The organism is Lactobacillus sp., assembly GCF_014803895.1.
In genome coordinates, this window is record NZ_JAAVAU010000009.1 from 1 (window position 1) to 57,671 (window position 57,671).

Genomic DNA, 57,671 nt, shown 5'->3' on the forward strand with positions numbered 1-57,671 from the left:
AAAGAGTCTGGGAAAAAACTAGCTTCCTAGACTAAAAAATAAGAGCAAGAATTCTATTTTTAGAAATCTTGCTCTATTTTTGTGTCTTCTTTTTGTTAAAATAGTCCCTTTTAGGACTCTTCTGTTCCAATATTTGCTTAAGTTCATCATCATGAACATCAATCCAACGTCTGTTTCTACTTTCTTTTTGCCTCTTAGGTGTGTTCTGCGCATGCCAAATATGCTCTTCATATGACCAAAAATTGGCTCGACATCTGTTTTTCTCATGCCATAGATGTGTTTGCCTTCCTCGCTTCGAAGAGTTTCTTTTGCTTTTTCTTTAAAATATTGCCAGCTTGGATTGTATTGAACTTGTCGTTGACGACCGCTCTTGGTTTTAGCCAATCGAGTTTGTTCTTCGGTCAGCTGGAATTCGTCTGCTTCGTAAATCTTAAGATCGGATACCAGACCGGTAATTCTGTTTTTACGCTTGCGATATCCTTTGAAATTAAAGCGAACGCCTTGCCAATCAATGTAGTAATCGTCCTTTTCGTTGTAGTACCAGTTGCTTAATTTCTTAGGATCGTTCTTGTACTTGCGTGTCTGTTCTTTCTCATACAAGGTATACGGAATAAAATACTTTTTATCTTCGTACTTGTCTTCCAGCATTGAATAGTTGTACTCGCTACCATATCCAGCATCGGCAATGATATTATCAAATTTATTCAGTAGTTTTCTAGACTTCATTTGTCTCAAGAAGGGTTCAAGAGTTCTAAAATCTGTTGGATTATGGTATAAAGCAAAGTCGATAACATACTGATTGCTAGTAGCTGCTTGAATGTTATAGCCTGGCTTGAGCTGCCCATTTCTCATATGATCTTCTTTCATATGCATAAAGGTTGCGTCATGATCGGTTTTAGAAAAACTATTGCGTTCACCTAAGATCTGTTTGGCCTGCTCATATTTTCTTGCTCGTGGTACGTAATCTTTATTCAGCTTATGTAGATGCTTCTTTAATTTACGTCTTCTCTGTTTTTTAGTTGAGCCACCGGGAATAACTGTGGGTTCAGCTTTTATTTCTTGATCGAGTTGCTCGATTTCTTTATTGACTTCTTTAGCTATCATCGTCATACCTTTACTGGTCATGGCCTCTTCTTCAGTGATAGCTTTAGTCACTTTTTCTTGAACCAAGTCTTCATAAAGCTTGAGAGCATCTAATTGCAGTTTGGCATGATACTTTTCTATAGCTTTCTTCCAAACGAAAGTATACTTGTTGGCATCAGCTTCTATCTTAGTGCCATCGATGAACAAAGAGCCTTCTCTAAGTAGTCCTTCTTCTTGTAAAAGATGAGTAAAGTAGATGAAACTCTTTCTGATCAAGCGATTGGCATGCTCACTAGATCTAAAATTATTGATCGTGTGATAGGAGATGTGTTGACCTTGAGCAATCACCATCATTGGTAGATTTTCTTCTAACATCCTCTCAATCTTTCTACCAGAGAAAACATGTCTGGAGTAAGCAAAGAGCAGAATCTTTAACATCATAGCTGGATGATAGCCTGGTCTACCAGTCTTTGCTTTGTCATCGTCTAATATGACTCCATCAGGTATGGTATCAACGAAATCGCTGATTACTCTGGCTAAATGATTATTAGGAATAGAGAAATCTAAGTTGAGTGTCAAAGTAGTTTGACCTGTGATATAATTTTGATACATGAAATTCCACCTTCTTGTTTTTATTTTGTGGTGATTTAATAATATCAAGGCTGGAAGATAATGTATAGAAAAAATCCGTTAGAACAAACAAGTTCTAACGGATTTTCTATTTTAAGTATCTAGTTTTTTCCCAGACACTTTTGTTTTAATTACTACTACTTGAAGAAGATGAGTCACCGTAAGCACTATTGGTATAAGGAATAGTATCCGAATTTTTATCATAGACAATATAATTCTTAAAGGCATCTGGATCAGACCACTTAATATTTTTTTGTAAACTATTTTGACGAGTTTCTTCGTTATTAAGTTTTTCTTTTTTCAAACCTAAATTAGTTCTGACTAAGTTAGAGATTTTTTGTAATTCTTTAGTGGAAGCAACTTGCATAGAAGCATCCCCAATCCAGGCATCATGACCTTGAATATATCCACTCTTAATATTATTTGCACTACTACGGTAGTGTAAAGCAATACTCATCATGTCATTAAATGTTAAATTAGTTCTTACATATTTTGAGAAAATTTTCAAAATTTTACGATAATTATCGATTGACTTAATATTCATACCCTTTTTAACAATTGCCTGAATAATCTGTCTTTGACGCATTTGACGGCCATAATCACCCTTTGGATCATCTTTACGCATACGTGAATATGCTAGAGCGTGGCGCCCATTCAAATGTTGCATTCCCTTATGGAAATCACACCAGTCATAACTAAAACTAAATGGCACCTTTACATCAACACCACCAAGAGCATCAACTAATTTAGATAAAGCATCCATTTGAACTTCCATAGTATAATCTATCGGTACATTTAACAAACTCTTGACCGTTGCAGCTGATGCCTTACTACCACCTACTTGGTAGGCTGAATTTACCCTAAACATAAAGTATTTCCCACCATTGGAACCATCTCCTTTAACATCAACCAATAAATCTCGCGGAATTGATGTCATAGTGGCAGACTGCTTTTGGGGATTAAGAGTTAGCAAAATCATTGTGTCAGAGTTTCCTTTGTCATGCCGACCTTCTATCCCCTGGTCAACACCTAATAATAGAATAGATACTGGTTTTCTTTGAGAAATCGCAGTTGATGTATTTTGACTCCCCTGATAAGCTTGCTGAGCAGATGACATTGCTGCAAAATACATTCTGGCAAAATAGGCTACTCCAAAACCTACTAATAGAATCACAACCAGACCACATATTCTGGAAAAACCATTATATTTTTTTAGTTTGGCTTCTTCTGCTGCAAAAAAGCCATTACGTTTTAGCTTTTTATTTTTCTTTTTTGATTTTCGTGGATCCATTGTCACTTTTGCCCCTTTTGTTCAATATACTAATTATTAAGAAAAATTTATATTTTCGCAAGGGTCTTCGGGTGCATTATAATTAGTCTTAACACAATTTTAAGGAGGAAATATCATGATTCCAAATAGAAATGAAGTTAATGAAGATCTTACGTGGGATTTAACCCGCATATTCCCTACTGATGAAGCTTGGGAACACGAATATGATAATGTCGCAAATGATATTCAAGATCTTACCCGATTAAAAGGCACCCTCGTTAAATCAGGGAAAAACTTATATGAAGGTGTAAGTGAAATACTTGAAGTAGAACGTCGCCTAGAGAAAACTTATGTTTATGCAACAATGTCCAGTGATGTTGATACAAGTAACAGTCACTATTTAGGTTATGTAGCCAAAGTGCAAAATCTTGCTACTCAAATGAGTGCTGCAGCTGCCTTTGTTGACCCAGAGATTCTAAGTATTTCACCAGAAAAATTAGAACAATTTAAAAAAGATGAACCGCGTCTTGCTGAATATAGCCATCGAATAGATATGATAACTAGTAAACGTCCTCATACTTTAAATGCTGACCAAGAAAAGCTTGTCGCTGATGCCAGTGATGCTATGGGCGTATCGGCTAATACTTTTAATGTTTTAACTAATTCAGATATGGAATACGGTTTTACTCAAGATGAAAATGGCGAAATGGTTCAACTCTCTGATGGACTTTTCTCTCTTTTAATTCAATCACAAGATCGTAATGTCAGAGAAAATGCTTTTCATACCTTATACGACTCTTATGCACAATTTGAAAACACTTTAGCATCAACTCTTGCCGGAGAAGTTAAAGCTCATAATTACAATGCCCGCGTTCATAAATATGACTCAGCACGAGCAGCCGCATTAAGTGCTAATGGCGTCCCCACTATTGTATACGATACTTTAATTAAACAAGTTAATAAACATCTTGATCTCCTTCATCGTTATGTTGATTTACGTAAAAAAATTCTTGGTCTTCAAGATCTGCAAATGTTTGATATGTATGTACCATTGACTGGTAAGCCTTCACTTTCTTGCAATTTTGAACAAGCTAAAGCAGAAGCCAAAAAAGCTCTAGCTCCACTTGGACAAGATTACTTGAAACATGTTGACTATATCTTCAATAATCGAGTAATCGATGTTGTTGAATCAAAAGGTAAAGTGACAGGCGCTTACTCTGGCGGAAGCTATGACACTGATCCATATGAACTTCTCAACTGGCAAGACGATGTTGATAATCTTTACACTCTTGTTCACGAAACTGGCCATTCAGTTCATTCCTGGTATACTCGAAATACTCAACCATATGTTTATGGTAATTACCCAATCTTTGTAGCAGAAATTGCCTCCACTACTAATGAAAATATTTTAACTGAATATTTCCTAGACCATATTACTGATCCTAAGACCCGGGCATTTATTTTAAATCACTACCTTGATTCGTTTAAAGGAACTTTATTCCGTCAAACGCAATTTGCTGAATTTGAACAGTTTATCCATGAAGCCGATGCTCAAGGGCAGCCACTTACTGCAGAGATTTTAGATACCTTCTATGGTAAGTTAAATCAACGTTACTACGGTGATAGCGTTGAACCTGGTGGTGATATTGATATGGAATGGTCTCGCATCCCTCACTTTTACTACAATTTCTATGTATATCAATATGCAACCGGCTTTGCCGCAGCAACTGCTCTTTCTAATAATATTGTCCATGGCACAGATGCCCAAAAAGAGGCTTACATTGAATTTTTAAAGGCAGGCTCATCAGACTACCCAGTTGAAATTATGAAGCGGGCTGGCGTTGATATGACAAAACCAGATTATTTAGAAAACGCATTTACTACCTTTGAAAAACGTTTAAATGAATTTGAAAGCTTAATTGGCAAGTTTTAAGTATAAAAAAACGTATTCTTAAGTGAATACGTTTTTTCTTTTTACAACATTTTAGTAAGAAACCCTACTGCATATAAAAATACACAAGCAACTACTAAGTATAAGCTTCCCCATTTAACAGTTTCCTTTAAAATTGCGCCTTCATATCCTTCTTTATTAATTGCGCCTGTTGCAACGGCAATATTTTGTGGAGAAAGCATCCCAGCAGTAGCACCAGTCATATTAGAGGCGACAATCCAATACTGATTTACTCCTAAAGTTTGAGCTGCTGACAATTGTAAATTACCAAACAATACATTAGCTGATGTAGCAGAACCTGTTAAGAAAGTCCCTAAAGCACCAATTAATGGAGCAATTAATGGATATACCGGCCCCATCAAAGCTACTAAAGCTACGGCTAGTGCCTCAGTCATTCCTGCATAAACCATAACCTTAGCCAGACCAACAATTGCACACACAGTTACTGTTGTCTTTCCCACTCCTCGGATAGTTTGTCCAAGGATATGAACCATTTCTTTTAAAGTGAGTCCTTGAATTCCTCCACCAATAAAACCAGCAAGTAAAATCAACGTACCTGGTGAGGAAAGCCAATTAATTGGTACATTATTAGGATTCTTACCAGTATAGATAGTTAAATTAGTAGTCACACTCGATAAAAAATTACTAATTGGTGGACATAGAGACGAGGCAAGCAAGACAAATACAAACACTAAAATAAATGGAGAGCATGCTTTAATCATTTCGCTCACACTTGGCATTGACTTAGTTTCTTCATGTCCCTTTTGCTTAATTTTTGTTAACCAAACAGTTACTGCAATTGAAACAATTGAACCAACTAAGGCAGGTAACTCAGCTCCGGTAAACTTAGCCACAATTACTTGAATAATTGCCATCGATAATCCAGACATCAAAGTAATGAGACCAATTCCCTTTACTGCTTTGATACTCTTCCCAGTCAAAATAACCAAAATAAATGGTACTAAGACTACTAAAACTACCAATTGTAAAGTAACCATATAAGCCAATGGAGTTGAATTTAAGTTAGTCACCTCACCTAATGTTAAAGTTGGCAATCCTATTGCACCAAATGCTGTAGCAGTACTATTTGAAACTAAACAAATAACAGATGCCTGAATTGGATCAAGACCAAGCGCGATTAAAATTCCCGCACAAATCGCTACTGCTGTCCCAAAACCAGCAATTGATTCCAAGAAACCTCCAAAGCCCCAAGCAATAATTAACACTAAGATTCTTTTATCAGTTGTAATCGACGATAGCATATGCTCAATCGTATTCATACTCCCAGATGCAGTTGTAATTTCATACGCAAATAAAGCTGCTACAATTACGAACATGATAGGCCAAATACCCATCACAATACCCTCTAAAGCACCAGTCAGGGCATTGACAACCGACATCTTAAAACTAACTATTGCTAAAATAACAGTCAATAATAAACCAATTGTACATGCACGCGCTGCTGGCATTCTCACAATTCCCAGGGAAATAATCAACCAAAGAATTGGAATCAGCGCAATGCCAAATTTAAGCCACATTTTTCTCTGCTCCCTCAAAATAAAGTCATATATTTATTTTATCGTTTTTTTAATAAATAATAAAATTATTACCTAGGAAATAGACATAAAAATACCGCTAGTTTCCTAGCGGTAAAATCTATTTTCTAATACGATGAACAAAGTAAGCTGTTAAATAAATCACTACTTCAATCATTGAAATAAAAAATGTGACTGGCAAATTAGTATAATAGCCGATGACTAAACCGGCCCACACACCAACAAGAGCAATCCCAACTGACCAGCCAAGCATTGCAGGCACTGTACGCCCTAAGTACCGCGCAGTAGAAGCTGGTAAAGTAAGTAAAATAAATACTAATAAAGATCCTACAACTTGCGAACCAATTGCTACAGCCATTGCCAAAGTAAGTAAGAAGATTACCGAAATCAATCCAGTATTCATATGGTGACTCACCGCACCAATATGATCAAAGGAGTCATAATTTAATCCTTTTAAAACAGAAAAAATTAAAACTAAAACAATAAGTGATAAAATCACCATTTGAATAACGCCTTGGCGATCTACTCCAATGATACTACCAAACAAGATACTGGTAGCATAACGACTATTCTCACCAGAAATTGCCAAAAATAAAACACCTAATCCAATAAATAAGGCAGAAATTGATGAAATGGCAGATTCTTTTTGATCAGTACGCAAGGAAAGTCCACCTACTCCGAGTGAACCCAGTAGTGTAAAAAGAAGCATTCCCCATAATGGCTGCCACCCTAAAAATGCTGCAAATGCACCACCGGCAAAACCGATTTCTGATAAAGTATGAGCCAAAAAACTGTAGCTACGTGCTACAACGTACACTCCAACCACACCACAGGTAATCGCAATAAATGTACTAGCTAAAAAAGCATATCGCATAAAATCATAAGCGAACATTAACTCTCCACCTCTCCAGATAAATCATCAATCTTACCGCCAATTAAAGTCTTATCTTCAAATAGCAAGTAGTCTTTCATATATTTACGTGCTAAAGGAATATCATGAGTTGTAAATAAAACAGTCATATGGTGCTTTTCATTCAAGTGATCAATTAATTCCATTAATTCTACTTTAGCCATGGGGTCTAAACTAGCAGTTGCTTCATCCAAAATAATAAAATCAGGTTGATCAATTAATGCTTGAGCCAAGTAAGCCCTTTGTTTTTGACCTCCAGAAGCTTCCCCCATTCTTGTATTTTGAATTTCAGTTAAATTAGTTTCTTTTAAAATATGATTAACTCTTTCTTTTACCTTAGAAGTTTTAAATAAAGGTGTGTTTAATTCAACAAAGGCTCGAATTGAAAGAGGGTAATCATCATCGATATTTCTAAATTGAGGAACATATCCAATTTTAGTTCCAGAGGCAAAGTTAATCTTTCCACTAGTAGGTTGCAACATTCCCATGAGAATTCTAATAATTGTAGTTTTACCAGTCCCATTAGCTCCTAATAGAGCTGTAGTTGATCCCTTTTCTAAAGAGAAATTTACATCAGAGAAAATAGTTTTATCTTCAAAACGCATAGATAAATCTTTAACAGTTAATATATCAGACATTTTGCACATCCTTTCTTACTTTTTGTTAACGGGCAAGTATATCACTTAATTGCTCAGTAGGTCAATAATTTTCTTTTGTACACTTGAATCTTCACTAGAACCAATAATCTCATGAGCTGCTCTTTTTGCTTCAGGAAGAGCCGTCGACATTGCAAAACTTTGCCCCGCATATTTAAGCATCCCAACATCATTACCGCTATCGCCAAAAGTAACCATTTCACCAGGTTTAATTCCAAGTTTTTGACCTAAATGCTGTAGGCCTAGAGCTTTATTTATTCTAGGAGCTGCCATATCAATTGTATCTTCAGAACCAGAAACAAAACCAATATAGGGATATTTTTCACGTAATTGTGTAAGCACCTGTTGCATATCTTCTTTACCAGTTACCATGCTCACCTTAAAAATACGATCATTTATCTCATCAAAACTGTCAACTACTTTTAACTTCTTGAAGTATTTTTTATTTTCTTCAAACCATTCTGGTCCATCTTTTTTTAATAAATATGCACTATTTAAACCACAAACTGCAGTTGGATAATCATATTCTTTAACAATTTTAAGCATTGTATGGTAAAGCTCATCATCTAAATCGTCAATTCTTAAAATTTGACGTCCACGAGCTACTAAGGCACCATTTTCAGCCACAAAATACATTTGATCATGTGTATCGGGAAAACGCGAAAAAATATTTTCATATTGATTACCACTGGCAATCACAAATTTAATATTATTTTTTTGCATTAATTCAAAAGCCTTGGCAAATAATTTTTTATTATATGTTTTATCATCTTTAAGCCAAGTCCCATCCATGTCAGTAGCAATTAATTTAATCATAATGTCCCTCCAGCACTACTTATCTTACCATACTAAAAAAGTACTACTTTTAACAGTAGTACTTTTAGACATAATTTTAATTTTACATTATTCGTTAGGGTCTTCGCTAACAGGTTTCTTCCAGAAACTCATAATTAAACCAGCAACGATAGAACCAACAATAGTTGCTACAAAGTAAAGCAAGATATGGTTGGAAAGTGGGGATACCCAAAGACCACCGTGAGGTGCAGGAACTTGAATATGCCATAAACCAACTAACAGACCACCTACAGCTGAACCAATGATACATGATGGAATTACACGACCTGGATCTGCTGTGGCAAATGGAATAGCACCTTCAGTAATGAATGAGAAACCTAAAACCCAGTTAGCAACACCAGCACGTCTTTCTTCCATTGTGTATTTGTTCTTGAAGAAAGTAGTACCAATAGCAGTTGCAAATGGAGGAATCATACCACCAACCATAACAGCAGCCATCATAACTTGAGCAGTAGCTGAATGAGGATCATTAGCAAATGCACCTGATGCAAAGACATAAGCTGCCTTGTTGAAAGGTCCACCCATATCAATTGACATCATACCAGCTAAAATCATAGTTAAGACTACAAGGTTACCAGTACCCATACTGTTCAAGAAGTGAGTAACAGCAAGATTGATAGTACTAAAGATTGGGTTGATAATGAAGTACATAATCAAAGCAATCAAAAGTAGTCCTAAAATTGGGTATAGAAGCATTGGCTTCATACCTTCAATAGATCTAGGAAGCTTTGCAAATAACTTCTTAAGACCAACCATCAAGTAACCAGCAATGAAACCAGCAGCAATACCACCTAAGAAACCAGCTGGAGAAGTTGCATGGCTCTGAACGTTAACTTGCAAACCATTAGTTCCGTTAACAATTGCGGCCATATAACCACCAACAAAACCAGGCATCAAAGCAGGTAAATCACCAATTGATTCAGCAATATAAGCTGATAAAACTGGAACCATGAAGGCAAAAGCTAAATTACCAGCAGAGTTTAAGAAAATAAATGCAGGATTCTTACTACCACCAGCCATGTAGTTTTCTACGATGAAGGAGATGGCCATTAAGATACCACCACCAATAACGAATGGAAGCATGTGGCTGATACCGCTCATTAAATTCTTGTAGATAGATGCCCAAACACCTTGTTTTTCTTTATCGGCATCATCAGAAGATGAAGCTGCAGCATCTGCGTGGTAAATAGGTGCTTTATCTTCTAAAATATCTTCAATTAATTCTTTTGGCTTGTTGATACCATCAACAACTGGCTTCATAACTAATTCTTTACCATCAAAACGTGGCATATCAACTTTTTTGTCAGAAGCGATGATAACACCCTTAGCACGCTTAATTTCTTCTGGAGTTAACTTATCCTTAACACCTTCAGAACCATTAGTTTCTATACGTACATCAACACCAAGCTGCTTACCAGCTTTAATTAAAGCTTCTTGTGCCATGTAAGTGTGGGCAATACCATTGATACATGCAGTAACCCCAACAATTAATGGTTTTTGTTCACTTGCAGGTTGACTAGCAGCCTTAGCAGCTTCAGCCTTTCTCTTTTCTGCATCAGCCTTATCTTGAGCATCCTTTTCTGCTTCGGCCTTCTTGAAGATATCAATAACTTCTTCTGGCTTAGTAGCTGCCTTTAATGCTGCTACAACATCTGGATTAATGAGTAAACTTGATAACTTAGCTAAAGCTTGTAAGTGAGTGTTATCAGCACCATCTGGAGCAGTAATCATAAAGAATAAGTGAACTGGTTGACCATCTAATGAATTGTAATCAATTCCCTTAGGACTTTTGGCAAATAAAACTGCAGCACGATTAATGTATTTATTTCTTGCGTGTGGCATAGCAATTCCATCACCAATACCAGTAGTAGATTCATTTTCACGTGCCCAGATAGATNTAATGAATTCTTCTTCATTATTGACTACGCCTTGAGCAACTTCAAGATTAGCCATTTCTTTGATGGCATCTTCTTTATTAGTTGCCTTAAGGTCCATAATCATTAAATCAGGACTTAAGAGATCTTCAATCTTCATAAGTTTTCCTTTCTATATTTAAAAATTTAATTATTTAACTTCTTCAACCTTAATGTCAGGTAAAACTGCTTCAATTTGGCTCTTAACCGCAATATCTTCAGTAAAAGCAGTCGCACCACCACATGCAGAACCAACCTTTAATGCTTCAACAACATCCTTAGTCTTGTAGTAAGTACCTACGAAACCAGCAATCATTGAGTCACCGGCACCTACAGAGTTAACTGCGATACCCTTAGCAGCACTTGCGTGGTAAACGTGGTCCTTAGTTACTAAGTAAGCACCATCCCCAGCCATAGAAATCATGACATTTTGTGCACCCATATCTAATAACTTCTTAGCTGCTTCAAGCATTTCATTAGTATTAGTAAAACTAGTATGGAACAAGTCAGCTAATTCATGATGGTTAGGCTTAATCACTAAAGGTTTATATTCCAAAGTATCAAGTAAAGCTTTACCAGTAGTATCTACTACAAATTCTGCCCCAGCTTCTTTTATTGTTGGCAATAATTGTTTATAAAAATCAGTTGGCAAACTTGGAGCTAAACTACCACTTAAAACAACAATATCTCCTTCTTTAAGGTCATCCAAACGAGCCTTAAATGCGGCAATTTCTTGCTTATCAATGTTAGGACCAGCTGCGTTAATTTCAGTTTCCTTTTGTGCGTGAATCTTAACATTTACACGAGTATCATCACTGATAGTAACAAAGTCACTAACAATATTCTTCACGTTTAATTGGCGAATAAGTTCCTTACCAGTAAATCCACCAACAAATCCCCATGCAGTATTATTAACTGCTAATTGGTTCAAAATTTGTGAAACATTGATTCCTTTACCACCAGCTAAAAATTGAGTATCTTCTGAACGATTAACTTCACCATCATTAACTCGTGGTAGTTGCATTACATAATCCAAAGCCGGATTAACCGTAACTGTATAAATCATTATTTAGCCTCCTCAAGCTTGATATTTTTTGGTAAAAATTCTTTTTTACTTTTGTCTAATTGATTGGTGATGAGCGTTACTTCATCAACATTTGCAAAGCTAGCAAAATTAGCAACGCCGATTTTGGAGTCATCCATCAAAACAAATGCTTGTTTAGCTTGTTTAACACCAGCTTGCTTTATTGCAGCTTCACCAGGATCTGGGGTTGTAAATTTTCCATCCTGTGATAAGCCATTAGCACCAATAAACGCAGTTGAAAAATTCATCCCGTCCATCTCCTGTAAAGTTGTACTTCCCACAATTGCGTGAGTTTCAAACTTGGCTTCTCCGCCGACTAATCTTGTCGGGATGTGAGCCTCAATACATGCTAAAGCAATATCAATGCCATTAGTCACAACATAAATATTTTTAATTTTTTTCAAAAAAGGAACCATTTCATAAATTGTAGTTCCTGCATCTAGAAAAATATGTTCTCCAGGATGAACATGTTGTTTAACTGTATACTCAACAATCTCACGTTTTTTATCAACATTAAGATTAAAACGCACACCTTGTTCAACATCACGTGAATAGTCCTGCAATGACCTAGCACCGCCATGTACACGAACAATAACTCCACGCTTCTCTAGATCAATCAAATCTCTACGAATTGTTGATTCTGACGAATTAGTCAATTTACATAATTCTATTACACGACAAAAATCATTGTCATTAATATAGGCTGTTATTACCCGTTGACGTTCTTCAGTCAGCATAGCTTTTCACCACCTCAATAACTATGATAAACGCTTACATCATCAAAATCAATACTTTTTAGTCATTTTTCTTCAAAAATAATCATTTTTAGTCATTATTTTTAATAACCAGCCCTAATACAAAAAAAGTCCCTAAGTACTTACACTTAGAGACCTTGTTATTATTTATACATATACTTAGCAGTTGCTTCTTTAGGATCCATTCCATTTCTAATTTTCAAAGCCAACTCAATTGAAACATCCGCAATAATCGATTGTGGATCAATGACATTATATGGATGATCTGGAGCCTTTTCTTGCGCTAAAGATAATTCTGTACACCCAAGCAAGATAACATTACAACCATATTCATCATGCATCGTTTTTAAAATCTTATGATAAAGATCATGATCAACGATACCTTTTTCCTTGATATTATCGTAAATTAATTTGTTAACCATTGGTTGGATTTCAGGGCCACCAAGTTCAGCCTTTTTACCAACACGCTCTAATTCATCGGCATATAAATGATCATAAATTGATCCTTCAGTTGCAATCAAACCAATTTTTTCTTCTTTAGGATAATTTTCAATAAAATTATGTACTGCAATTCGCATCATATGTAAGAAAGGAATGTCAGTTAAAGCTGCTAAATCATCATAAAAGTAATGTGCTGTATTGCATGGCATCAACATAAAATCCGGCTCTAACTTAGCCTGACCTAAAACATCATCTTTTAAATCATAGAAAAAGTTAGGCTTAGAATGATCTTTAATAAATGCTGTTCGATCTGGAACTTGGGCATCATTAACCAAAATATAATTCAAATAATCTTGATCTTTAGTAATTTTCACACGATGATTAATTAAACGCACATAACTTTCAGTGGCAATAGTTCCCATACCACCAATAATTGAGAAAAAGTGCTTCATATTTTTACCTAACTAATCTTTCTTATCTTTATTATTTTTTTCGAGCTCGTGAATGACACTTTCTGCAACACGGATATCAGTAGGATATGGAGTATCAATACCACGAATTTTTTGGTATGGATCTGCTCCCTTACCACAAATCAAAACAATATCATTTTTACCAGCCATTGCAATTGCATCATGAATTGCCTTTTCACGGTCTAATTCAATTGTGACATCAACTTTTTCATGATCAATTCCAGCATCTATTTCTTGCGCAATATCCATTGGATCCTCAAATCCGGGATCATCAGTAGTTAAAAATGCTTTATCTGCGTAAGCCGATAAACTTTCACTAAAACCAGGACGACGAGATACACCCTTATCGCCAGGAGCACCGACAACTACAATAATTTTAGGATCATTAAATTCTTTACGCATGAAGCCCATTAAAGCCATCATAGATGCCTTATTATGTGCATAGTCAACAACAACCGTACCATGTTCCTTTGAAGGTAACGTCTCCATACGACCAGGAATAGTAACGTGGCGTACACCTTTGGCAATATCTTTGTAACTTTCACCAGCAAGACCCGCACCAATAATAGCTGCAGTTCCGTTGATTTCATTAAAGTCACCAATCATTTGTAAAGTATATTCACCAGCAATTGGTAACTTTTTAGCTTTTTCAGTAGCACAATACAACTTAAATTTAGTTTCTGCCATATCGGTTTCTACAGATTCAAAGCGGAAATCAATCGGTGCCTTTAAATTAGGATTTTCAAAGTCATTTCTGGCAAACAAGTAGATACTATCAGGTTGAGTTGTCGTAGTTGCTGCGGCATATACTTCATCAAAGTGATCAGTCATTGCGTTGATAATACATTTACGTGAATTTACCATTAATTGCAATTTACAATGTAGGTAATCCGCAAAGTTAGGGTGTTCATTTGGCCCAATATGATCTGGAGAAATATTTAAGAAAAATCCCAAATCATAAGTCAAACCAAATACACGATTCTTCTTATAAGCTTGGCTGGATACCTCCATGACCAAATGTGTCATTCCGTTATCAACAGCTGTGCGCATATCACGGAATAAGTCTAAGGATTCTGGTGTAGTTAAACTAGATTTAAAACTATCTTCTGGTCGCGGACCTACTACATCATTAACCGAAGAAATCAAGGCAGTACGACCACCATTAACTTGATCAAGCATTCCCTTTAAAAAGTATGCTGAAGTAGTCTTACCCTTAGTACCAGTGAAGGCCACAACATACAAGTCATCTTGCGGAAAACCAAAGAAGGCAGCAGATAACAAGGCCATTGCTTTAGAAACATCGCGCACAATTAAAGCGTGCATTCCCTTTCCTTCTGGTGTTGGCTGCTCTGCTACATAACAAATGGCTCCATTATCCTTAGCCATTGAGAGATACGTTGGTCTAAAACCAGCTCCCTTACAAAAGAATAATGTATTAGTTTTTATATCACGTGAATCATATGAAATATAATCCATCTTAGTAGGAACAGTATCTTGTACAGCACTTGATTTTAACAAGTGGTGTTCCTTCAAAATTAATATACAAGTATTTAAAGAAATGCTAGATTCGCTCATTGTTTCTCCCCAAATTTAAATCAATTCAGCCTAATTATAGCACATCATTTCACTACTTTGTTTGAGGTATTGCTCAAGGGTAAGCGAATGATAAAACTAGTCAACTCTGGCGTTGATTCACATCTAATTGTTCCGTTATGTAATTCCACAATACTTTGAGTAATAGCTAATCCCAACCCAGTTCCACCTGTTTTAACATTACGAGATGATTCCACACGATAGAATCTTTCAAAAATCTTCTTAAGCGATTCTTTTGGAATAGGTTCACCATCATTTTCAACTCTCAATTCGACCGTATTATTATTTACTTTATTAGCAATTAAAGCAATTTTCTTAGCTCCATGACCATACTTTAAGGCATTTGAAATCAAATTATTAAACATCCGCACGATCATTTTTGCATCCGCATCAATCACCAAATCTTTTGGTCGGCAAGCTGTTTCTAGCTTAATATCTTTCTTTTCAGCTTCCAATTCAAAACCAGCCGCAATTTGTTCTAACATTGAATTTACATGTAACGGCGCAATACTCAACTTATTATTAGTTGATTTTAATTTAGTATATTCAAATAAATCATCTGCCAACGACTTCATCTGAAGTGCTTTAAAGTAGGCAATATCAACATATTTTTTACTGTCTTCAGTGTTAGGTTTACCATTTTTTAAGAGCCCTAGATAACCAATTATGGATGTCAGCGGGGTTCTAATATCATGAGAAACATTCGTAATTAAATCATCTTTTGATTTTTCAATCTGACGTTCTTCTTCCATCGCACTTACTGTAGAATCAACTAACGCATTAATAGATTCTACTACCTTTTGCAAATCAGGTCTTACCGCAAAAGTAATTCGATGTTCAAAATGGCCATTGGCAATATAATGCAATTCATGAATGACATGATTCAACTGCATTTGATGATATCGTCTCATCAAGCGCCAATAAATAATAATGGCATCCCCAATTAACATAAAAATAACAAATAGTCTTTGCCAAGACCAGAGATGATAACCACCTCCAAAAGTAATATTCTTTTTTAAAAAGAAGATACCATTTTCTAGACGTGGATTATTCAACACTGCTAAATTAATCAAAATTACAACTGATAAATTTAACAATAAAAGTAAAATGACTGTTACAACGCCTTCACCAAAAAGTTCACTTTTTTCTCGCGTAGTTAGCTTTACTTTTTCTTTTCTCATCATAAAAAATTATGCTTCTACTTTATAGCCAACGCCCCAAACAGTTTGAATAACTTCCTCACCATTAGTTGCCTTTTGGATCTTATCACGCAAGTGAGAAACATGTACCATAACTGTTTTAGCAGAAACAACAGATTCTTGTTGCCATACTCGCTCAAAAATTTCTTCCGCACTAAAAACACGGTTAGGATGACTAGATAACATATATAAAATTCCAAATTCTAAAGCAGTTAATTGAATTGGTGTACCATCAATTGTCTTAACTTCATGCGAATCTTTGTTAATAACTAATGGGCCAACTTCTAAAATATCTGGCTTGTCATCTTTAACTTCTTTTTGACTACGACGCAATAAAGAACGAACGCGAGCCATTACCTCAAGTGGGTTAAATGGCTTAACGACGTAATCATCAGCACCAGTGATCAAACCTTGAATCTTATCCATATCGCTAGTCTTAGCCGATACTACCAAAATAGGAATTTCAGAATCCTTTCTAACTTCTTTGATTACTTCAATCCCTGTCATTTGTGGCATCATAATATCTAAAATCATGCAGGCAATATCTGGGGTAGTAGAAAGTTTAGTTAAAGCTTCTTTACCACTATAAGCGGCAACAGGTTCATAACCTTCATTTTTTAGATAGATACTTAATAATTCAACAATTTCTTTATCGTCATCGACAACTAAGATTTTCATAAAAAATATATTCCTCTCTAATTTGGGTTAACTCATTATTACTATTGTACTCAATATGGCTGAAATAGCTTGCAATAACACTGTTTTTAACAAAAAAATTAATAAATTTTTTTATATTTTAAATCATTCAGACAAAAAAAGCGCCTTAAGGCGCTTTTTAATTTATTATTGTAATTCTTTCTTACCAGTATAAAGTTGGTAATAGTAACCCTTTTGCTTAAGCAATTCTTCATGGTTACCACGTTCAATAATATGACCATGATCAAGAACTAAAATTAAATCAGAGTTAACAATAGTTGAAAGTCGGTGGGCAATAACAAAACTAGTTCGGCCCGCAAGTAAATTATCCATCCCAGCTTGAACCATTTTTTCAGTACGAGTATCAATACTTGAAGTAGCCTCATCCAAAATCATTACTGGTTCATCAGCAATCATTGCCCGGGCAATACTTAGCAATTGCTTTTGACCTTGTGACAAATCACCACCATCACCATCAATTACAGTATTGTAACCGTCGTCTAATTCATGAATAAATTCATCTGCATGGGCTAAACGAGCAGCTTGATAAACATCATCATCACTAGCATTTGGCTTACCAAAACGAATATTATCCATAATCGTTCCAGAGAAGAGGTGCGTTTCCTGAAGGACGATAGAAAGTGAGTGACGTAAGTCGTCCTTATGGATATTTTCAATCGGTACACCGTCATAAGTAATTTTACCTGATTCAATTTCATAGAACCGATTCAACATATTTGAAATGGTAGTCTTACCAGCACCAGTTTCACCAACCAAAGCAACTTTCATACCAGGCTTAGCATCAATATTAATATCATGCAAAATTTGATGTCCGGGAACATAAGAAAAGTTTACGTGGTCAAAAACAATATGACCCTTAATTGGAACTTTTTTAATGCTTCCATCTTTTTCAGGGACATCCCAGAACCAAGAATTTTCAACATTCTTATTTTCAGACATGATAACATCACCGTTATCAATTTCTGAAGGTTCGTCAGTTAATTCAAAGATTCGGTTAGCACCAGCTAAAGCCAACACAATTGAGTTCAATTGTTGAGAAATTTGAGAAATTGGTTGTGTAAAAGACTTAGATAATTGCAAGAATGAAGCAATTGCACCTAAAGTTAGTGGAGCCCAACCATTAATTGCAGCTGCACCACCAAGGAAGGCAATTAATACGTAAAGTAAGTTACCCATATTACCCATAATTGGGAACAAGACAGTTGCATAAGTATTAGCTTTACCAGATGCAATACGCAACTCTTCATTAAAGTCATCAAAACCATCTTTGGCTGCTTGCTCATGTGAGAAAACCTTAATAACCTTTAAACCATTAAGCATTTCTTCATCATAACCATTAATTTGGCCAAGCTTTTTCTGCTGAACTTTAAAGTAAAAGCTAGACTTAACAGTTAAAAAACGTACTATTCCAATTGAAAGAGCGAATACTATCAATGAAAAAACAGTAAGCTGCCAACTTAACGTAAACATTGCCACAATAACAAAAGACAAACTCAAGAAAGAGTTTAAGAATTGTGGAATGGATTGAGAAATCATTTGCATTAAGGTATCAATATCATTAGTATAACGACTCATGATATCTCCATAGTTATTTTGGTCAAAATAAGCAACAGGAAGTGATTCCATATGTGCAAACATATGATTTCTAACATTAAATTGAACTTTTTGGGCTAAAACAGCCATTAAGACAGTAAACAAATAGCTAGCTAAAGCACCAATAGCAAAGATGCCACCCATTACTAAGATTGCATCCAACAATGGTGTAAAGTCAGGATTACTTTGCTTAGTCAAAGGAGTGATATATTGGTCAATCAATCGTTCAATGAACAATGAACCATAAACAGTTGCTCCTGCGCTAAGAATAATGCTGACCATTGAAACGATAAACATCACTGGACTAGTTTTGTAAACAAGTTTTAACAAACGGCCCAAAGTTCTTTTATGGTTAATTTTTGGTTTAGAATTTGTTGTAGCTTGATCCAAGTTTATCACTTCCCTTCTTCTTGGAAAGTAGCAATTGAACGGTACAATTCGTTACTCTTCATTAATTCATCATGGGTACCAATATCTTCGATCTTACCATGATTCATTACAATAATTCGATCTGCATCCTTAATAGAAACAATTCTTTGAGAAATAATAATCTTAGTAGTTTTAGGCATGTCTTTACGTAAAGCTTCACGAATTTCACGCTCAGTAGTGGTATCAACAGCCGAAGTTGAGTCATCTAAAATTAAAATCTTAGGATTTTTCAAAAGTGCACGAGCAATGGTCAAACGTTGTTTTTGACCACCAGATACGTTATTACCACCTTGTTCAACCATTGTGTCATAACCATCTGGCAATTCTCTAATAAAGCCATCGGCATGTGCGACCTTAGCTGCTTGAACAACTTCTTCATCAGATGCATCCTCATTACCCCATAAAAGGTTTTCTTTAATGGTACCTGAGAACAAAACATTATTTTGTAAAACAACTGCAACTTTATCACGTAACGCCTTTAAGTCATAAGATTTAACATTATGGCCAGCTACTCGTACAGCTCCACTAGTCGCATCATAAAGTCGTGGAATCATTGATACAAGAGTGGACTTAGATGAACCAGTCTCACCGATAATACCAATTGTTTCACCAGGCGCAATGTGTAAATTAATATCATCCAAAGCTGGGTGCTTTTCATCAGAATCGTATTTAAAAGTAACATGATCAAAGACAATATCACCATTAGTTACATCATATAATGGCTTTCTTGGGTCTTCGATAGTTGGCTTTTCATTAAGTACATCCGCAATTCTGTTACCACTAGCTTGAGAAATAACTAATTGAGTAACAATCATTGCTAAAATATTCAAACTGAATAAAACAGAATTTGAATATGAGAACATTGAAACCAATTGACCAGTTTGTAAACTACCACCAACAATTTCTTTAGCACCAAACCAAGAAATTAGAAGCATAGATAAATCTAAAACCCCGATCATAATTGGAGAATTCAATGACATAATTTTTTGAGCGGTTGAGAAAAGCTTATAAATAACGCCCGATGCATTTTCAGCTTTTTCAATTTGCGATTCTTCACGAACATAAGTTTTAACTTCGCGAATACCACGCACATTTTCACGAACAACTTGGTTTAACTTATCATATCCCTTAAAAATTTTAGGGAAATATGGGTAAGCATTTCTAACAATTAAGAAAAGTGCAATAACTAAGATTGGTCCTAAAATAACGAAAATCAAAGCTAATTTCGGACTAACGATAAACGACATTACTATTGAAACAATCAACATTAATGGCGCACGAACTGCAACTCTAATTAACATTTGGTAAGCATTTTGAATATTAGTTACATCAGTAGTTAACCGTGTTACCAAACTGGCACTTGAAAATTTATCAATATTTTCAAATGAGAAATCTTGGATATGGTAAAACATATCCTTACGAAGGTTAGCTGCAAAACCAGCAGCTGCATGTGCAGAAACATAACTAGCACCTGCACCTAATATTAAAGAAACAATCGTAAGAACAAGTAAAATAAGACCCCACTTTGTAATATAGGCCATATTTCCTTTCATAATACCATTGTCAATCAATAGACCTACTAGATACGGAATAAACATTTCAATAAATACTTCTCCCGCAACCAGTAGTGGTGAAATCAATGACAATGTTTTATATTGTCGAATTGATTTTTTCAAGGTCTTGATCAAATTATTTTCCCTCCCTTTCTTATCATAAAAATGAATAAAAATAAAAAGACGCAAAGCGTCTAATTATTATACTACATTTATTTTAATCCTTATAAGTGAAATAAGCTAATTAATCACGACTTCGATTTTGAGCGCGTTGTTTTAATGGATCAACTACATGATACTTTTGTTTAAAGAAACGGCGACCAACGAAAGCAATAACAGCCAATACAATTTCTACCCACGGATTAATTACAGGGTTAAATGGTTTAAAGGCTGGTAAGCTAGTTAGAGTAATCCATAAGAAAATGACAATTAAGACAATTGCAGCAATTCCAATCATTTTCCACATTGGAGGACGTTCACTTTTATCACGGGCAAGTAAGTTATTGTAGTAAGCCATCAATACACCAAATAAAATAGCTACAGAAAGCAAAGTTACAATACCCATCTCTCCACTTTGAGTGGCCTTATTTTTAGGCATAAATAATTGAACTACTCCGAACATACCTAAGAAGAAAGTTAAATATAAGAGCAAGTTATCTACTACTTGCATCCAAAACTTAGTTTTAATTGGTTTAGCTTTAGGATGGGCTAATTCTTTAGCTTTCTCTGTAGGTGATTTTTTATACAGAGTACTTGCTGGTATTCCCTTATATTGAGCAATAACTATTTCAGGCAAAATTGAGTCAATAGCTGGTTCTACTTGATCCATTGCTACATTTTCACTATTTAACATTGCTTTTTCTAAACGAAAAACATAATCAGAATTTTTGTTGCTTAACTTTTTACGAAGTTCCTTAGGATTAGTATTTTTGATGGTTTCTTCTGTTTGTGCAAACTTATTTTTCTTTTGTAAGCTTGCTTGTTGTTCATCAACTTTAGCTGCATTTTTATCTTCAGCAGTTAAATTTTCCTTTGTTTCATTTTTATTTTGATCTTTTGGATCCATTCGAAGCTCCTAAACATTAAATCTAAATTCAATAATATCACCATCTTGAACGACATAATCCTTACCTTCAAGACGGAGTTTTCCAGCTTCTTTAACTTTTTGCAATGTTTCTAATTCGTTTAAATCATTAAATGAAACAACTTCAGCACGAATAAATCCTCGTTCAAAGTCAGAGTGAATAACACCAGCAACTTGAGGAGCCTTCATTCCTTCGTGGAAAGTCCAGGCACGAGTTTCAGGACCACCTGCAGTAAAGAAAGTTCTTAAGCCAAGAATATGGTAAGCAGCTTTAATCAAACGGTCAAGTCCAGATTCTTCTACGCCTTCCATTTCTAAAAATTCTTTTCTTTCATCTTCATCCATTGATGCAATTTCTTCTTCAGTTGCTGCAGAAATTCCTAATGCTTCTGCATTTTCACTTTCAGCATGCTTTTTAACGATTTGATAGTACTTATCACTTTCCGGATCAGCCATGGAACTTTCAGCAATATTAGCTACATAAATAACTGGCTTAGAAGTAAGTAAAAATAAACCTTTAACAATTTTCTTTTCATCATCATTAAAGTCGATTGAACGCGCTGCCTTACCTTCTTCAAGAACTGGCTTCAATTTATTCAATACCGCCATTTCAGCCTTTGCTTCCTTATCGCCTTGTTGGGCAATCTTTTGTACCTTGCCAATTCGACGGTTAACTGCATCTAAATCTGCAATCGCTAATTCCAAATTAATTGTATTAATATCTTCTTCTGGATCAACTTTACCAGTTACAGAAGTTATATTGTCATCATCAAATGCACGTACTACATGAACAATTGCGTCAGTTTGACGAATATTTTCCAAGAACTTGTTACCAAGACCTTCACCTTTTGAAGCACCTTTTACCAATCCAGCAATATCAGTAAATTCAAAAGTAGTATGAACAATCTTTTTAGCAGGAATTAATTCTTGAATTCTAGCTAAACGTTCATCAGGAACTTCAACCATACCAACGTTTGGTTCAATGGTAGCAAATGGATAATTAGCCATTTCAGCTCCAGCTTTAGTGATTGCGTTAAACAAAGTAGATTTACCAACATTTGGTAACCCAACAATACCAGCAGTTAATGCCATTATAATTTTCTCCTTTTTTATCTTTTAACTTAATTTATCAAAATGGGGTATAGCAATATCTTCTTTAGGTACATAATATTCAAATTTAGTATTCACCGGATCATTTGCTGTGTGCAAGACCTTCTTGAGTCTTTTATTAAAATCTGCACGAGTCATCATAATCATCCGACCACATCCCATGCATTTGATTCGAATATCTGCACCCATTCGCAAGATTTCCCATTTATTTTCACCACATGCATGAGGTTTCTTCATTTGGACTATATCCGCTAAATGAAACATGAAAAATCCCTCCAATCAAATATTACTTATCTAAATCTACACCTAATAAATCTAAAATACGATTTAATTCATCAGTCGAGCCAAAATTAATTGCTAGATGACCCTTACCCTTTTTATTTTCAGTAATGTTAACGGCGGTGCCAAATTTATTAGCTAATTCTGACTCACTTGCTCTAATAAAAGCAGACTTCTTAACTGTTTTCGGCTTACTATCTTGGGATTTTTCATTCATCCGATTGACCAAAGATTCAAGCTTACGAACAGTTATCCCATCCTTAACTACCTTTTTCGCTAATTTATCAATACCATCTTTATTTTTTAAACTTAACAGTGTTCGAGCTTGTCCCATAGATAGTTCTCCATGCTGAAGCAATCTCTTAGTCTTTTGTGGTAAAGTCAACAAGCGTAAATAGTTAGCAATATAGGGACGAGATTTCCCTAAACGCTTTGAAACTTCCTCTTGAGTTAAACCTAAATTTTTCTGAAGAGTTTCATAAGCCTGCGCTTCTTCAAGAGGTGTCAAATCTTCTCTTTGTAAGTTTTCTAATATCGCCACTTCCATCATTTGCGCTTCATCAAATTGACGGATAATTGCAGGGATAGTAGTCTTACCAGCTAACTTAGATGCTCGAAAACGGCGTTCACCCGCTATAATTTCATAGCCATTGATTGATTTTCTAATGATAATTGGTTGAAAGACCCCATTTTCTACAATAGATTCAGAAAGTTCTTTCAAACTTTTATCATCAAAAGTTTTACGCGGTTGATAAGGATTAGGACGAATATCTTCTAAAGAAATTTCTTTAACTTCTTCAGCTTCTTGAACTTGCGGACTTTCTTCAAATAAAGCTTCAAGTCCACGTCCTAAACCTTTTTTCTTTGGTTCATTAGAATTTTTTGTCATGAGCTGTCAGTACCTCTTTTGCTAGTTCGTCATAAACTTTAGCTCCCCGTGATTTAGGAGCATATTCAGTAATTGGCTTACCATAACTTGGAGCTTCAGCCAGTTTAGTAATTCTTGGAATAATTGTCTTATAAACTTTTTTACTAAAATAAGACTGCACTTCTCTTACCACTTCTGCTCCAAGATTAGTACGAGCATCAAGCATCGTCAAAAGTACACCTTCAACATCTAAATCTTTATTAAAGTGCTTTTGAACTAATCTAATCGTATTAAGTAATTGACTCAATCCTTCCATAGCATAGTATTCACTTTGCACAGGAATCAAAATAGAATCTGATGCAGTAAAAGCATTAATCGACAGTTGTCCTAAAGAAGGTGGACAATCAATTAAAATAAAATCATAGTCTTGTCCTACTTCATCAATTCCTTGTTTTAAGCGCGTTTCACGCGCCATTAATGAAGTTAATTCCATCTCCGCACCAGCCAATTGAATGGTTGCTGGAACAACATCTAATCCTTCAGTTGAAGTATGGTGAATTGTTTCAGAAATTGGTACTTCATCAATTAAAACATTATAAATATCTTGATCTACCGAAGATTTCTCCACTCCTAAACCAGAAGTAGCATTTCCTTGCGGATCAATATCTACAAGTAATACTTTATAACCATGTTGCGCAATACTTGCACCAAGATTGATAGTTGTGGTTGTTTTACCCACCCCACCTTTTTGGTTGGCAACAGAAATAATTTGAACCATTATTGCCCTACTTTCTAAGCATTTCAATGGTAATCTTATACGAATCTTGCTCTTTATCTTCAGTATATTTTACGTCCATACCTGAATCCTTAGCCATCTTAATTGCTTTTTTAATGGTGTTAATCTGAACTTTAAAGTCTTTAGTTGGCTTAGTATTAACTATAACTTTTTCTTTCTTAACAACTTTTTTTACTGGCTCCTTAGCGTCATCTTTTGATGCCAGATAACCATCAATATCCTTGACCATTTCTTCAGTCTTTTTAACATTAAGACCGTCATCAATTATAATTTTAGCCGCACGTTCTTGTTCGTCAGCTGGCAAGGTTAACAAAGCACGACCATGACGCTGGGTAAGGCTACCATCAATTAAAAATTGTTGTACTTTATCATTCAACTTCAAAAGTCGAATCTTATTAGCAATATAAGATTGGCTTTTACCTACTTGTTTAGCTAATTCAGTTTGAGTTAAATTATTAGTTTCCATTAATTTAACATATGCCTCAGCTTCATCAATTGGGTTAAGATCTTCTCTTTGTAAGTTTTCAATAACTGCTAAAGAAGCAACTTTTTCATCGTCCATTTCTTCAACAATAGCCGAAATTTTATCCCATCCCAGTGATTTAGCTGCACGATAACGACGTTCACCTGCTATAATTTCATATTCGGCATCATCACCATGATGTTCTCGCAAAATAATTGGTTGAAGTAAGCCTTGTTCTTGCAAGGTTTGCGCTAATTCATCAATAGATTCTTCACTAAAAGTATGCCGAGGTTGATACGGATTAGGAACAATTTTATCTAACTCGATTTCTTGAATTTGTTTATATTTAGGAACAGTATTTTTTCTACCAAAGAATAATCCCATGATTTTCCTCCAATATTAAAGTGGTTTACGATTAGGAGTGCCAGCTTGACGTGGATACTTTTTAGGAGTTGATGCAATCTTTTTGATAACAATCAAAGTTCGTTCATCATCACTATCAGGCAAAGTTAATTCTTCAACTCGCTCTACTTTGCCACCTAATGTTTTAAGTGCCTGAGTAGCATCTTTAAGTTCATCTTGAGCTTTAGGCCCCTTAAGAGCAACCATATATCCACCCGTCTTAACAAAAGGTAAACAATATTCGCTCAATACACTCATTCTGGCAACAGCTCGAGCAGTGGTTAAGTCAAACTTTTCCCGTAACTTCTTATCTTGTCCAGCATCTTCAGCACGAGCATGTACCAAAGTTACATTATTCAAATCTAACTTAGTAATCAAGTTTTCCAAGAACTTAAGTCTCTTTCCCAAAGAGTCAATAATCGTAATCTTTAACTCTGGTTGTAAAATCTTCATTGGTAATGAAGGGAAACCAGCTCCGGCACCTACATCACAAAGCGTTTTATCTCCTTTAAATAAGTCACCAAAGACTAATAACGGAGTTACACTATCATAAAAATGCTTAGCATAAACTTCATCTTTATCAGTAATTCGAGTCAAGTTGACTTTCTCATTAACTGCTACCAATTCTTGATAATATATTTCAAATTGTTGTTTTTGTTTTTCGCTCAATTCATAACCATAATGAGCTAAATTTTCTGCAAAAATTTCTGGATTCATAATTCACCTGTGAAACCTGTTTCACACTACATAATTTACCGCAAATATTAGCTTACGACAATATATTTTATCGATAACTTAACGTACTTAATTATGTAGTATTTTTTAAGAATCGTCAAAATTCTCTAGTGACTTTTATCTTTTTTAGCTAAAATTATTTTCTAAGATTATAATTAATGCCAAAGGAAGGTTAAAACAGATGATAATTACTATCTTAGTTATACTTTATTTAGGCTATGAAACTTATTCTGGCTACAAAGCAGGATTTGCCCAAAGAATTATCAATATGATTTTTTCAGCTCTAGTTTTTGCAGCAGCTATTTTAGGTCAAAATCCTTTTGGTAATTTGTTATATGAACAATTTTCTGGTCAAGTAATTCCAACTTCCGGTAATGTACCACTTGAATTAATGGGCTATCGCTTTTTTGCATTTTTTATTATTTGGTTTATTGGAAAAAATATAGTTAAAATTTTCAAAAATTGGTTACCTAAACGTGATCCAAACAAAAATAGCTTTGGCACCTTACTTGACAGTGTACTTGGTGCATTAGTTTCTTTTATTGCGTCATATTTTGTGGTATATGTAGTACTTTCTATGTGTTCTATTTTTCAAAATCAATGGTTTATTCAACAAACCGTGGATGCACCATTTTTAAGATGGATTATCTATAGCACTCCAGGTCTTTCTAATGGGGTCTTTAAGACAATTTTTGGGATCAGTCGAACTGTCGGATAAATTACATAAAACCATAAAAAAGGCTTGCTTTTAGGAGCAAGTCTTTTTTATACACCAACGCGTTCAATTTTTTCATCATCATAAACAAAGATTGCACCATAACGCCCTCTTTGTTTGTCTCGCCATCCTTCAATTGGATGACCTGCAAAAAATAATCGTTTACATTCAAGCTCAGCTTGAACTGAATCTCTAGTAAACAAAGTTACCCCTGCAACATGAGTTCGTACGGGATAGCCAGTTTTGGGATCGATAATGTGATGATATTTTTTACCATCAATTTCTAAAAAGCGTTCATAGGTACCCGAAGTTACTGCCGAACATTCGTCAACTGTGGCAGTCGTTAAGTTTACGCCACGTTTTTGACGTGGATCTTGAATGCCTAAAATCCACTTACCATTGGCTCTTTTAGGAGAAGAATTTACAAATAAAACATTTCCTCCTAAATTAATAATACCTGCACGAACATCATAAGCACGCCATAAATCACGAATTCTATCCGCAATATACCCTTTAGCAATTCCGCCAAGGTCTAATTCCATCCCTTTTTTGGTAAGAAAAACGCTTTGATCCGCGTCATTTAACACTACATCAGCAGGATCAATTAACTTCATCTTAGACTTAATTTCTTTATCAGTAGGAATATGTGCTCCATTAAATCCAATCTGCCAAGCTTTTACAACAGGGCCAATCAAAGCGTTAAAGCCATAATTTTTTTTGCTTTCTTCAACAGCTAACTTAATTAACTTATAAGTACTACTAGAAACAGTTATTGGATATTGACCCGCTGCATGATTTATTGACATTACTTCTGAGTGGTCTCGATTAACTGTTAAACGATCCTCATAACCAGCAATTAAGGCAAAACTTTCATTTAAAATCTTTTCGTTTTCATCACCGAAAATTTGTAAAGTGATAACTGTTCCTAATCCTTTACCAACTTTACTAATTGATCTTTGAGAAAAATTTTCTTTCATTTTTATTTTTCCAAATATAAGTCACGTAAACGTCTCTTTAACGCGTCATCTACACCTAATGCTTCCTTGAGATAATTATCAATTGAACCATAATTTTCTTCCATTAAAATCAAGGCCGTATCCAAATATTCATTAGCCACGCTCCCCAATGAACGGACAGCCGCACGTAAGATATAGTTACCGCCCTCTTTAACAATTTTTTTATCCATATGAGCGCGGTAGTCATCAAGCATATAATTAGAATAAAGATAATCTTGACGAATCGTCTCCATATCAACACCTAAAATATATAAAATAAAAACTGTAGCTAAACCAGTGCGATCTTTTCCTTCAGAACAGTGGAAAATCGTTGCTCCTGATTCATTATTTGCTAAAGCTTCTAAAACTTGATGATAAGCATGTTGTGCATGTTCAGACATTGTTGACTTAGTATACTGGTGACACATTGTTTTAAATCCAGCATATTCATCTTTATCATAGGTTGCACGCAAGTGAGCTAAACGCTTATCAACACCTGACTTATTATCATCATGTATAGCAATATTAAAGTGTTTAGAACCAGGAATCCGAGTATCTGGCCATTTTTTAATTTCACTTTCAGTACGTAAATCAATTACTTGATTAACACCATAATTTTCCAGATATTTAACATCACTTTCTGGCAAATTATACATCTTACCTGTTCTAATTAAGTGATGCATTTTAACTTTACGACCATCTAAACCAACATATCCTCCCAAATCACGTGGGTTTGGGACTCCCTGTAATGGTAAAACATATGGTTTCCCCATTATAACCTCCTAAAATACCAAATATTCTTTATCGGTATTTTAGACTATTTTTATTATTTTTTAAATATACAACACTTTTCTCCCAAAAATAAAAAGGCCTAATTAGGAGGCCCCTTCATTAAATACGTTTAATAAATTTTATGAAGTTTTCGAATGCAGTATCTAATGCTTCAATATCAGCTGAATCAGTTAATTCTCCAGTTTCTTTATTAAATTTATCAGCTACATGACTGATCAAAACTTCATTCCCCGGAAGAAGATTAGAACATACATCTGGTGAAAGTAAAATCTCACGCATATCTTCTTGAGCACGAGCTGCTCCCTGAATACCATAAGATGCACCAATCACCATTGAAGGCTTCATTCTAAAAACATCCCCATTACCTGGAGCATGCTTTCCCGTCCACTCCATTGCATTCTTGAGAGAGGAAGGTATGCCATGATCATATTCAGGAGTTGAGAAAATTACACCATCAGCTTCACGAATTTTTTCTCTAAAATCAACTACAGTTCTATCAACCTTAGCTTCTTTTTTAAATCTTGGTAACTGCGCAATTTCATAAACTTCAATTTCAGCTTGATCAGCATAACGTTTAGCCATAAATTGTTGTACTAAACGATTAAATGAAAAGTCGGCATTAGTACCAACAATTGCAAGTAATTTCATTATTTTTCTTCCTCCTTTACTTTTTTATAGCCAGTAACTACATGATAAAAATCATCAAATTCAGTAAAGAAGTAGTCTAAAAACTTCACAGTCCCTTCAGGTAAGTTACCATCTTGATCAAATTGCTGATGAGCATTACCCATCATAAATTCATCATTATTAAAGACAATTGCTCCCACTCCCGGGGAAGCTAAGACATTTTTTAAACGTACCTGTGCTCTAGAAGATCCTTGAGGTTGGTCAGAAGCACCAATTACCATTAATGGCTTTCCCTTAAATGGGTGTTCAGCGGAAGATAGCCATTCAATCGCACTTTTTAGTGAAGATGGAACAGAGTGTTGCGTTTCTGGAGTGGCCATGATTATCGCATCCGCATCTGTAATTTGCTTTGCCATCTTTTTCACACTATCCGGTTCTTGCATCCCTTCTTTAAAAAGAGGCAAATCAGCTACTTCAGCAGTTTCGAATTCATACTTATCACTAAAATGTTTTTCGATAAATTCAACTAATTGTCGTTGCTTTGAATTATCTGAATTACTACCAACTATAGCAAGAAATTTCATATTCTCTAATCTCGCTTTCTATAAAAATAAAAGGTATTTTCATACCTTTTATTACTTATTTCTCTGACTTAATCTTTAAACGATCATTAGAAATCGCATCATGAAGTTGAGATTTCAAAACAGTAATCATTTGATCTTGAGATAAATTAGACATTTGGTTTATTTGTAAGGCCGCGATTCCTGTTGCAGAAATCCAATTAGAAACAATGATATGGCGTAAGTGTTCATCGTCCAATCCTTCATTACCAAATTGTTCTTTAAATTTCATTAGACCTAGTTCCATTAAAGTATTGGAAATCATATCTGTACCAAATTTACTATCCACAAACATTGCTCTAAAAAGACCAATGTGATCTTTAGCAAAGTAAATATATGAAAGATCTAAGTCAATCAAAGGCTCCCCAGTAAAACTTTGTTGAAGTGTCTTAGATTTTAACTCATTAGAAATTTTTTCTAGAACTTGATTATGTAAATCATTCATATTTTCAAATTCTAGATATATTGGTTGAGTTGAACAATGAACTGCCTTAGCAATATTTCTAGCAGTTAAACTTTCCATACCACTGCGAATAGCAAGCTTATAAGCTGCATCTAATATCTTTTTCTTATCAATTTCCTTTTTTCTAGCCACTCTACTATCCCTCGCAAATCAATAAAATTTTATTATAAAATTGATCTTTTAACTCACCGGCTATGATAGCAATTTGTTAGCTATATAACCTGTGTTCTTTTTGTATTATACACCAATTAAATAACATATTTTTATTTTAACGCGATTTTCCGAAAAAAATATTATTTCAATTAATTTTCTTCAAAAAATTTACCATACTGTTCGTCTACCATCTCAAGCATTTGTTCCTTAGTAATGCCCTGACTAGCAGCAAATGAGAAAAAAGCTGCTGATAAAATATAACCTTTTTCTCTCTCATCAGTTAAATTATCTGAAAAATTTAAATTTAAACTTCCATCGTTATAATTTAAATCAATAGTTATTCTTTTATTTTCATTAGACTCTGCCATCTTTTTGCACCTCTTCTATTTTTTAATTATAATTTAAAGTAGCAATTTTATTATATAAGATTTTTTCTAAATGTTAACGGAAAAGAGGAACTTTATGCTTAATAAACCGGGACGTTCATCTTGTACTTCAATTTTAATTGGTAAAAAAGCTAGCATAGATGGTAGTGTCATCATTGGTCGTAATGAAGATGCGAAAACAGCATGGCCTAAGCATTTGGCTTTCAACCAACACCAAATTAAAGAAAACAATATTTTTAAATCTAAAGATAATAAGTTTTCTATCAAATTACCTGCAGAAAGTTTAGCCTATTCATCTACTCCTGAATGGACCGATAAATATGGTGTCTTTGAAGAAGATGGCATCAATGAATATCACGTTGCAATGTCTGCAACTGAAAGTGCCTATGCTAACGACCGTGTTCAAGCTATTGATCCTTTCAATGAAGAAACAGGTATCTTAGAAGAAGCGATGGTTACTGTCGTTTTGCCATATATTAAAACAGCACGTGAAGGTGTTGAACGCTTAGGTAAAATCGTTGAAGAACATGGAGCTGCTGAAGCGAATGGAATTCTATTCGCTGATAAGGACGAAGCTTGGTATATGGAAATTGGATCAGGTCATCACTATGTTGCTCAACGTATCCCAGACGATAGCTATGCTGTTGTTGCTAACCAATTAGCAATTCAAGAAGTTGATTTTAATGATGACAAGAATTTTATCACATCCCTTGACTTACAACTATTTGTCTATAATAATCATCTTTGGCCCCAAGACAAAATTTTTAACTTCCGCATGATTTTTGGAACTCATGACGACAGCGATTTAGCTTATAACACCCCACGCGTTTGGTCTGGTCAAAAATTACTTACACCATCTCTTGAACAAGATCCCGAAAGTTTTGAGATTTCTTTCCTACAAAAACCGGACCATCCAATTTCTATCCAAGATGCACAACGCGTACTTAGTGATCACCATAACGGTACTCAATATGACTTAACAAATGCCAAAAATAAGGGACAAGCAACGTTCCGTCCTATTGCTGTTGCCACTACTCAAGAATCTCACTTACTTCAACTACGTGACGAAGATATGGTGCACTGGCTAGCAATGGGAATTGCCGCTCAAAGTGTTTATATTCCATTCTACCCCCAAGGTACTAAAGTTCCAGCCATGTTTAAATACGGTAAAGAAACTTATACTAGCAACTCTGCGTATTGGGTATTTAAACAAGCAAGTGTCTTAGTTGATCGAAATTGGAGCAAATATGCAAAACCATTGAGTAATACTCAAAAAGAGACAAATTTTGCTTTAAACAGAATCCGTTATGAATACGATTGTAAATTAGCCAGAGAAACTGACCAAAGCAAGAAAATTGAATTAGTAAATGAAGCTAATAAAAAATTGGCTGATGTTGCAGTTAAGAATTACCAAAAGTTAATTGCAAAATTGATTACTGACCAAACTGCTGATTCACCATTAAGCTTTACAATGGATCCCAATCTTTAATTACACAAAAAAGGTAGCTCAATAGGCTACCTTTTTTAGTCTGTTTATTTTTTCTTTATTAGCTTGCCATCCAGCATCTCATAAATATGATCAGCATATTTTTCCAATCGCATGTCATGTGTTACCAAAAGAATAGCTTTTTCTTGTTGCCGCGCTAAACCCTGGAACATTTGTCCTACTTCCTCAACCCTTGCACTATCTAAAGATGCTGTGGGTTCATCAGCTAGAAGTATTTGGGGCTGAGCATATAGAGCACGAGCAATTGCAACACGTTGTTTCTGACCACCAGATAATTCCTTAGGATACTTTTTAACTAAATTATCAATTCCTAGCTTTTTTAACAAATCAGATAATTCTTTTTTACTCAAATTATCTTTTTTAACTTTATCAACTAACTTAAATTGTTGGGTAACAGTTAAATATGGAACTAAATTATAAGCTTGCAAAACAAAACCTATTTTATTTAACCGTAACTTATTAGCATCTTTTGCCTTTAAATTGCTAATATCTTGATTATCAATTTCAACCTTACCACTTGTTGGACGTTGGATTGCTCCAGCAATGGTTAAAAAAGTACTTTTTCCAGCTCCTGATGGTCCAACAATCAAAACAACTTCACCCTTTTGAGCGGTAAAATTAATATTCTTTAAGGCGTGCACTTCCGCATCACCTTTACCGTAAGTTTTACTTACATCTTTTAAAGTAATTATAGCCATATCCTACCTCTTTCTTAGCCAATTGCCTGAGCAGGATCAACCTTCATGATTGATCTAATTGGAATTAATCCGCCTATTACCCCGGTAATAATCATTCCTACAAGCCCAGTAACCATTATCCAAGGTGCAAAATCAATTGGAACTGCTGAAGGCATTACCTGAACCATAATCAACATGACAATCAATGCTAAAACACTACCGCTAATTGTTAAAATTAAAGACTGACTGATTGTAGCACCAACTAAAGTTTTAGTAGGAATACCTTGAGCACGGAGTACTGCGTAGTTAGGCATTTTTTGCATTGTTAAAATATACAAGAAAACTGCAATTATAATTAAAGAAATTACAAACAAGAAACCAATCATCAATTCAAAGGTCATATTCTGAGCAGTATAACCTGGGAGCTTCTTAATGAAGGCAGCTACACTATAAGTCTTTACATCCTCTGTATTGAGCTTAAAATTACTCTTTTTAGAAATAACCCCAGACGCCACTGCATTTGGAGAAAGATTACGTAAACTTTTCCAAGTAGATAGCTTACCGTAAACAATTGGCGCAATATTAATTTTGGCATTATTCACAAAACCAACAATTGTATACTTTACCTTTCCACCATTAAAGGTAATTTTATCGCCAATCTTATATCCCTTATCAGCTAAGCTCTTATCAACCGTTACTTCATGAGCTTTAGTAGCTTTTTTACCCTCAACTATTTCTAACTTCTTATAAATATATTGGTCTTGATCAAGTCCAATAAACTGAGCTGAAACAGTATTACTTCCCTTGTGTTTTACTACCGCCGGGGTTTCACCCACTAAAGCTTCGTTTTTACCTAAATCGGACTTTTTAACTTGATCCTTTGTCAAAATTGATTGACTCAAGCTAACATTTGAATTTTCATTTAATACTACACTTTCAGTATCCCAGCTTTTTACAGCTTGAGTATTTTCAGACCCTAGTCCAACTGCTAGTGATGAAAGCATATAAATTAAAAATGCTATCAAAAAAATCATAAAGGTAATTAAACCGTACCTTAACTTTTCATATTTTATTTCTTTAAGTGCTAAAAACATACTTACCGTCCTTTTAATAATTCAAGACTCTGCCGATAACGTTCTAAATTTTGTTTGCGATGCTCTGGGTCAAATAAGACTAAATGAATTACCTCATGTGTTAATACCATAGCGCTCCAATTAGAGGCATCCAGTAGCAACTGGCTATTTAACCGCTTAGGATCAGGTTGAAATTGAGTATCATTTTCTAAGATGTGAAACTTAATTAACTCTCGATAGGGACTTTGTTCTGTCTTATTAATAAAATCCACTGTCATTTGATAAAAAAGATCAGGATTATACTCTTTTGTTAAACCACGATAACCTAAGTGAACTTCCTGAATTGCCTGATGGTAGATATAGCGATAGGCATCATTTAGGTCATCAAAATACTTATAAAATGCTCCCCGAGCAATCTGCGCATCTTTTACAATGCGAGATACTTGAGCCTTAGTTAATGAATAATGGCTAAACTCATTTAGTAATGCCTGTTCAATTCGTTTTCTTTTCTCTACTGATAAATTTTGAAATGTTGACTTAACCATTTTCACCTCCTGGTGACACTGTGTCACTTTATGATTTAGTATAGGACTCAGATGACACGGTGTCAACTTTAACTACAAAAAAAGATTTAGCCATGTGCTAAATCTTTTTCATTACACAAGTGAACGATTATAAAAAATTAATCGACGTAAATTATCTTTAAAATAAAGCTTTGCTAAGCCACAATTAGCCATTTGACAAAAATAGGAAATATCTCCATTAGTTAAGTAATGGGCACAAATCATCCGTGCTACAACGCCATGACAAACAACCAAAATTTTTTTATCAGGGTGTTTTTGATAAAGTTCCTCAAAAATTTCTGCTAAGCGTTTCTCAAAATGTTTTCTAGTCTCAATATTATCAGCATATTTGTACATTCCATCAGTTGTTAATCCTTGTGCATCAAATGCATCAGGATATTTTTTCTTTAAGTCATGCGTAGACTTTCCATCCCAAGAGCCATAATCTAATTCTTCTAAACGCTTATCAGTAATAATTGGGACTTCATTTCCAACAAAAATACGAGCTGTTTCTTGAGCGCGCTTAAGTGGACTAGCATAAACTGCATCAAATTCACTTGCATCAAAGTTTTTAGCAGCTTTTTGCGCATACTCACGACCTTCATCACTTAAGCTTGGGTCAACACTCGATCCTTGAATCATTGCAGCTTTATTTAAATCAGTTGTTCCATGACGCAAAATTACAACTTCCACGTATATAGCCCTCCTCATATCACTAATTACTTACTCAGTATAACGCAATCATGGCGGACTACTAAAACATACGACTTAATTTTTAAGTCCAGCTTATTTCTTAAAGCAAACTTTAGCATTACTAAAGCCTGAAAAGATTACAATGGAATTATAGAAAGAAAGCGAGGCTCATATTATGTCCAGAGTAGAAGTTGAAAGAGATGGACTAACTTTAGTTGGAGAACGTCTTGAACCATTTGGTGAAACTTATGATATGGCAATCTTATTCCATGGCTTTAAAGCAGATAAAAATGAACCTTTGATCAAGGAACTAGCTAACAAATTATGGGAAGAAAATGTCGCTAGCGTTCGTTTTGACTTTAATGGCTGTGGAGAATCTGATGGTGAATTTAAAAATATGACAGTTGTTAATGAAGTAGCTGATGCCAAAGCAATTTTAGACTATGTACGTACTGATCCACACGTACGCAATATTTACTTAGTTGGTCACTCACAAGGCGGCGTTGTAGCATCCATGTTAGCCGGTCTTTATCCCAATATTATTAAAAAAGTTGCTCTTTTAGCACCTGCTGCAACTTTAAAAAGCGATGCTCAAAAGGGGATTCTCCAAGGGATTAATTATGATCCAGAAAATATTCCTGATTCTATTAGATTAGGTAAATTTACTGTTGGGGGGCTTTACCTCAGAGTTGCTCAAGTTGTACCAATTTATGAAACGGCTGAAAAATTCACTGGTCCAGTTTGCTTAGTGCATGGCACCAGCGATACAGTAGTGAGTCCAGACGCATCTAAAAAGTATCATAAAATTTATCAAAATAGTACTCTCCACTTAATTGAAGGTGCTGACCACAGCTTTAGTGGTGAGTATACTAGCTCTGCCTTAAAATTCGTTACTGATTTTTTAAAACCTACACAGTTTTACTAAAAAAGAAAAATAAGCTAATTTCCTAGGAAATTAGCTTATTTTGCATATTAACAAAAAATCACTATAGATTAATAATAGATTAATAATTATTTAGTAGTGTATGTTACCTTAGTTATCTTATACTGGCTCATCTTAACCCACTGGTTACTCTTTCCATAACGGTGACCATAAGTGGTTTTTCCACTCTTAACCGTGTAGTCTACTTTAATTGTGTTAGCCTTTACCTTAGATTTAGTAGCTTTAAAGTAAACTTTCTTGCTCTTAGCCGATTTACGGTAACCTGTATAATAATAAATAGTCTTCTTAGAATTTTTTTGCAAACTCATGTATTTTACTTTATGAGTCTTTTGGAATTCTGCAGCCTCTTCTTTTTGCTTAGCCTCTAAATTTATCTTATATTGAGCATAATCAGGTACATTTGGTGTACCTTCTACATCACTAGCTAAGATGAACTTCATGTAGCTTACGCCATCTTTAGTTTCATTCTCTACATAGTAGGCTGGTAATTTAGTATCTTGCCCATCTTTATTATAATTTAAATCCAATTTAAAAAGAACCTTGATAGTTTGACCAGCAGTATAGTTACTTGTAAAAGATACGGCTTTGGCATCTTTACCAGAAGTGAATCCGTATAAAGTAGGTTTAGCATTTTTTACCACTACATTTGTCGCAAGAGTTGAATCATTAGTAGTTTGCTGACTGCTTGCAGCTTGAACGGGGTGAAGAGTACTAGTCATTCCAAATCCCACACTTAATAAAACCCCAGCTGATAAAGTAGTAACTACTTTAATTAATTTGTTTTTATGCATAATAGTATCCTTCTTTTTATTATTAATTATTACAACTATTATTTTAACGCTAAATAGAAAGACGAGCACAAAACTCGTCTAAATAATTATTTTTGTAAGTATCTATCTCCAGCTAATTGACGATAGAAATTAGCCTTAGTTTGACGATAGTATGGTGTAATCCAAAGGAAACCAATTCCACAAGTAATTAAACCAAGGATATCCCAACCCCAGAAACTAATATCTAATAAAAATAGCTCAGCCTTATGACCTTTCATTAATTTACGACTTGCAGTGATAGCCTCAGTGGCTTTCATTTCATGACCTGCATCAAACATATCCTTCATAATGTAAGGAGCCATTGAATAAGAATATCCTTTTACAATACCAGGAATAATAAACAAACAAGTCCACAAAGTAATAAAAATTTCTTGAAGTAAAGCAGTTAGGAAAGTATTCTTTATTCTTCCACCTGTGAAACCACTGAAAGTACCCTTGAAAACTTGCTCTTTTTCACCACTATCTACAAAGTGCAAAATAGTATAAGTTATTCCCCAACCAATCATGGTAGTAATTAAACCTAACACAAAACTAAGCAAACTAGCACCTTGGGTTACCACCTGTTGAACCATGTTTACAATATTTTCTTTATCTGCAACTGGTTCAATCCAAGCCGCATTAATACTTGTAATTAAGCCTGTAATAATAGCTCCAACCAAGAATAAACAAATTGCCCAACCCCAATTGCCACGCAATTGACTTTTAGCTTTAGATTTTAATTCTGCTCTTGTCATAAAACTTTCCTCCAATATTCAAGAGTATTATAACACTAATTATTATATTTTTTAAAAATAATTTCATTTTCTGTAGATTTTTGGTCATATTGATAATTAAAATCATGAAACTGCTGTAATTCATTAATATTTTCAACTTGATTTTGAGCCATAAAATGAACCATTGCCCCTCTAGCCATCTTGGCATGTGTAGCAATTTGGCGCCACTCATCTTTTCTTTTTTCTAAAAAAGTAACTGTAACAAAACGTTGATTATCTTTTACATAAGGTGTAATTAATCTTGAATATTCTTTAGAAGCAAGGTTAAGCACGGTATCATCATCCTTAAATATTTCCTGAGCAATACTTTCGCCCCAAAAATGATACAGACTATAATCGCGAAATCCTGTCATTCTTGCCTGCATTTCCAAACGATAAGGAATAATACCATCAAATGGACGCAAACTTCCATAAAGTGCCGATAGGATGCGTAAATTTTTTTGTAAATAATCTATTCCAGCTTGTTCTAAAATATCACCTGCGAGATATTGATACTGAATTCCCTTATAAGCCATGAGGGCTGGCGTAAGCCGTTTATCTAACTCCTCGTACTCAAGACGAGTCATATTTTCACGTATAATTTTATCATTAGCCTTCCATATTTCTTTTAATTGATTAAAATCTCTACTTTTTAAAAAATCCCACAAAATCTGTGCCTTATTCAAAAATATCGGCCTTGTCTCTACTGCAAAGCTATCTTGATCAACTTGCATTTTTTTAGCAGGTGCGATGACAATTTTCATTATTTTTCCTCCAAAAACCTTTATAATTATGATGACACTTATTTTAGAAAGTAGGCAGTATTATGACTGATAAATTATATGCAGACAACCCTGAAGACTTAAATATTGGTATCGTTTTACAATACAACATTGCCAATAATGGTGCAATTGACGCTGATATATTAGTTCGCCACGCTCGTGACTGTGGCTTTCGCGGTGTGAGCGTAAGTGGCGGAGATCCACTTCAGGCTAAACTTGTAAAAGAATCTTGTGAGAAGTATAGTCTCAAGTTTTGCCAAAGAAGAAGTGCTCTCAAGTTAGAAGGTCCCGATATTTTGACTAAATTAATGATTGCCCGTGACGAATTGAGAAATATTTACTTTGAAATTGACTTAGACAAAGATGGGCAAATTAATGCTGATGAAGTACCAGCAATGGATAACTTACGTCAATGGATCGGTCGTTTCGGCCACGCCTTCTATGAGGCTCGTCCTACTAAAGATATTACTACTGATAGCAATGCTTATATCTACAAAAATGCTATTGCTCCATATCAAATCTACATCTTCATTCACAAACCACTGGAAGATAAAATCATCCTTAAAGGTGTTCCAGAAATTAAACGTGCGATTTGGATCGATACTCGTAAAGAATTAGAGTTTACCCAAGACGGTGACCAAATCACAATTAACTTAGTCCGTGATGACGATGATGAAGACTTCAATATCTACGGCCTTCGCCTTGAAGCCCACCGCCCAGAAGATGACTTAGGTCCAACTGAATTTTAATCATGAAAAAAGTGAGTACGCAATGTACCCACTTTTTTCTTATGATTCATAACTAGTCACTGTTGGAAAAATTAAAATATAATTTCTCAATCGACTGGCATAACTTTGCTTTGATTCAAAATCTGCAATTGTCTTCTTGGCTAACTTCACATTATCAGTAATCAAACCATCTGCATGAATGTACATCATTCTCTTCATAATATCCTCAGTATTCACAGTCCAAGCATAAACAGGGTGATTCTGCAGATGAGCTTGCCAGATAAAATCATTATTTAAAGTTGAATATTCCATGGAATAGCCAGCTGCCACACTATGAGGATAAGTGAAGTTATATGGCTGAATATACAACACAAATAATTTAGGATTGATTGTATGCAGTCCGGATACTACGCGATAATCCAACGACTGCACTTGATAATTATTTTTCAAAATAGTATTAGCATATTTTTTATTAAAATTATTCAGCATATTTTTCGAATCTTTAGGTGTTGTCTTAATTTCAATCAAAAGCTTCTGCTTTAATTTTTGCGCAGCCTTTAAATATTGATCAAAACTAGCAATCTTTGCAGTATGACCATCTTCTTTTAGAATTAACCGCATTAATTGTTTTAAAGTTAATTCTTTTGGTGTCTTATTAACTCCAGCTAACTTTTCCAAATTCTCATCATGTAACACTACAAATTCATTATCTTTAGTTTCGTGTAAGTCAATTTCAACATAGTCTGGCTTTAATCTGGCTGTCTTTTTTAAAGCAGCAATTGTATTCTGTACCCCGTTATGATTATTTACACCTCGGTGAGAAATCGTGACAGGCTTTTTCAGATTAACGCCGTGAAGATAAAAATTATTATTAATGATTGTATCCCCAGCCGCAATTACTACTAAAAAACCAGTTAAAATATAAAATAATTTAGAATTATATTTCTGCTGTTGAATGGAAATAGCAGGCATTTTAATTGGCTGAGTTACAACCAATAAAGCAACCAAGCCTGCCCAAACAGAAACAACTTCTGCGATAACTTGGATCAGCAACATATTGATACTTGCCCCAATAAAAGCAATCGATTTAGGTAAGACATCCCAAACTAGTTGAATTAGATATATCACACCATACCCAATCGCCAAAACTAAGATGCTTAAAACAGCAACTATGATTAATCGTTTAATCAATTCCCACCATTTTTTATTAGCTGTTAGCTGCCAGCTCTTCCTCATTGCGGCCAATGTTTTCATTTTTTGGTAAGTCATCAATGGTAATGTCATCACCCATCGCAAACCAAAAATAGTCGCAATTGCAAAGAAAATGATCAAACCAATCAAAAGCCAAATATTTCTTGACATATAGTCCATAATAAATTCCGGTATCTGAATTTTAGCTAATAGCGGAGTACGATAGACCACATCTGCAAATGGAACAATTAAAACAAAATAAACCAACAATAATAAAATAGAACCTATACGCATATGCTTCAATGAGATGCTAGTCTGTTTTATTAATTGCAAAAAATCCAGTCGATTTTTTCTAATACTATTGATACCCAACAATAAGAAAGAAAATTGACCATAAATTACAATAATTAAAACTAGCAACTCAAGAATCAGTAAAATAAAATCTAGGGTATTACTTGTAATAATTGTAATTATATTTTGATAAGAAATAAAAGGAATTGCCCCAGCCTGCAATACCAGAGTAGTAATATACCTAAAAACTGGAATTACAATAAATTGATTTACTAAATTTAATAAAAGAAATAATAAGAAATATTGCAGCCAATGTTTTTTAAATTCCTGTGAATATTTTTTTATATCAGAAAAAGCAGCCCTCATTAGTATCACTTCTTTTCAATAAATTTTTGCAAATTTTTTGCTTCCCGATAAAGTGTTTCTTCATCATTACATTGAGAAAGTTTATAGCCCACAAAATAGGGAGAAGCATAAAAACGAGGAACAATCTTACAACAAATTCCATCAGCGGAATCATATCGGGGATAAAAGAAGAGATTATAAGAAGTACAACGTCCACTGTACATTTCTTCTAATGTATATTGTGCTCCATATTGAATCCAATCAGCCCAAGTATCTATTCCTCTCCGGTCCAGTAAATTAATATTAATTTCTTGGTAACCCTGCACAGGATGAGTAGAAAAATTCACTTCAACATTCTCGTTCTGAAAAACGGGTATTCCCGTAAAATTATTAGCTTGAATATACTTATAACCATCTTCTTTTTCTAACCCGACTAATTGCATATGAGGATGAGAAAGCGATCCAGCTGAAAGCGGGCCAAAATTTTTATACCAAAGAACTGACTTAAAGTGTGAATCATTATACATTTGATCAAAACAATGTAAGGAAAAATGCATAAGCTCACGATTATAAGTTTGAGAATAATTAGTAATATCTCCTTCATGATCATCAGACTCAATTAGTACGGTTTGTAATGTATCTTTCAAAGTAGGAAAACGATTATGCAACCAAATCATAGGACCATTTTTCTCATAAATATCAGTTAAATGTTCTACATCACAAAATGGACACACATGACTTTTATCTTTCCGAAAACTAGACGGTTTATCATGTGCGATAGCTAATTCAAAAATTAATGGATCATTTTTCAAAATCTTCACCCTTTTTTATTGCATCTATAACTATAGTCTACTATAATATCATTGAAAGCGTATAAAGCGCTTTCATTTAAACAACATTTTGTAGCTTTCCTTAACTTTACCTTTTCGGTCAATTTTCCGAAAGGGTTTTTTGGTATAAAAAAAGTACTGTTTTAGTAACAGTACCTTTTTATTTTGAAAAAATATCTTGTTTCATACTACGGTAAACTGCAATTACAAATACCACAATACTACAAAAGATTGCAATATACGCCATATAACCAACACTAAATGCTTGATTAATCTGAGCCTGACTAATTTGATGATCAACCGCATAAATACCTGCCCAATAACGAATCAAAATCGGAGTTAATGCAAATAAAACCATTGATGCACCTGAACCAACTAATAACGCTCTTCTGGAGTACGGTTCTCTAAAAAATTGTGCTAATACACAAATTGCAGGAGCCAACATTAAAAAGAAAACCCAAATCATGATTGCACGACCACCAGGATCATTCATAAATTGTGCGCTACTAGCAGCATAACGATAAGTTCCCCACAGAGAACCTCCTAACAAATTATTTAAAACCCCTACAGCATTGGCACCTTCCGCCGCATAGACATTATTTGTGCTTGCCGCAGCTCCTTGAATCAGATTTAAGGCGTCCTGAGAGCCCGCAGTTTGAAAATTAATTGAAACTACTTGACGCATATAAGTTGCTAAAAATAGTAATAAAGAAGCACCAATTTGAATAGCCTTTAATAAGTTTAAGATGCGTGAACCACCTAACCTAAATTCAATACTAAGTATCTTTTTAGGATTACGACTATGAGCAATAGCCAAAATACTAATAATAAATGCTATCCCCAAAAATAATAGCCCCATCCACCATTTAGTCATAATAAAAAAGAGCGCCAGAACAATAAAAAACACAGAAACATAAGGTCGATCCAAACATATGTCCCAAACATTTAATTTAGAGTTTCTTTCGACCCGCTGACGATATTCTTCACGCGTTAACCTTCCTTTGTTTGATTCCTTAGACTCCCGCATATTACTACCTTCCTTACTTTTTATCACTTTTATCCTAGCATGGGAATATTACGAATTCATTAACTAAACAAAAAATTAATATAATTTTTCACTTTTAGTAGTGTATACTTGTTAAAACAGTTTTATCTTGAACGATAACAAAAGTGAATAGATGAATGGAGATTTATTTATGAAAACTATCGCAATTACATCTAATATTGAAAATAATAAAATCACTGTTGATCGTAGTTTTATTGATATTGTAATTAAACATGGATTTTTACCAATAATTGTTGCTCCACTAAGTTTAAAAACAGTTCCAGAACCTAAAATAAATTTTGATGCACTTCTTTTAACTGACGGAGAACCAATTACTCCAGTCTTTTACAATGAAGAACCCGTTCCGCAACTTAGTAAAACTGACCTTCATCGTGATAAATTTGAGATGGAACTAGTAAAAAAGGCCAATACAGCTGGTGTCCCTATTTTAGGAATTGGACGAGGTATGCAACTATTGAATGTTGCTTTTGGAGGAAATTTATTCCAAGATATATACGCTCAAAATTCAGGTGCGGGTATTCAACACTATCAACCTACTCCACTAACCCAACCGAGCCATCACATTGATATAACTCCCGAAAGTGAATTGTTTAAAGCTATTGGGACCCATCCCTATATTAATAGTCATCACAAACAAGCAATTAAAAATATTGCAGCTAACTTCAATATTGTTGCAACTGCACCTGATGGAATTATCGAAGCCATCGAATCTCAAGATCATACTATGCAAGGTATACAATGGCGTCCAGATAAACTTGATAATCTGGAACAAGATAAGATATTTACGCGTTTCTTTGAAAAAATTAACTAAAATAAAAGCATCCTCTAGAGGATGCTTTTATTTTAGTCTGTCTCTTGATTAACCTTATTTAATTTTAAAATTTTATCAAACATATCAAGCTCTTCAGGAGAAATTTTATGAGCTACTTCAATTACCGCAACTTTAGAATTTTTGAGTAACGTCTCATGAATAGCTAAAGATAAAGTTGGATCTAAAGCACTCGTTGCCTCATCAGCAAGCAAAATTGGTCTCTGTGATAAAAGTGCACGAGCTATTTCAATTCTTTGAATTTGCCCTCCTGATAGACCATTCCCACCAGTACCAATTTGGCGATCAAGCCCTTCCTTTTTCACTAATTCTTCAAGACCAGCTTCATGAATAACTTCGTATAGCTTCTTATCACTCACCTTACGCCCTAACGTAATATTAAACCGTAATGTATCATCAAACATAAATGGTTTCTGATTAACATAGGAAAAATAATCATGTGCCTTCTCCCAATTACCAGTCACGTTTTGCCCGTTAATTAAAATCTTACCCTCACTAGGCTTTTTTATTCCTAACATTAAGCGTAACAAGGTTGTTTTTCCCCAGCCACTAGGTGCCATTAAAAGTACCTTTTCACCTGGCTTAACGTCCATATTAACATCATTAAAAATCTTACGATGATCCGCATGAGTAACATAGGAAAGATTCTCAACCTTTAACTCATCAAATTTAACCTTGCGCTCTCTATCTTGATCCATCTCATAAGATAATGCTTTTTTAGTTTTCTCCCACATTGGTACAGTTGATTTTACCTGGTTAAACTCATTAAAGACCGTCACTACCGGAGTAATAAAGTTTAAAGCTAAATCTACAATCATTACTAATGTACCAACCGCTAACTGACCACGCATCATCATTATTCCACCAATGGTACATGGAATAATAAAGCAAAACAATTCAGCGGCAGAATAAATAAGTTCCAATGACCACGCTTGTGTGATATTCATACTCCTCAAAGCATTTTCCATCCGCTGAGCAGAATTAATAGCGCGATCAATAACATTGAATCTAACATTATATAATTTAGCAGCTTGTGAACCATTTAAAGAATCAGATACATTTTGCGTGTAATTAGCATTAGTTTGGGCCCATACCTCTGATTTTTTGGTAATAATTTTACTAGTAGCAATCTGAACCAAAGCTGGGGCAATCATGGCTACTACAAAAACAACAGTCATTTGCCAAGAATTAATTAAAGCAAAACCTAATGAACCAATAAAAGTTAATGATTGATAAATCATATCTAACTGAGCAGTAACACGATTAGTCTCAATTTGTTTTAAATCATTGGTCATTAAAGATAAACCATGTTTAATATCTACTTGACCTTGATCCACCAAATAACGTAAATTAGCACGCTTGAATACCATATTTACATCTCTAATAATGGTCATCTTTACACGCTCATAAATAAAATTGCTACACATAAAAAACAATTGACCAATTGCTGCAATTACAGCTAACTTAATCAAACGCATAATATCATGTGAACCTGAAGAAGCAATATTCAACATCAACTTAATCATATAAGCTACGAATAAAATATTGCAAGCCTTAATGATTGATAACAACGTAAACAAGGCTACTTGGCCTTTTTGCGCATATTTGAGACTCATTCAGTCCTCCTCATTGACACTTAGTTTAACGATATGCAGTGTAAGCAAAATAACCAGCTTGGATTAAAGCCAAAATAGCAATAGTAATACGAATAACTTTTACCGGAATATGTCTAATAATCTTTGGCCCTAAAAAGCTACCTACTAATACGCCAACTGCCATTGGAACTGCAGCAGACCAATAAATTTTTTCAGTAAACATATAGATAATCAGAGCTACCAAGCTAGATAAACCACCAATTAAATTTTTCATAGCATTAACTGTCAAAAAATCATCATCAGTAATAAAGTTTAAAATTACTAGCATTAAAACACCGCTAGCTGCCCCAAAATATCCAGCATAAACTCCTACCACAAGCATACTTAATAAAGCTACTACCTTAATCCAACTCTTGGAATCATCATCCTGAACAGCTAAATTAATTTTTCCACTAAATAAAATTGTTATTCCTGAAAAAGCTATACAGAAGGGGACAATTTTTTCAAAAACTTTTCCTGGGAAATTAATCAACAGTAAACATCCCAAAGCTGTTCCAATAACTGTAAATATTGAATAAAACCAAACTTGTTTCCAATGACCAGATAGTTCTTTCAAAGAAGCTACAGTTGAACCAACACCACCCCAAATTAAAGCCGCATCATTAGTAGTATTGGCATACACTGGGGGTATTCCAACTGACAGCAAGAATGGATAAGTTGCCAAAGACGCCATGCTCGCAATTGTTGAAAGTAGCCCACCGAGTACTCCACCAAATAATAAATAAATAAAAAGCCAAACTTTCATCAACATCTCATCCTTATAATTAATCTAATATTTCTTGATATATTATTTTATTTGTATCATCAAAAACACAAAAAATAACTTCCATCTGACTTTTATGATCAATTAACCATTTTTTAACCGTTTTAATTGCTACCGTAGCTGCCTCTTTTTTAGGATAACCATATACCCCAGTTGAAATACAAGAAAATGCGATACTTTTACAATTATAATTTTGAGCTAACTCTAAACTATTACTGTAACAAGCTGCTAATAGTTTTTTATTTTCAGTCGGAGAATGAAAGCGATAAATTGGGCCCACCGTATGAATAATATATTTGGCACAAAGCTTATAGCCCTTAGTAATTTTTGCTTCGCCAGTATCACATCCATTCAGGGGCTTACACTCTTTCAATAATTCTGGCCCCGCAGCGGCGTGAATTGCTCCATCAACACCGCCACCACCGAGTAAGGTTTTATTAGCAGCATTAACAATAGCATCAACTTTCAAATTAGTTATATCATCTTGTACTACTTTCAATGTCATTTTAACTACTTCTTTTTAAGAAAAACAAATTACAACAATTACTATTAAAAATTCTAAAACTAGACTAATAATTGACTTATATTTAAAATTAGTAAATCTTAAGAGATAGATACTCAAATAATAGACAATAAAAAAACCAATCGCTTCTATCATCAAGTAACCATGAAAGAAAGGTACATAAATAATCATAAAGATAGTGACAAGTATTGCCAGCAAAATCGCAATTAAGAACACTATCTTTTTAGTCTGACGCCAAATAAAAAGACTAGCAATTAGATAAATTACTGCGGTAATTATAAATAAAGAAATACGCCAAGAATTTAAACCATTAGTTAATGGGTTAGCAGCGTATACACAATATATTACTGCAATAAATATTCCAAAAATAGTTGTAATAATTTTACCTAAACGATTTAACTGTTCCATCTAAACTACCTTTCTTGCCGCGAGTTTTTTACGTCGCGCACGTGAGATTTTTTGCCACTTTTTTAACGCATGCTTAATCCGTAGGCGATTAAACCAATCATAATCATGCTTTAAATAATTATAAGCATCACTTAAATCATCCAAATGCTTGGGTGTTATAAATTGATTCCTCGTCCAATGCCAATCAGAAACGCGTTTATTCTTAATCCTTACCTTTACAACTCGGCCGACAGTCAATAAAGCATAATTATGCACATACTTACTACGGGCAATAGTTAGGTATTTACCATTTAATGTATTACGCCAAAAATGATTATGACAGACATTCTTTTCCCACAAAAGCGCCTTCTTTAAAACCTTGCTAACGCAATACCATTCTCTTTTTCCATTAGGTAACTCAACCAATACCCAAATATATTGGCCAGGTCTATGCACCGACATAGTAACTCCCCTTACTCTAATTTATCCTAAACGAAAAATTATATTACTATGTTACCATTTAGTCAGAAAAAAACTGGTAAATTTTATTACAATTATCCAATTTATTGTGCTTTAGTTTTTCTTAAAATGAAAATACTAAATTCATATATAAGTTATTCGATTTTTATATGAAAAATCCCACTAAGAGATTAATTCAAACTTTTATATTTGAATTATCTATCTTAGTGGGACCATTAAAAGCAAAAATATATTTTATTTATTCAAATTTTTAGCTAACGCATCAAGTGTTAACTTGTCGGTGTCATCAAACTTGACATCAGCATTTTTAAGACTATCGCCGATTCCAATTGAAATTTCACCAGCACGATTAATTGAGTCAACACCCGATTGAGCATCTTCAATACCTGCTACATGTTCAGGAGTCAAATTCATTATTTCAGCAGCTTGTAAATAAATTTCTGGATCCGGCTTTCCTTTCTTTAACTTAGCTGGATCAACTCTACCTTCAAAGTAATCTTCTAGCTCTAGATACTTAAGAATTGTTGGACCATTCTTAGAAGCAGAAGCTAAAGCTAGATGATAGCCCTTAGACTTAGCATCATCTAAGAATTTTTTCATCCCTGGCAAAATATCATTTGGAGTTAATGTTTTTACCAATTCAAGATAATTATCATTTTTCTCTTTAGCCAACTTTTCTTTTTCTTCTTGGGTATAGTCATTTTCATGACCGCCTGCTTTTAAAATGAGTTCCAAAGAATCCATTCTGCTTACACCACGCAAACTATCAGCTAGCTCTTCAGTCCATTTTGTACCTACCTTATCTGCAACTTGGTGCCAAGCTTGCCCATGAAATTTTGCAGTATCGGCAATCACGCCATCTAAATCAATTGCAAAACCTTGAATATCAGTAAAAGCCATAATTTCCTCCAATTATTTTAATTCAAGTTTTTTACCATTTAAGTCAATAGTTAATGGTTCTCCTGAGATTAACTCAATATGAGTACCCTTCTTATCTACTGTTACTTCCAAAACACGACCGCGGAATGCTTGACGGAATTTATATGAATCCCACTTCTTCGGAAGGAATGGTGCATAGTGAAGTTCACCATTTCTTACTCTCATTCCAGCAAATCCTTGAACAATATCAAGCCAGCTCCCAGTCATAGAAGTAATATGTAGGCCATCTTCAGTATCATTATTATAGTTATCTAAGTCAAGGCGAGCTGCTCTCTCATATAATTCAACAGCTTTATCGTGATAACCAATATCGGAAGCAATGATTGAGTACACTGAGGCAGATAAACTTGATTCATGAACAGTAAATTGTTCATAGAAGTCAAAGTTATTCTTCTTTTCTTCTTGAGTAAAGTCATCAATAAAGTCCCAGAGTCCTTGAATAACATCCCCTTGCTTAACATAAGGTGAACGTAAGATTCTATCCCATGACCAATTTTGGTTAAGTGGTAATTGATCACTTGGAATTTCAGAAACTGGTTTTAATTCCTTATCCAAGAAACCATCATTTTCTGGGAAAATATTCTTTTCTTTGTCATATGGAAGATACATATTGTCTGCAATACCCTTCCAACGACGCTTCTCATCCTCTGAGACATTTAACTTCTTAGCAGTTTCTGCATCTACTTCATCCAAAACTTCTAGGGTGTATCTTAAAGTCCATTGGCACAGTAAGTTAGTGTACCAGTCGTTATTAACATTATTATCATATTCATCTGGACCAGTAACAGCATGAAGCATGTACTTATTCTTTCTCTGTGAATAGTGAACACGATCAGCCCAGAAACGAGAAATTTCAGTTAAAACCTTGGCTCCCTCGTGAAGGACATAACTTTTATCACCAGTATAGTTAGTATAAAGATAAATTGCATAAGCAATATCACCGTTACGGTGAATTTCCTCAAAAGTAATTTCCCATTCATTATGACATTCAATACCATTAAAAGTTACCATTGGGAAAAGTGCACCCTTTAAGCCCTGTTGTTGAGCATTAATATAAGCTCCTGGTAATTGCTTATAACGATACATTAAAAGATTTCTGGCAATTTTTGGATCCCCAACACCTAGATAAACTGGCACACAATAAGCTTCAGTATCCCAATAAGTTGCACCACCATACTTTTCACCAGTAAAGCCCTTAGGACTAATATTCAAGCGATAATCATCACCATAGTATGTAGAGAATAATTGGAAGAGGTTAAATCTAATACCTTGTTGAGCTTCTTCATCACCAGCAATTTCAATGTCAGATTTATCCCACCGTGTCTGCCATTCAGAGATATGAGGTTCCAAAAGTTCATCAAATTTTTGTGCATCAACAGTTGTCATTAAATCGTCTAATCTTTGATCGATTTTTTCTTGAGTATCAAAGTCACGTGAAGTTACAACTAAACTACGCTTTTCAAAGGTTATTTCTTCGTCAGCTGCAATTTCTCCAGAAAAAACATTTCTAACATCTTTTTCTCCAACTGCATCATTAATATGACTCAAATTTGTTTTGACACTAGTACGCATTCCTACCATAAATTGCGGAACACCAAAATCATTTTCCTTAGTTTGGGACATAATTTCTGCATGAGTGTCTGCTGCACTTTTAGCTAAAATATTCCAAAATTGTTCATCATAATTGGCATCTTCATTATAAACATCAGCATCAATGATATTACTAATTTCAATTTTTACTGGAGAATTTGATAAGTTCTTAACAATAACTCTTTGACCAACTAATTCTTTCTGAACTATACTTGCAAAACGTTCAAAGGTAAATTTAAGCTTTGCTCCACCAATTTCAACGTTAAACTTACGAGTAAAGACACCACGCTTTAAATCTAAATCTAACTTGAATTTTTCTGGAGTTTGCTTAGCTAAATCAAGTTGTTCTCCATTAACTTTGATAAGCATTTTAATAAAGTTTACAGCATTAATCATCTTACCAAAATATTGTGGATATCCGTTTTTCCACCAACCTACACGAGTTTTATCTGGGTACCACACACCACCAAGATATACTCCTTCTAAGGTATCACCAGAGTAACCCTCTTCAAAAAATCCACGCATACCTAGATTCTCATTGGCAATACTAGTCATAGACTCTTGAAGACGCTTATCTTTAGGAGCCCATTTTTCTGTATCAACATTCCATGGAGCAACATTAAAAGTACGTTTCATAATATAATCCTCTTTTCTTCGTTAATTAACGTAAGTTTCTTTAATTCCGTTAACAGAAATTGCACCTAATACTAACACGATTCCTGCAAAAATGAACATATTTACTTGTGAATTTCCTAATAATGGGAATAAAACAAAGCTTAATAATGAAGCAACAATTTGTGGAAGACAAATTGACCCATTAAATAATCCTAAGTAAGTTCCCATGTGTTTACCTGATAAAGCATTTGTCACAATAGTTAATGGATAAGTACTCATCCCAGCCCAAGCAATACCAATTAAAATAAATGAAACAATTAGTAACCATTGGCTATGAATAAAGAATACTGAAATAAATCCTAATCCACCAAGTAATAAGCTTCCAGCATAACCTAATTTATGATGATTATTTGGTACCTTTGCTAAAACATATGACCAAACAACAGCGGCAATAGATTGAACAGCTGATAAAACCCCATACCAATTACCAGCAGCTTGATAACCAGCAGAAGAAGGATTAATGGTGTGCCATACATTTTGAGAAATTGCACCCGGAGCATAAGTCCAAAGATATTGGAAAGCAAACCAACAAAAGAATTGCACTACAGCTACTGTCCAAAATGCTTTTGGAGCTTCTTTTAGAAGTTGAATCCAATTTCCACCTTCTTTATTATCTTCTTCGCTTATACCATGATACATAGCATAAGTTTTTGGATCATATTCATCAACCTTAAACACCGTAAATAAACTAGTTATTACTAAAATTGCAGCTCCTACATAAAAAGCAATAACTACCGATTGTGGAACCACACCTTTAGCAGCAGTGTTTGGAACCCCAAAAATAGTAAGCAAAAATGGAAAGATTGCAGCTAAAACTGCTCCAGTATTTGATAAGAAGCTCTGAATCCCATATGCATAACTTTTTTGGTCATCATTAACCATATCTCCAACCATCATCTTAAAAGGTTGCATTGCAACATTAGAAGATAAATCTAGGAAAGCAATTGTAATAGCCCCAAACCATAATGCAGCTAGAGATCCATAACCAAAGCCAAAACTACCTGCATTTGGTAACAAAAGCATTACAATCACAGCTACAATCATCCCAAGCAATAGATAAGGGAGACGGCGTCCACCTAACTTAGGAAGCCAGGTTCTATCTGAATAATATCCAATAATGGGTTGAACTAATAAACCAGCCAAAGGTGGTAAAATAAAAAACCAACCTAAGTTATTCGGATCCGCACCAATGGTTTGGAAAATACGACTCATTTGTGAACTTTGTAAAGTAAAAGCTGTCTGAACTCCCAAAAAGCCAAAATTTATCATCCAAATTGTACTTTTTGGTAAAGTAGGCAAGCCAATACTTGTTTTATTTTCTTGACTCATCATTAACATTCCTTTATTTTTACTCTAAAAAGCGCTTTCATATTTCTATATTTCTTACTGTAGCACCTATCCAAGTTTTATGCAACCGTTTGCACAAAAATAAATAAAAAAGATTGACTTTTCAGTCAATCTTATAAGGAATAATTTTACTTTTTAATTGAGAAAATAAAACTTTAACTGCCTCTTTTCCTAATTTTTTAGGCTGTAAATCTACCTGTAAAGTCTCTCCAATGAGCATCCCTAGCAGCTTACTATTATTAAAACAGATTACAGGATATTCCTTATCATTTTTCAATGTATGCAGATATTGTAAATATAAAATATCATCAGAAAAGATTAATCCATCAATGCTAGAATTATTCTTCAAATAATTATTTAGAGTATCTTCATCAAGATTTAAAGTAATAATTTCAGGCCTGATTCCCTTTTTTACCATAAATTTCTGATAACCTTTTTCTCTATCAATTTCATAAGACCAACGATTACCAGATTCGATAAAAGCGGGATGCTTTATTTGCGTATTCTTCCACAAATATTCTGTTGCAGAAAATCCAGCAGCTACATTATCATTATCAACAAATTTATATTTATTAGAAGAACCAATTATTACAAAATTTAATTTTTTCTCAGCTAAGTACTCTATAATGGGATCATTTTGTTGCGAGTAAAAAATCACAAAGTTGTGAACTTTAGACTGTTTCACCATTGATTGGACTTGTTTTAATAATTGTTCTTGGCTAGGTGCAATAGCCACCAACATTTCGTAGCTCTTTTGTTGTAATTCACTACTAATTCCTCGCATTAAATCAATATGAAAAGGATTAGCTGGAGCAGATTCACCAGTCACTGGAAAAACAATTCCAACCATATTTGCTTCACCTAAAGTTAAATTTCTACCAGCATAATCTGGTTGATACTCCATCTGAGAAGCAATTTTTCTAACTTTCTCTTTAGTCTTCTCACTAATTCTCGGATTATTATTTAAGGCTCTTGAAGCCGTTGATGGTGAAACACCTGCTTTTTTGGCAATATCTCTAATAGTGTACATTTTGACCACTTTCTGCTTATTAACTACCAACTACTAAAATAGCTGACTTACAGACTTAAAAATTATCAACAAATCATTATAACAATAACTTATTTATAATTATCTAGCCAATACTTTAGAGATTTTTTAGCTCACCAAAACAGAGTAATAATAATCTATTTGTTAACTCGAATAATAAAACCTTCTGGTAATAATTGACCCACGAGATAATTTTGAGATATATCAGTAACTGAATTAAATCCTAACGCACCACTACTAGTATTAAAGTAGCCAACAATAGTTTCATTTTCTCCAATTCTTTCAACCTTAATTAATCCCTGTGACGTAATAGATAAACGTAACAATCCATTTTTTAAAACATCTTTATGTTCATTACCAAACTGAATTAAGGTAGAGATTTTTTTGTTCCAATCGATTGATTTAGAATAGTCTTTACTTTCACTATTTTGACAGTTAGGAAGTAAACCGGTTTGCAAGAGTATGAATGCTAATACTTGAAAAACAAGATTCTCATCACGCTGCTCTTCTTTTAATATTTGCCAAATATCTTGAATATTGATTGATTCTTCGTTAAATTGGTCATCATCCAACTGCAATGACTCAATGAATTCTTTTGTATTAATTTGATGCTTGAAAAAATAATTGTTAACTTGTTGAATATAAGAATATTTCATTACATTACACCTCACTACTTACAACTCAATTAGTATATTTTTTATTATTCTTCTCATTACAATTTAAATTAATCTATCTAAAGCAATATTCTAAAATACCCACGATCATCTGATCGTAGGTATTTTTTATATAGAGGGGGAAAATAAGTAAGTATTACAATATAAATATATATAGGTATTATCCTAGCGTTTAGTTACAGCAATTAAATCATCGCCATGCTTCTTTTCTTTACCATCAATACGCTCTACATTAGCGTAATTAGCAGTATTAGTAACAATAGTCATAACAGTTGGATCATATCCTGCTTTAGTTACAACATCTAAATCAACTGTCCCAAGCTTATCACCTTTTTCAACATGTTGACCTTGCTTTACAATAGAAGTGAAGCCTTCACCCTTTAAGTTAACAGTGTCAATACCAATATGGATCAAAACTTCTGCACCCTTATCAGACTTAATTCCATAAGCATGTTTAGTATCATAAGCAACAGTAATCTCACCAGTCACTGGCGCATAAATCGTTCCTTCGGTAGGTACAATAGCAGCACCATTACCCATTGCTTTAGTAGAGAAGACTGGGTCATTAACTTTAGTCAAACTTTCTGCTTCACCAGAAACAGGTGCAGCAATGATTTCATCATGTAACTCATCATTAGCCTTAATGATTTCTTGAGCTTTTTCTTGTTGCTCCACTTCATCACCTGCTGACTTAACTGTAGCAGATTCTGGAACTACATCCTCTTTGAAATGTTTCTTACCGTACAAGAAAGTGATTACAAACGAAACTACAAAACTAATTACTACAGAAAGTGCCCACATTGGAATAGCCTTTGGCACAATTGATAAGAAACCTAAGAAACCAGCTGAACCTAATGCAGCAGCAGTTACGTGCATTAGTCCTGCAAAAGCAGCACCAACGCCGGCACCAATCAATGCACTAAAGAATGGGAACTTATACTTCAAGTTAACACCAAATAATGCCGGTTCAGTGATACCAAGTAAAGCAGAGATACCAGATGATGAAGCTAAGCCCTTAACTTTCTTATTCTTAGTTAAGAAGTAAATTGCAAAAGTTGCGGCACCCTGAGCAACATTAGCCATACATGCAACAACAAAGATGAAATCACCTGCTCCCTTTCCTTGCGCAAATTGAGCAAGTAATTGTGTTTCAACTGCTGGGAAACTTTGGTGAAGACCCGTAGTAACAATTGCTGAGTATGCTAAACCAAACACACCCATTCCAAATGCCCCAGTAGTATCATATAGCCATACAATTGCATCAGTAATTGCATCTGAGACGCCTTTGAAAACTGGCCCTATAATTACAAAAGTTAAGAAGCCAGTAATCATAATTGAAAGTAACGGTGTAAAAGTAAAGTCAACAGCCGAAGGTAACCACTTGTGGAATCTCTTTTCTAAGAAAGCAAGTAGCCATACAGCAACTAAAACTGGAATAACTTGGTATTGGTAATTAGTTTGAGAAACATGTAAGCCAAAAATATCCCAATATTTACCTGCACCAGCTAAATTAGGTGTGGTCATAATCATACCAATGGTAGCACCTAAGAATTGGTTAGCACCGAAACGTTTAGCAGCTGAAATACCAACTAAAATAGGCATAAAAATAAATGGAGCAGCCGACATTACTTGAATCATCTCAGATAAACCAGCAATGCTTGGAGCCATTTGAACAACTGACTTAGGGCCAAATAAACCTGGCTGAGTCAAAAAGTTGTTCAATGCCATCAATAAACCACCAGCAACTAAAGCCGGAATAATTGGTACAAAGATATCAGACAATAACTTAATAAAAGCCATGACCGGATTAAACTTTTGATTTTTCTGAGAAACTTTCTTTAAATCTTCAGTAGATAATTCTGAAAGCCCAGTCATCTTGATTAATTCATCATAGACATTATTAACATCCCCAGGTCCAATAATAATTTGGAACTGACCATTAGTCTTAAAAGTCCCTTTAATATCAGGATCGCTATCTAACATTTTTAAGTTGACTTTGCTATCATCTTTTAAAACCAAACGTAACCGAGTTGCACAGTGAGCTGCAGCCACTAAGTTATCGCGACCAACTGCTTTAATAACAACTTCAGCATCTTTTTTATGATCCATAATTCCTCCTCCTTATTTGTAAGCGTTTTAAATATTTATTACATTTTCTATGATAGCGTATTCTCGTAATGTGTCAAGCGTTTATCAGAAAATAACCTAAAAATTCAAATTTTGGGGGGGAGCTATTGAGTCCACAACTATTTTTATATATGATATACGTTTGACATGTTTTATTATTTATCATACTATTTCTTTATAAAAGAATGCGTTTACATAAAAAGGATGGATAATTATGGAATGGACTCGTGAACAACGATACAGAAAATATAACGACTGGGATGCTGCAACCTTATTAAAACTGCAATCTCAAGCAGCTACTTCTGATTATCAGATGCACTATCACATGCATCCCCTCTCAGGATTAATGAATGATCCTAATGGTTTTTCTTACTACAACGGTCAATACCATTTATTCTGTCAATCATATCCCTTTGGACCAGTTCATGGCTTAAAGTCATGGACTCACTATGCGTCTGACGACTTAGTTCACTGGCATTACTTAGGACAAGCCATCGACCCTGATATGGATAAAGATAACGCTGGTGCCTATTCTGGTTCAGCGATGGAACATGATGGTAAACTCTTATTAATGTATACCGGTAATCATCGGGATGAAAATTGGGTTAGAACACCTTACCAATTGATTGCTGAAATGGACAAGCATAACCAAATAACTAAAAAAGATGAAGCAGCTATCTTACCACCTAACCATGTAACTGAGCACTTCCGCGATCCTCAATTATTTGAACATAACGGTAAGTTCTACGTGATTCTAGGTGCTCAAGATGAAGAAACTAAAACCGGCCAAATTGATGTCTATGAATCAGAAGATTTAACTAACTGGCATGAAGATGGCTATCTTAATTTACCCGAAGAAATGGGGTATATGATTGAATGCCCTAATCTAGTTTTTGTTGACGGTGAACCAGTATTAATCTTTTGTCCACAAGGATTAGATAAATCAATTACAAATTATGATAATATCTTTCCTAATATGTACTTAATTGGAAATGACATTGATTTATCACATGCTAAATTTTTTTCAACACAATTAAAACCAAAAAATTTAGATGATGGTTTTGACGTTTATGCAACCCAAGCATTCAATGCACCAGATGGTAGTGCCTATGCAATTTCTTGGGTAGGATTACCTGATTCAACTTATCCGGTAACTGATGAAGAGGGCTGGGCTAACTGCTACAGTCAAGTTAAAGAATTAGAAATTAAAGATGGTG

General features: G+C 34.4%; 55 protein-coding genes and 1 pseudogene (1 of these 56 running past the window's edge). 7 read left to right on the top strand and 49 right to left on the bottom strand.

Features of this window, described 5'->3' with window-relative positions; all coding sequences use genetic code 11:
* Window positions 1-117: 117 nt before the first annotated feature.
* Window positions 118-1,695: pseudogene (locus HDR40_RS03180) on the bottom strand (IS1182 family transposase); the annotation flags it as partial.
* Between the two features lie 145 nt (window positions 1,696-1,840).
* Entirely contained in the window at window positions 1,841-3,004 is a 1,164-nt protein-coding gene (locus HDR40_RS03185; protein WP_290626431.1) for an LCP family protein, read from the bottom strand.
* A gap of 112 nt (window positions 3,005-3,116) precedes the next feature.
* On the opposite strand from HDR40_RS03185, the gene pepF reads away from it, so the two are divergent.
* The gene (gene pepF / locus HDR40_RS03190) at window positions 3,117-4,916 is read left to right on the top strand and encodes an oligoendopeptidase F (RefSeq protein WP_290626571.1); all 1,800 of its coding nucleotides are present in this window, start codon (window positions 3,117-3,119) and stop codon (window positions 4,914-4,916) included.
* A gap of 41 nt (window positions 4,917-4,957) precedes the next feature.
* Here pepF and HDR40_RS03195 read toward each other — a convergent pair whose 3' ends face one another.
* The 20 genes from HDR40_RS03195 to rsmG form a co-directional block, all read right to left on the bottom strand.
* Entirely contained in the window at window positions 4,958-6,472 is a 1,515-nt protein-coding gene (locus HDR40_RS03195; protein WP_290626432.1) for an L-lactate permease, read from the bottom strand.
* 118 nt (window positions 6,473-6,590) lie between these two features.
* Window positions 6,591-7,382, bottom strand: a complete 792-nt coding sequence (locus HDR40_RS03200; RefSeq protein WP_290626433.1) for a metal ABC transporter permease — start codon at window positions 7,380-7,382, stop codon at window positions 6,591-6,593.
* A complete protein-coding gene (locus tag HDR40_RS03205; RefSeq protein WP_290626435.1) occupies window positions 7,382-8,038 on the bottom strand; it encodes an ATP-binding cassette domain-containing protein in 657 nt (218 codons plus the stop codon). Before HDR40_RS03205 ends, HDR40_RS03200 begins: the two co-directional genes overlap by 1 nt.
* A gap of 45 nt (window positions 8,039-8,083) precedes the next feature.
* Window positions 8,084-8,872 carry an HAD family hydrolase gene (locus tag HDR40_RS03210; RefSeq protein WP_290626437.1) on the bottom strand — a complete coding sequence of 263 codons (789 nt, stop codon included), beginning with the start codon at window positions 8,870-8,872 and terminating at the stop codon, window positions 8,084-8,086.
* An 87-nt stretch (window positions 8,873-8,959) separates the two neighbouring features.
* On the bottom strand, window positions 8,960-10,945 hold the full coding sequence (locus tag HDR40_RS03215; protein WP_290626439.1) for a fructose-specific PTS transporter subunit EIIC: 1,986 nt from the start codon (window positions 10,943-10,945) through the stop codon (window positions 8,960-8,962).
* Between the two features lie 30 nt (window positions 10,946-10,975).
* Window positions 10,976-11,890 carry a 1-phosphofructokinase gene (gene pfkB, locus HDR40_RS03220; protein ID WP_290626441.1) on the bottom strand — a complete coding sequence of 305 codons (915 nt, stop codon included), beginning with the start codon at window positions 11,888-11,890 and terminating at the stop codon, window positions 10,976-10,978.
* Entirely contained in the window at window positions 11,890-12,645 is a 756-nt protein-coding gene (locus HDR40_RS03225) for a DeoR/GlpR family DNA-binding transcription regulator (protein ID WP_290626442.1), read from the bottom strand. Before HDR40_RS03225 ends, pfkB begins: the two co-directional genes overlap by 1 nt.
* A 161-nt stretch (window positions 12,646-12,806) precedes the next feature.
* A complete protein-coding gene (locus HDR40_RS03230) occupies window positions 12,807-13,556 on the bottom strand; it encodes an amino acid racemase (protein ID WP_290626444.1) in 750 nt (249 codons plus the stop codon).
* 12 nt (window positions 13,557-13,568) lie between these two features.
* Window positions 13,569-15,149, bottom strand: coding sequence for a UDP-N-acetylmuramoyl-L-alanyl-D-glutamate--2,6-diaminopimelate ligase (locus tag HDR40_RS03235; protein ID WP_290626446.1), 1,581 nt, complete (start codon window positions 15,147-15,149; stop codon window positions 13,569-13,571).
* 44 nt (window positions 15,150-15,193) lie between these two features.
* On the bottom strand, window positions 15,194-16,348 hold the full coding sequence (locus HDR40_RS03240; RefSeq protein ID WP_290626573.1) for a HAMP domain-containing sensor histidine kinase: 1,155 nt from the start codon (window positions 16,346-16,348) through the stop codon (window positions 15,194-15,196).
* A gap of 9 nt (window positions 16,349-16,357) precedes the next feature.
* Window positions 16,358-17,044, bottom strand: coding sequence for a response regulator transcription factor (locus HDR40_RS03245; RefSeq protein WP_290626449.1), 687 nt, complete (start codon window positions 17,042-17,044; stop codon window positions 16,358-16,360).
* 165 nt (window positions 17,045-17,209) lie between these two features.
* On the bottom strand, window positions 17,210-19,075 hold the full coding sequence (locus HDR40_RS03250; protein ID WP_290626451.1) for an ABC transporter ATP-binding protein: 1,866 nt from the start codon (window positions 19,073-19,075) through the stop codon (window positions 17,210-17,212).
* Window positions 19,072-20,793, bottom strand: a complete 1,722-nt coding sequence (locus HDR40_RS03255) for an ABC transporter ATP-binding protein (RefSeq protein ID WP_290626453.1) — start codon at window positions 20,791-20,793, stop codon at window positions 19,072-19,074. Before HDR40_RS03255 ends, HDR40_RS03250 begins: the two co-directional genes overlap by 4 nt.
* A gap of 109 nt (window positions 20,794-20,902) precedes the next feature.
* Window positions 20,903-21,724: a DUF1129 domain-containing protein gene (locus HDR40_RS03260; protein WP_290626455.1), complete on the bottom strand. Its 822-nt coding sequence runs from the start codon at window positions 21,722-21,724 to the stop codon at window positions 20,903-20,905.
* A 9-nt stretch (window positions 21,725-21,733) separates the two neighbouring features.
* Window positions 21,734-22,834, bottom strand: a complete 1,101-nt coding sequence (gene ychF, locus HDR40_RS03265) for a redox-regulated ATPase YchF (RefSeq protein ID WP_290626457.1) — start codon at window positions 22,832-22,834, stop codon at window positions 21,734-21,736.
* Window positions 22,835-22,858: 24 nt separating this feature from the next.
* A complete protein-coding gene (locus HDR40_RS03270; protein WP_290626458.1) occupies window positions 22,859-23,116 on the bottom strand; it encodes a DUF951 domain-containing protein in 258 nt (85 codons plus the stop codon).
* Window positions 23,117-23,138: 22 nt separating this feature from the next.
* Window positions 23,139-24,020, bottom strand: coding sequence for a ParB/RepB/Spo0J family partition protein (locus tag HDR40_RS03275; protein ID WP_290626460.1), 882 nt, complete (start codon window positions 24,018-24,020; stop codon window positions 23,139-23,141).
* A complete protein-coding gene (locus tag HDR40_RS03280) occupies window positions 24,004-24,777 on the bottom strand; it encodes an AAA family ATPase (RefSeq protein WP_290626461.1) in 774 nt (257 codons plus the stop codon). Before HDR40_RS03280 ends, HDR40_RS03275 begins: the two co-directional genes overlap by 17 nt.
* Before the next feature lie 7 nt (window positions 24,778-24,784).
* Entirely contained in the window at window positions 24,785-25,642 is an 858-nt protein-coding gene (gene noc, locus HDR40_RS03285; RefSeq protein WP_290626463.1) for a nucleoid occlusion protein, read from the bottom strand.
* A gap of 15 nt (window positions 25,643-25,657) precedes the next feature.
* A complete protein-coding gene (gene rsmG / locus HDR40_RS03290) occupies window positions 25,658-26,377 on the bottom strand; it encodes a 16S rRNA (guanine(527)-N(7))-methyltransferase RsmG (protein ID WP_290626465.1) in 720 nt (239 codons plus the stop codon).
* Window positions 26,378-26,576: 199 nt separating this feature from the next.
* Between rsmG and HDR40_RS03295 the strand changes: the two genes are divergently transcribed.
* Window positions 26,577-27,113, top strand: coding sequence for a CvpA family protein (locus tag HDR40_RS03295; RefSeq protein WP_290626467.1), 537 nt, complete (start codon window positions 26,577-26,579; stop codon window positions 27,111-27,113).
* 47 nt (window positions 27,114-27,160) lie between these two features.
* On the opposite strand, the gene HDR40_RS03300 is transcribed toward HDR40_RS03295, so the two are convergent.
* The 6 genes from HDR40_RS03300 to HDR40_RS03325 all read right to left on the bottom strand — a co-directional run bounded on the left by HDR40_RS03300 (window position 27,161) and on the right by HDR40_RS03325 (window position 31,128).
* On the bottom strand, window positions 27,161-28,087 hold the full coding sequence (locus HDR40_RS03300; RefSeq protein WP_290626469.1) for an FAD:protein FMN transferase: 927 nt from the start codon (window positions 28,085-28,087) through the stop codon (window positions 27,161-27,163).
* A gap of 2 nt (window positions 28,088-28,089) precedes the next feature.
* Window positions 28,090-28,878 carry a tyrosine-protein phosphatase gene (locus tag HDR40_RS03305; RefSeq protein WP_290626471.1) on the bottom strand — a complete coding sequence of 263 codons (789 nt, stop codon included), beginning with the start codon at window positions 28,876-28,878 and terminating at the stop codon, window positions 28,090-28,092.
* Between the two features lie 118 nt (window positions 28,879-28,996).
* Complete coding sequence (locus HDR40_RS03310; protein ID WP_290626473.1) at window positions 28,997-29,545, bottom strand: NADPH-dependent FMN reductase; 549 nt, start codon at window positions 29,543-29,545, stop codon at window positions 28,997-28,999.
* Window positions 29,545-30,108 carry an NAD(P)H-dependent oxidoreductase gene (locus tag HDR40_RS03315; protein WP_290626475.1) on the bottom strand — a complete coding sequence of 188 codons (564 nt, stop codon included), beginning with the start codon at window positions 30,106-30,108 and terminating at the stop codon, window positions 29,545-29,547. Before HDR40_RS03315 ends, HDR40_RS03310 begins: the two co-directional genes overlap by 1 nt.
* Before the next feature lie 55 nt (window positions 30,109-30,163).
* Complete coding sequence (locus tag HDR40_RS03320; RefSeq protein WP_290626477.1) at window positions 30,164-30,739, bottom strand: TetR/AcrR family transcriptional regulator; 576 nt, start codon at window positions 30,737-30,739, stop codon at window positions 30,164-30,166.
* 170 nt (window positions 30,740-30,909) lie between these two features.
* Window positions 30,910-31,128 (bottom strand): hypothetical protein, encoded by a 219-nt coding sequence (locus HDR40_RS03325; protein ID WP_290626479.1) that lies wholly within the window; start codon window positions 31,126-31,128, stop codon window positions 30,910-30,912.
* A 94-nt stretch (window positions 31,129-31,222) separates the two neighbouring features.
* Here HDR40_RS03325 and HDR40_RS03330 point away from each other — a divergent pair, with 94 nt between their 5' ends.
* A complete protein-coding gene (locus HDR40_RS03330; protein ID WP_290626481.1) occupies window positions 31,223-32,635 on the top strand; it encodes a C69 family dipeptidase in 1,413 nt (470 codons plus the stop codon).
* A gap of 44 nt (window positions 32,636-32,679) precedes the next feature.
* Here the strand turns inward: HDR40_RS03330 and HDR40_RS03335 are convergent, their stop codons facing one another.
* From HDR40_RS03335 to HDR40_RS03350, 4 genes are all read right to left on the bottom strand, one after another.
* Window positions 32,680-33,351: an ABC transporter ATP-binding protein gene (locus HDR40_RS03335; RefSeq protein WP_290626483.1), complete on the bottom strand. Its 672-nt coding sequence runs from the start codon at window positions 33,349-33,351 to the stop codon at window positions 32,680-32,682.
* A gap of 14 nt (window positions 33,352-33,365) precedes the next feature.
* Window positions 33,366-34,424 carry an ABC transporter permease gene (locus HDR40_RS03340; protein ID WP_290626485.1) on the bottom strand — a complete coding sequence of 353 codons (1,059 nt, stop codon included), beginning with the start codon at window positions 34,422-34,424 and terminating at the stop codon, window positions 33,366-33,368.
* Between the two features lie 2 nt (window positions 34,425-34,426).
* The gene (locus HDR40_RS03345; protein ID WP_290626487.1) at window positions 34,427-34,948 is read right to left on the bottom strand and encodes a TetR/AcrR family transcriptional regulator; all 522 of its coding nucleotides are present in this window, start codon (window positions 34,946-34,948) and stop codon (window positions 34,427-34,429) included.
* A 111-nt stretch (window positions 34,949-35,059) separates the two neighbouring features.
* Window positions 35,060-35,659, bottom strand: coding sequence for a histidine phosphatase family protein (locus HDR40_RS03350; RefSeq protein ID WP_290626489.1), 600 nt, complete (start codon window positions 35,657-35,659; stop codon window positions 35,060-35,062).
* Window positions 35,660-35,834: 175 nt separating this feature from the next.
* Between HDR40_RS03350 and HDR40_RS03355 the strand changes: the two genes are divergently transcribed.
* Complete coding sequence (locus HDR40_RS03355; protein ID WP_290626491.1) at window positions 35,835-36,584, top strand: alpha/beta fold hydrolase; 750 nt, start codon at window positions 35,835-35,837, stop codon at window positions 36,582-36,584.
* Window positions 36,585-36,670: 86 nt separating this feature from the next.
* Here the strand turns inward: HDR40_RS03355 and HDR40_RS03360 are convergent, their stop codons facing one another.
* The 3 genes from HDR40_RS03360 to yaaA all read right to left on the bottom strand — a co-directional run bounded on the left by HDR40_RS03360 (window position 36,671) and on the right by yaaA (window position 38,948).
* Window positions 36,671-37,393: a hypothetical protein gene (locus tag HDR40_RS03360; protein WP_290626493.1), complete on the bottom strand. Its 723-nt coding sequence runs from the start codon at window positions 37,391-37,393 to the stop codon at window positions 36,671-36,673.
* An 86-nt stretch (window positions 37,394-37,479) separates the two neighbouring features.
* Entirely contained in the window at window positions 37,480-38,166 is a 687-nt protein-coding gene (locus tag HDR40_RS03365; protein ID WP_290626496.1) for a DUF975 family protein, read from the bottom strand.
* Between the two features lie 35 nt (window positions 38,167-38,201).
* Entirely contained in the window at window positions 38,202-38,948 is a 747-nt protein-coding gene (gene yaaA / locus HDR40_RS03370) for a peroxide stress protein YaaA (RefSeq protein ID WP_290626498.1), read from the bottom strand.
* A 62-nt stretch (window positions 38,949-39,010) separates the two neighbouring features.
* Here yaaA and HDR40_RS03375 point away from each other — a divergent pair, with 62 nt between their 5' ends.
* Window positions 39,011-39,715 carry a hypothetical protein gene (locus HDR40_RS03375; RefSeq protein ID WP_290626500.1) on the top strand — a complete coding sequence of 235 codons (705 nt, stop codon included), beginning with the start codon at window positions 39,011-39,013 and terminating at the stop codon, window positions 39,713-39,715.
* Between the two features lie 39 nt (window positions 39,716-39,754).
* Here HDR40_RS03375 and HDR40_RS03380 read toward each other — a convergent pair whose 3' ends face one another.
* From HDR40_RS03380 to HDR40_RS03390, 3 genes are all read right to left on the bottom strand, one after another.
* The gene (locus HDR40_RS03380; RefSeq protein WP_290626502.1) at window positions 39,755-41,542 is read right to left on the bottom strand and encodes a glycerophosphodiester phosphodiesterase; all 1,788 of its coding nucleotides are present in this window, start codon (window positions 41,540-41,542) and stop codon (window positions 39,755-39,757) included.
* 5 nt (window positions 41,543-41,547) lie between these two features.
* Window positions 41,548-42,333, bottom strand: coding sequence for a DUF4931 domain-containing protein (locus HDR40_RS03385; RefSeq protein ID WP_290626503.1), 786 nt, complete (start codon window positions 42,331-42,333; stop codon window positions 41,548-41,550).
* Between the two features lie 178 nt (window positions 42,334-42,511).
* Window positions 42,512-43,378 carry a cytochrome C5 gene (locus HDR40_RS03390; protein ID WP_290626506.1) on the bottom strand — a complete coding sequence of 289 codons (867 nt, stop codon included), beginning with the start codon at window positions 43,376-43,378 and terminating at the stop codon, window positions 42,512-42,514.
* Between the two features lie 169 nt (window positions 43,379-43,547).
* Here HDR40_RS03390 and HDR40_RS03395 point away from each other — a divergent pair, with 169 nt between their 5' ends.
* Window positions 43,548-44,228: a type 1 glutamine amidotransferase gene (locus HDR40_RS03395; RefSeq protein ID WP_290626508.1), complete on the top strand. Its 681-nt coding sequence runs from the start codon at window positions 43,548-43,550 to the stop codon at window positions 44,226-44,228.
* Window positions 44,229-44,260: 32 nt separating this feature from the next.
* Here HDR40_RS03395 and HDR40_RS03400 read toward each other — a convergent pair whose 3' ends face one another.
* The 11 genes from HDR40_RS03400 to HDR40_RS03450 form a co-directional block, all read right to left on the bottom strand.
* Window positions 44,261-45,862: an ABC transporter ATP-binding protein gene (locus HDR40_RS03400; RefSeq protein WP_290626510.1), complete on the bottom strand. Its 1,602-nt coding sequence runs from the start codon at window positions 45,860-45,862 to the stop codon at window positions 44,261-44,263.
* Between the two features lie 25 nt (window positions 45,863-45,887).
* Window positions 45,888-46,646, bottom strand: a complete 759-nt coding sequence (locus HDR40_RS03405) for a sulfite exporter TauE/SafE family protein (RefSeq protein WP_290626512.1) — start codon at window positions 46,644-46,646, stop codon at window positions 45,888-45,890.
* Window positions 46,647-46,665: 19 nt separating this feature from the next.
* Window positions 46,666-47,169, bottom strand: a complete 504-nt coding sequence (locus tag HDR40_RS03410) for an O-acetyl-ADP-ribose deacetylase (protein WP_290626514.1) — start codon at window positions 47,167-47,169, stop codon at window positions 46,666-46,668.
* A 15-nt stretch (window positions 47,170-47,184) separates the two neighbouring features.
* Window positions 47,185-47,595: a hypothetical protein gene (locus HDR40_RS03415; protein ID WP_290626516.1), complete on the bottom strand. Its 411-nt coding sequence runs from the start codon at window positions 47,593-47,595 to the stop codon at window positions 47,185-47,187.
* A complete protein-coding gene (locus tag HDR40_RS03420; protein ID WP_290626518.1) occupies window positions 47,596-48,036 on the bottom strand; it encodes a hypothetical protein in 441 nt (146 codons plus the stop codon).
* 252 nt (window positions 48,037-48,288) lie between these two features.
* The gene (pgmB, locus tag HDR40_RS03425) at window positions 48,289-48,954 is read right to left on the bottom strand and encodes a beta-phosphoglucomutase (RefSeq protein WP_290626520.1); all 666 of its coding nucleotides are present in this window, start codon (window positions 48,952-48,954) and stop codon (window positions 48,289-48,291) included.
* Between the two features lie 12 nt (window positions 48,955-48,966).
* Complete coding sequence (locus tag HDR40_RS03430; protein ID WP_290626522.1) at window positions 48,967-51,219, bottom strand: glycoside hydrolase family 65 protein; 2,253 nt, start codon at window positions 51,217-51,219, stop codon at window positions 48,967-48,969.
* Between the two features lie 21 nt (window positions 51,220-51,240).
* Complete coding sequence (locus tag HDR40_RS03435) at window positions 51,241-52,587, bottom strand: SLC45 family MFS transporter (RefSeq protein ID WP_290626575.1); 1,347 nt, start codon at window positions 52,585-52,587, stop codon at window positions 51,241-51,243.
* Window positions 52,588-52,708: 121 nt separating this feature from the next.
* Window positions 52,709-53,635 (bottom strand): LacI family DNA-binding transcriptional regulator, encoded by a 927-nt coding sequence (locus HDR40_RS03440; protein WP_290626524.1) that lies wholly within the window; start codon window positions 53,633-53,635, stop codon window positions 52,709-52,711.
* Window positions 53,636-53,790: 155 nt separating this feature from the next.
* The gene (locus tag HDR40_RS03445; protein WP_290626526.1) at window positions 53,791-54,309 is read right to left on the bottom strand and encodes a hypothetical protein; all 519 of its coding nucleotides are present in this window, start codon (window positions 54,307-54,309) and stop codon (window positions 53,791-53,793) included.
* 183 nt (window positions 54,310-54,492) lie between these two features.
* The gene (locus tag HDR40_RS03450; protein ID WP_290626528.1) at window positions 54,493-56,436 is read right to left on the bottom strand and encodes a sucrose-specific PTS transporter subunit IIBC; all 1,944 of its coding nucleotides are present in this window, start codon (window positions 56,434-56,436) and stop codon (window positions 54,493-54,495) included.
* A gap of 232 nt (window positions 56,437-56,668) precedes the next feature.
* On the opposite strand from HDR40_RS03450, the gene HDR40_RS03455 reads away from it, so the two are divergent.
* Window positions 56,669-57,671: the 5' portion of a sucrose-6-phosphate hydrolase gene (locus tag HDR40_RS03455; protein ID WP_290626530.1), read on the top strand. The gene runs 464 nt beyond the window's last position; 1,003 of the gene's 1,467 nt are visible here — the first part of the coding sequence; the start codon lies at window positions 56,669-56,671; its stop codon lies off the right edge, out of view.

Bases quoted from the DNA above. Each gene is read 5' to 3' on its own strand.
- HDR40_RS03185 (WP_290626431.1), bottom strand. From the start codon at position 3,004: ATGGATCCACGAAAATCAAAAAAGAAAAATAAAAAGCTAAAACGTAAT.
- HDR40_RS03195 (WP_290626432.1), bottom strand. From the start codon at position 6,472: ATGTGGCTTAAATTTGGCATTGCGCTGATTCCAATTCTTTGGTTGATT.
- HDR40_RS03200 (WP_290626433.1), bottom strand. From the start codon at position 7,382: ATGTTCGCTTATGATTTTATGCGATATGCTTTTTTAGCTAGTACATTT.
- HDR40_RS03205 (WP_290626435.1), bottom strand. From the start codon at position 8,038: ATGTCTGATATATTAACTGTTAAAGATTTATCTATGCGTTTTGAAGAT.
- HDR40_RS03210 (WP_290626437.1), bottom strand. From the start codon at position 8,872: ATGATTAAATTAATTGCTACTGACATGGATGGGACTTGGCTTAAAGAT.
- pfkB (WP_290626441.1), bottom strand. From the start codon at position 11,890: ATGATTTATACAGTTACGGTTAATCCGGCTTTGGATTATGTAATGCAA.
- HDR40_RS03225 (WP_290626442.1), bottom strand. From the start codon at position 12,645: ATGCTGACTGAAGAACGTCAACGGGTAATAACAGCCTATATTAATGAC.
- HDR40_RS03230 (WP_290626444.1), bottom strand. From the start codon at position 13,556: ATGAAGCACTTTTTCTCAATTATTGGTGGTATGGGAACTATTGCCACT.
- HDR40_RS03235 (WP_290626446.1), bottom strand. From the start codon at position 15,149: ATGAGCGAATCTAGCATTTCTTTAAATACTTGTATATTAATTTTGAAG.
- HDR40_RS03240 (WP_290626573.1), bottom strand. From the start codon at position 16,348: ATGAGAAAAGAAAAAGTAAAGCTAACTACGCGAGAAAAAAGTGAACTT.
- HDR40_RS03245 (WP_290626449.1), bottom strand. From the start codon at position 17,044: ATGAAAATCTTAGTTGTCGATGACGATAAAGAAATTGTTGAATTATTA.
- HDR40_RS03260 (WP_290626455.1), bottom strand. From the start codon at position 21,724: ATGGATCCAAAAGATCAAAATAAAAATGAAACAAAGGAAAATTTAACT.
- ychF (WP_290626457.1), bottom strand. From the start codon at position 22,834: ATGGCATTAACTGCTGGTATTGTTGGGTTACCAAATGTTGGTAAATCT.
- HDR40_RS03270 (WP_290626458.1), bottom strand. From the start codon at position 23,116: ATGTTTCATTTAGCGGATATAGTCCAAATGAAGAAACCTCATGCATGT.
- HDR40_RS03275 (WP_290626460.1), bottom strand. From the start codon at position 24,020: ATGACAAAAAATTCTAATGAACCAAAGAAAAAAGGTTTAGGACGTGGA.
- HDR40_RS03280 (WP_290626461.1), bottom strand. From the start codon at position 24,777: ATGGTTCAAATTATTTCTGTTGCCAACCAAAAAGGTGGGGTGGGTAAA.
- noc (WP_290626463.1), bottom strand. From the start codon at position 25,642: ATGGGATTATTCTTTGGTAGAAAAAATACTGTTCCTAAATATAAACAA.
- rsmG (WP_290626465.1), bottom strand. From the start codon at position 26,377: ATGAATCCAGAAATTTTTGCAGAAAATTTAGCTCATTATGGTTATGAA.
- HDR40_RS03295 (WP_290626467.1), top strand. From the start codon at position 26,577: ATGATAATTACTATCTTAGTTATACTTTATTTAGGCTATGAAACTTAT.
- HDR40_RS03300 (WP_290626469.1), bottom strand. From the start codon at position 28,087: ATGAAAGAAAATTTTTCTCAAAGATCAATTAGTAAAGTTGGTAAAGGA.
- HDR40_RS03305 (WP_290626471.1), bottom strand. From the start codon at position 28,878: ATGGGGAAACCATATGTTTTACCATTACAGGGAGTCCCAAACCCACGT.
- HDR40_RS03310 (WP_290626473.1), bottom strand. From the start codon at position 29,545: ATGAAATTACTTGCAATTGTTGGTACTAATGCCGACTTTTCATTTAAT.
- HDR40_RS03315 (WP_290626475.1), bottom strand. From the start codon at position 30,108: ATGAAATTTCTTGCTATAGTTGGTAGTAATTCAGATAATTCAAAGCAA.
- HDR40_RS03325 (WP_290626479.1), bottom strand. From the start codon at position 31,128: ATGGCAGAGTCTAATGAAAATAAAAGAATAACTATTGATTTAAATTAT.
- HDR40_RS03330 (WP_290626481.1), top strand. From the start codon at position 31,223: ATGCTTAATAAACCGGGACGTTCATCTTGTACTTCAATTTTAATTGGT.
- HDR40_RS03335 (WP_290626483.1), bottom strand. From the start codon at position 33,351: ATGGCTATAATTACTTTAAAAGATGTAAGTAAAACTTACGGTAAAGGT.
- HDR40_RS03340 (WP_290626485.1), bottom strand. From the start codon at position 34,424: ATGTTTTTAGCACTTAAAGAAATAAAATATGAAAAGTTAAGGTACGGT.
- HDR40_RS03345 (WP_290626487.1), bottom strand. From the start codon at position 34,948: ATGGTTAAGTCAACATTTCAAAATTTATCAGTAGAGAAAAGAAAACGA.
- HDR40_RS03355 (WP_290626491.1), top strand. From the start codon at position 35,835: ATGTCCAGAGTAGAAGTTGAAAGAGATGGACTAACTTTAGTTGGAGAA.
- HDR40_RS03360 (WP_290626493.1), bottom strand. From the start codon at position 37,393: ATGCATAAAAACAAATTAATTAAAGTAGTTACTACTTTATCAGCTGGG.
- HDR40_RS03365 (WP_290626496.1), bottom strand. From the start codon at position 38,166: ATGACAAGAGCAGAATTAAAATCTAAAGCTAAAAGTCAATTGCGTGGC.
- yaaA (WP_290626498.1), bottom strand. From the start codon at position 38,948: ATGAAAATTGTCATCGCACCTGCTAAAAAAATGCAAGTTGATCAAGAT.
- HDR40_RS03375 (WP_290626500.1), top strand. From the start codon at position 39,011: ATGACTGATAAATTATATGCAGACAACCCTGAAGACTTAAATATTGGT.
- HDR40_RS03380 (WP_290626502.1), bottom strand. From the start codon at position 41,542: ATGAGGGCTGCTTTTTCTGATATAAAAAAATATTCACAGGAATTTAAA.
- HDR40_RS03390 (WP_290626506.1), bottom strand. From the start codon at position 43,378: ATGCGGGAGTCTAAGGAATCAAACAAAGGAAGGTTAACGCGTGAAGAA.
- HDR40_RS03395 (WP_290626508.1), top strand. From the start codon at position 43,548: ATGAAAACTATCGCAATTACATCTAATATTGAAAATAATAAAATCACT.
- HDR40_RS03400 (WP_290626510.1), bottom strand. From the start codon at position 45,862: ATGAGTCTCAAATATGCGCAAAAAGGCCAAGTAGCCTTGTTTACGTTG.
- HDR40_RS03405 (WP_290626512.1), bottom strand. From the start codon at position 46,646: ATGAAAGTTTGGCTTTTTATTTATTTATTATTTGGTGGAGTACTCGGT.
- HDR40_RS03410 (WP_290626514.1), bottom strand. From the start codon at position 47,169: ATGACATTGAAAGTAGTACAAGATGATATAACTAATTTGAAAGTTGAT.
- HDR40_RS03415 (WP_290626516.1), bottom strand. From the start codon at position 47,595: ATGGAACAGTTAAATCGTTTAGGTAAAATTATTACAACTATTTTTGGA.
- HDR40_RS03420 (WP_290626518.1), bottom strand. From the start codon at position 48,036: ATGTCGGTGCATAGACCTGGCCAATATATTTGGGTATTGGTTGAGTTA.
- pgmB (WP_290626520.1), bottom strand. From the start codon at position 48,954: ATGGCTTTTACTGATATTCAAGGTTTTGCAATTGATTTAGATGGCGTG.
- HDR40_RS03430 (WP_290626522.1), bottom strand. From the start codon at position 51,219: ATGAAACGTACTTTTAATGTTGCTCCATGGAATGTTGATACAGAAAAA.
- HDR40_RS03435 (WP_290626575.1), bottom strand. From the start codon at position 52,587: ATGAGTCAAGAAAATAAAACAAGTATTGGCTTGCCTACTTTACCAAAA.
- HDR40_RS03440 (WP_290626524.1), bottom strand. From the start codon at position 53,635: ATGTACACTATTAGAGATATTGCCAAAAAAGCAGGTGTTTCACCATCA.
- HDR40_RS03445 (WP_290626526.1), bottom strand. From the start codon at position 54,309: ATGAAATATTCTTATATTCAACAAGTTAACAATTATTTTTTCAAGCAT.
- HDR40_RS03450 (WP_290626528.1), bottom strand. From the start codon at position 56,436: ATGGATCATAAAAAAGATGCTGAAGTTGTTATTAAAGCAGTTGGTCGC.